This is a genomic window from Streptomyces sp. NPDC045021, from assembly GCF_056432645.1.
In genome coordinates this window covers 227,024-284,694 of the sequence record NZ_JBWKIQ010000003.1, presented here as the reverse complement: position 1 = coordinate 284,694, position 57,671 = coordinate 227,024, and the positions used below count along the sequence as shown (strand labels likewise).

45 protein-coding genes and 1 pseudogene (2 of these 46 running past the window's edge) are annotated in these 57,671 nt (G+C 69.5%); 20 read left to right on the top strand and 26 right to left on the bottom strand.

What is annotated here, in order from left to right:
* Both AC07DC_RS12580 and AC07DC_RS12575 read right to left on the bottom strand, forming a co-directional pair.
* Positions 1 to 585, bottom strand: partial view of a phosphotransferase enzyme family protein gene (locus AC07DC_RS12580; RefSeq protein ID WP_478914358.1) — the 5' portion only. 318 nt of this gene lie to the left of the window's left edge; 585 of the gene's 903 nt are visible here — the first part of the coding sequence; its start codon is at positions 583 to 585; the stop codon falls past the left edge of the window.
* Positions 582 to 1,034 carry a GntR family transcriptional regulator gene (locus tag AC07DC_RS12575; RefSeq protein WP_478914357.1) on the bottom strand — a complete coding sequence of 151 codons (453 nt, stop codon included), beginning with the start codon at positions 1,032 to 1,034 and terminating at the stop codon, positions 582 to 584. Before AC07DC_RS12575 ends, AC07DC_RS12580 begins: the two co-directional genes overlap by 4 nt.
* A 1,037-nt stretch (positions 1,035 to 2,071) precedes the next feature.
* On the opposite strand from AC07DC_RS12575, the gene AC07DC_RS12570 reads away from it, so the two are divergent.
* Positions 2,072 to 3,811, top strand: a complete 1,740-nt coding sequence (locus AC07DC_RS12570) for a hypothetical protein (RefSeq protein ID WP_478914356.1) — start codon at positions 2,072 to 2,074, stop codon at positions 3,809 to 3,811.
* A gap of 13 nt (positions 3,812 to 3,824) precedes the next feature.
* Here the strand turns inward: AC07DC_RS12570 and AC07DC_RS12565 are convergent, their stop codons facing one another.
* From AC07DC_RS12565 to AC07DC_RS12545, 5 genes and pseudogenes are all read right to left on the bottom strand, one after another.
* Positions 3,825 to 3,968: a hypothetical protein gene (locus AC07DC_RS12565; RefSeq protein WP_478914355.1), complete on the bottom strand. Its 144-nt coding sequence runs from the start codon at positions 3,966 to 3,968 to the stop codon at positions 3,825 to 3,827.
* Between the two features lie 60 nt (positions 3,969 to 4,028).
* Positions 4,029 to 4,190 (bottom strand): annotated as a pseudogene (locus AC07DC_RS12560) (transposase); the annotation flags it as partial.
* A 176-nt stretch (positions 4,191 to 4,366) separates the two neighbouring features.
* Positions 4,367 to 4,960: a hypothetical protein gene (locus tag AC07DC_RS12555; RefSeq protein WP_478914354.1), complete on the bottom strand. Its 594-nt coding sequence runs from the start codon at positions 4,958 to 4,960 to the stop codon at positions 4,367 to 4,369.
* A 220-nt stretch (positions 4,961 to 5,180) separates the two neighbouring features.
* Positions 5,181 to 5,915, bottom strand: coding sequence for a hypothetical protein (locus AC07DC_RS12550; RefSeq protein ID WP_478914353.1), 735 nt, complete (start codon positions 5,913 to 5,915; stop codon positions 5,181 to 5,183).
* Between the two features lie 179 nt (positions 5,916 to 6,094).
* Positions 6,095 to 7,339, bottom strand: coding sequence for a DNA cytosine methyltransferase (locus AC07DC_RS12545; protein ID WP_478914352.1), 1,245 nt, complete (start codon positions 7,337 to 7,339; stop codon positions 6,095 to 6,097).
* Positions 7,340 to 8,110: 771 nt separating this feature from the next.
* Between AC07DC_RS12545 and AC07DC_RS12540 the strand changes: the two genes are divergently transcribed.
* Complete coding sequence (locus tag AC07DC_RS12540) at positions 8,111 to 8,518, top strand: DUF7660 family protein (RefSeq protein WP_478914351.1); 408 nt, start codon at positions 8,111 to 8,113, stop codon at positions 8,516 to 8,518.
* Between the two features lie 157 nt (positions 8,519 to 8,675).
* The gene (locus AC07DC_RS12535) at positions 8,676 to 9,092 is read left to right on the top strand and encodes a CBS domain-containing protein (RefSeq protein ID WP_478914350.1); all 417 of its coding nucleotides are present in this window, start codon (positions 8,676 to 8,678) and stop codon (positions 9,090 to 9,092) included.
* Between the two features lie 19 nt (positions 9,093 to 9,111).
* On the opposite strand, the gene AC07DC_RS12530 is transcribed toward AC07DC_RS12535, so the two are convergent.
* From AC07DC_RS12530 to AC07DC_RS12520, 3 genes are all read right to left on the bottom strand, one after another.
* Positions 9,112 to 10,617: a cellulase family glycosylhydrolase gene (locus tag AC07DC_RS12530; protein ID WP_478914349.1), complete on the bottom strand. Its 1,506-nt coding sequence runs from the start codon at positions 10,615 to 10,617 to the stop codon at positions 9,112 to 9,114.
* Positions 10,618 to 10,714: 97 nt separating this feature from the next.
* Positions 10,715 to 13,261: an FtsX-like permease family protein gene (locus tag AC07DC_RS12525; protein ID WP_478914348.1), complete on the bottom strand. Its 2,547-nt coding sequence runs from the start codon at positions 13,259 to 13,261 to the stop codon at positions 10,715 to 10,717.
* Complete coding sequence (locus AC07DC_RS12520) at positions 13,261 to 13,971, bottom strand: ArsR/SmtB family transcription factor (RefSeq protein ID WP_478914347.1); 711 nt, start codon at positions 13,969 to 13,971, stop codon at positions 13,261 to 13,263. The genes AC07DC_RS12525 and AC07DC_RS12520 overlap by 1 nt, the downstream gene beginning before the upstream one ends.
* Before the next feature lie 230 nt (positions 13,972 to 14,201).
* On the opposite strand from AC07DC_RS12520, the gene AC07DC_RS12515 reads away from it, so the two are divergent.
* Positions 14,202 to 14,405 carry a helix-turn-helix transcriptional regulator gene (locus tag AC07DC_RS12515; RefSeq protein WP_138355080.1) on the top strand — a complete coding sequence of 68 codons (204 nt, stop codon included), beginning with the start codon at positions 14,202 to 14,204 and terminating at the stop codon, positions 14,403 to 14,405.
* Positions 14,406 to 14,439: 34 nt separating this feature from the next.
* Here AC07DC_RS12515 and AC07DC_RS12510 read toward each other — a convergent pair whose 3' ends face one another.
* A complete protein-coding gene (locus AC07DC_RS12510; protein WP_478914346.1) occupies positions 14,440 to 16,671 on the bottom strand; it encodes an MMPL family transporter in 2,232 nt (743 codons plus the stop codon).
* Positions 16,672 to 16,842: 171 nt separating this feature from the next.
* Here AC07DC_RS12510 and AC07DC_RS12505 point away from each other — a divergent pair, with 171 nt between their 5' ends.
* Positions 16,843 to 17,433 (top strand): TetR/AcrR family transcriptional regulator, encoded by a 591-nt coding sequence (locus AC07DC_RS12505; protein WP_478914345.1) that lies wholly within the window; start codon positions 16,843 to 16,845, stop codon positions 17,431 to 17,433.
* Positions 17,434 to 17,461: 28 nt separating this feature from the next.
* On the opposite strand, the gene AC07DC_RS12500 is transcribed toward AC07DC_RS12505, so the two are convergent.
* The 4 genes from AC07DC_RS12500 to recD2 all read right to left on the bottom strand — a co-directional run bounded on the left by AC07DC_RS12500 (position 17,462) and on the right by recD2 (position 23,284).
* A complete protein-coding gene (locus AC07DC_RS12500; RefSeq protein ID WP_478914344.1) occupies positions 17,462 to 18,211 on the bottom strand; it encodes a DedA family protein in 750 nt (249 codons plus the stop codon).
* Positions 18,212 to 18,451: 240 nt separating this feature from the next.
* Positions 18,452 to 19,201: an SDR family NAD(P)-dependent oxidoreductase gene (locus AC07DC_RS12495; RefSeq protein WP_478914343.1), complete on the bottom strand. Its 750-nt coding sequence runs from the start codon at positions 19,199 to 19,201 to the stop codon at positions 18,452 to 18,454.
* 452 nt (positions 19,202 to 19,653) lie between these two features.
* Complete coding sequence (locus AC07DC_RS12490; protein WP_478914342.1) at positions 19,654 to 20,943, bottom strand: citrate synthase; 1,290 nt, start codon at positions 20,941 to 20,943, stop codon at positions 19,654 to 19,656.
* 124 nt (positions 20,944 to 21,067) lie between these two features.
* A complete protein-coding gene (gene recD2, locus AC07DC_RS12485) occupies positions 21,068 to 23,284 on the bottom strand; it encodes an SF1B family DNA helicase RecD2 (RefSeq protein ID WP_478914341.1) in 2,217 nt (738 codons plus the stop codon).
* A 213-nt stretch (positions 23,285 to 23,497) separates the two neighbouring features.
* On the opposite strand from recD2, the gene AC07DC_RS12480 reads away from it, so the two are divergent.
* Positions 23,498 to 23,935 carry a DUF937 domain-containing protein gene (locus tag AC07DC_RS12480; protein WP_478914340.1) on the top strand — a complete coding sequence of 146 codons (438 nt, stop codon included), beginning with the start codon at positions 23,498 to 23,500 and terminating at the stop codon, positions 23,933 to 23,935.
* Positions 23,936 to 24,147: 212 nt separating this feature from the next.
* On the opposite strand, the gene AC07DC_RS12475 is transcribed toward AC07DC_RS12480, so the two are convergent.
* Genes AC07DC_RS12475 through AC07DC_RS12465 form a run of 3 tightly spaced genes read right to left on the bottom strand, consistent with a single transcriptional unit; the run spans position 24,148 to position 27,340 of the window.
* Entirely contained in the window at positions 24,148 to 25,014 is an 867-nt protein-coding gene (locus AC07DC_RS12475) for a sugar phosphate isomerase/epimerase family protein (protein ID WP_478914339.1), read from the bottom strand.
* 11 nt (positions 25,015 to 25,025) lie between these two features.
* Positions 25,026 to 26,192, bottom strand: a complete 1,167-nt coding sequence (locus AC07DC_RS12470) for a dihydrodipicolinate synthase family protein (protein ID WP_478914338.1) — start codon at positions 26,190 to 26,192, stop codon at positions 25,026 to 25,028.
* The gene (locus AC07DC_RS12465; protein ID WP_478914337.1) at positions 26,189 to 27,340 is read right to left on the bottom strand and encodes a Gfo/Idh/MocA family protein; all 1,152 of its coding nucleotides are present in this window, start codon (positions 27,338 to 27,340) and stop codon (positions 26,189 to 26,191) included. Before AC07DC_RS12465 ends, AC07DC_RS12470 begins: the two co-directional genes overlap by 4 nt.
* 158 nt (positions 27,341 to 27,498) lie before the next feature.
* Here AC07DC_RS12465 and AC07DC_RS12460 point away from each other — a divergent pair, with 158 nt between their 5' ends.
* From AC07DC_RS12460 to AC07DC_RS12435, 6 genes are all read left to right on the top strand, one after another.
* On the top strand, positions 27,499 to 28,575 hold the full coding sequence (locus AC07DC_RS12460; protein WP_478914336.1) for a LacI family DNA-binding transcriptional regulator: 1,077 nt from the start codon (positions 27,499 to 27,501) through the stop codon (positions 28,573 to 28,575).
* A gap of 168 nt (positions 28,576 to 28,743) precedes the next feature.
* Positions 28,744 to 29,661, top strand: a complete 918-nt coding sequence (locus AC07DC_RS12455) for a bifunctional helix-turn-helix transcriptional regulator/GNAT family N-acetyltransferase (protein WP_478914335.1) — start codon at positions 28,744 to 28,746, stop codon at positions 29,659 to 29,661.
* Between the two features lie 197 nt (positions 29,662 to 29,858).
* Complete coding sequence (locus AC07DC_RS12450; protein ID WP_478914334.1) at positions 29,859 to 30,656, top strand: sugar phosphate isomerase/epimerase family protein; 798 nt, start codon at positions 29,859 to 29,861, stop codon at positions 30,654 to 30,656.
* Positions 30,657 to 30,822: 166 nt separating this feature from the next.
* Positions 30,823 to 31,878 carry a hypothetical protein gene (locus tag AC07DC_RS12445; RefSeq protein ID WP_478914333.1) on the top strand — a complete coding sequence of 352 codons (1,056 nt, stop codon included), beginning with the start codon at positions 30,823 to 30,825 and terminating at the stop codon, positions 31,876 to 31,878.
* A gap of 78 nt (positions 31,879 to 31,956) precedes the next feature.
* The gene (locus AC07DC_RS12440) at positions 31,957 to 33,777 is read left to right on the top strand and encodes a glycoside hydrolase family 3 protein (RefSeq protein WP_478914332.1); all 1,821 of its coding nucleotides are present in this window, start codon (positions 31,957 to 31,959) and stop codon (positions 33,775 to 33,777) included.
* Between the two features lie 133 nt (positions 33,778 to 33,910).
* Positions 33,911 to 34,591, top strand: a complete 681-nt coding sequence (locus tag AC07DC_RS12435) for a hypothetical protein (RefSeq protein ID WP_478914331.1) — start codon at positions 33,911 to 33,913, stop codon at positions 34,589 to 34,591.
* A gap of 97 nt (positions 34,592 to 34,688) precedes the next feature.
* Here the strand turns inward: AC07DC_RS12435 and AC07DC_RS12430 are convergent, their stop codons facing one another.
* The 5 genes from AC07DC_RS12430 to AC07DC_RS12410 all read right to left on the bottom strand — a co-directional run bounded on the left by AC07DC_RS12430 (position 34,689) and on the right by AC07DC_RS12410 (position 44,502).
* Positions 34,689 to 36,146 (bottom strand): S28 family serine protease, encoded by a 1,458-nt coding sequence (locus AC07DC_RS12430; protein ID WP_478914330.1) that lies wholly within the window; start codon positions 36,144 to 36,146, stop codon positions 34,689 to 34,691.
* A gap of 85 nt (positions 36,147 to 36,231) precedes the next feature.
* Positions 36,232 to 40,119 (bottom strand): ABC transporter ATP-binding protein, encoded by a 3,888-nt coding sequence (locus AC07DC_RS12425; protein WP_478914329.1) that lies wholly within the window; start codon positions 40,117 to 40,119, stop codon positions 36,232 to 36,234.
* Between the two features lie 174 nt (positions 40,120 to 40,293).
* Positions 40,294 to 41,919 (bottom strand): thiamine pyrophosphate-binding protein, encoded by a 1,626-nt coding sequence (locus AC07DC_RS12420; RefSeq protein WP_478914328.1) that lies wholly within the window; start codon positions 41,917 to 41,919, stop codon positions 40,294 to 40,296.
* Positions 41,916 to 42,887: an agmatinase gene (gene speB, locus AC07DC_RS12415; RefSeq protein ID WP_478914327.1), complete on the bottom strand. Its 972-nt coding sequence runs from the start codon at positions 42,885 to 42,887 to the stop codon at positions 41,916 to 41,918. Before speB ends, AC07DC_RS12420 begins: the two co-directional genes overlap by 4 nt.
* 142 nt (positions 42,888 to 43,029) lie before the next feature.
* The gene (locus AC07DC_RS12410) at positions 43,030 to 44,502 is read right to left on the bottom strand and encodes a sodium:solute symporter family protein (protein ID WP_478914326.1); all 1,473 of its coding nucleotides are present in this window, start codon (positions 44,500 to 44,502) and stop codon (positions 43,030 to 43,032) included.
* A 126-nt stretch (positions 44,503 to 44,628) separates the two neighbouring features.
* Between AC07DC_RS12410 and AC07DC_RS12405 the strand changes: the two genes are divergently transcribed.
* The 4 genes from AC07DC_RS12405 (at position 44,629) to AC07DC_RS12390 (ending at position 49,308) form a co-directional block, all read left to right on the top strand.
* A complete protein-coding gene (locus tag AC07DC_RS12405; RefSeq protein WP_478914325.1) occupies positions 44,629 to 46,266 on the top strand; it encodes a PucR family transcriptional regulator ligand-binding domain-containing protein in 1,638 nt (545 codons plus the stop codon).
* A gap of 215 nt (positions 46,267 to 46,481) precedes the next feature.
* On the top strand, positions 46,482 to 47,273 hold the full coding sequence (locus AC07DC_RS12400; protein ID WP_478914324.1) for a phosphatase: 792 nt from the start codon (positions 46,482 to 46,484) through the stop codon (positions 47,271 to 47,273).
* 104 nt (positions 47,274 to 47,377) lie between these two features.
* Positions 47,378 to 48,049: a response regulator gene (locus tag AC07DC_RS12395; RefSeq protein WP_478914323.1), complete on the top strand. Its 672-nt coding sequence runs from the start codon at positions 47,378 to 47,380 to the stop codon at positions 48,047 to 48,049.
* Positions 48,046 to 49,308, top strand: a complete 1,263-nt coding sequence (locus AC07DC_RS12390; protein ID WP_478914322.1) for a sensor histidine kinase — start codon at positions 48,046 to 48,048, stop codon at positions 49,306 to 49,308. Before AC07DC_RS12395 ends, AC07DC_RS12390 begins: the two co-directional genes overlap by 4 nt.
* 52 nt (positions 49,309 to 49,360) lie before the next feature.
* Here the strand turns inward: AC07DC_RS12390 and tesB are convergent, their stop codons facing one another.
* From tesB to AC07DC_RS12375, 3 genes are all read right to left on the bottom strand, one after another.
* Complete coding sequence (gene tesB, locus AC07DC_RS12385; RefSeq protein WP_478914321.1) at positions 49,361 to 50,236, bottom strand: acyl-CoA thioesterase II; 876 nt, start codon at positions 50,234 to 50,236, stop codon at positions 49,361 to 49,363.
* Positions 50,237 to 50,246: 10 nt separating this feature from the next.
* Positions 50,247 to 51,404, bottom strand: coding sequence for an acyl-CoA dehydrogenase family protein (locus AC07DC_RS12380; RefSeq protein WP_478914320.1), 1,158 nt, complete (start codon positions 51,402 to 51,404; stop codon positions 50,247 to 50,249).
* 65 nt (positions 51,405 to 51,469) lie between these two features.
* Positions 51,470 to 52,081, bottom strand: a complete 612-nt coding sequence (locus tag AC07DC_RS12375) for an SACE_7040 family transcriptional regulator (RefSeq protein WP_478914319.1) — start codon at positions 52,079 to 52,081, stop codon at positions 51,470 to 51,472.
* Between the two features lie 84 nt (positions 52,082 to 52,165).
* On the opposite strand from AC07DC_RS12375, the gene AC07DC_RS12370 reads away from it, so the two are divergent.
* The 4 genes in view from AC07DC_RS12370 to AC07DC_RS12355 are tightly spaced (at most 14 nt apart) and all read left to right on the top strand, a layout consistent with a single transcriptional unit that may run on beyond the window.
* Positions 52,166 to 53,779, top strand: coding sequence for a carboxyl transferase domain-containing protein (locus tag AC07DC_RS12370; protein ID WP_478914318.1), 1,614 nt, complete (start codon positions 52,166 to 52,168; stop codon positions 53,777 to 53,779).
* A gap of 14 nt (positions 53,780 to 53,793) precedes the next feature.
* Positions 53,794 to 55,755, top strand: coding sequence for an acetyl/propionyl/methylcrotonyl-CoA carboxylase subunit alpha (locus AC07DC_RS12365; RefSeq protein WP_478914624.1), 1,962 nt, complete (start codon positions 53,794 to 53,796; stop codon positions 55,753 to 55,755).
* Entirely contained in the window at positions 55,752 to 56,690 is a 939-nt protein-coding gene (locus AC07DC_RS12360; RefSeq protein ID WP_478914317.1) for a hydroxymethylglutaryl-CoA lyase, read from the top strand. The genes AC07DC_RS12365 and AC07DC_RS12360 overlap by 4 nt, the downstream gene beginning before the upstream one ends.
* A 2-nt stretch (positions 56,691 to 56,692) precedes the next feature.
* On the top strand, positions 56,693 to 57,671 hold the 5' portion of the coding sequence (locus tag AC07DC_RS12355) for an acyl-CoA dehydrogenase family protein (RefSeq protein WP_478914316.1). It continues 188 nt past the right edge of the window; 979 of the gene's 1,167 nt are visible here — the first part of the coding sequence; it begins with the start codon at positions 56,693 to 56,695; the stop codon falls past the right edge of the window.

Below are 57,671 nucleotides of genomic sequence, written 5' to 3'. Positions count from 1 at the left end.
ATCGCGCAAGACATTGCCGATGTTGAAGTCTCCGTGGATAGGTCCCAACGGAAGCGCGAAACGCAATCTGCCGTACTCGGCCGCCAACTCGTCGGCCAGCGAGGCGAGGTACGTCCGAGTCTCGGTTGGGATCGAAGCGCGCTCGATCCGCCGTTCGACCCTGTCGAAAGGGCGAAGTTCCGGCAAGGGAAACGCCGGGGGCTCCAGTTCATGGAGCCGCCGCAGTAGCTCGCCCATTTCGTATGTGCTTGCGTACGTGTCGCCATCGGCCAACCCCTCCCAGAAGGTCACAGGGTGGCCGTCAATGACAACCGGCTGTTCCGCCTCTGTCGCTAGTCGTGCCGCCGGGTAGCCTTCCGTCGTCAGCCACTTCGCCACAGCTACTTCTCTACGCACAGACGGTAGGCGATCAGCGCTCCGCCCGACCCGCGAAACGATTCGGCCGCCGTCGATGCGGAAAACGGCATGGTCACCGAATCTCAGTATCTTGATGCCGTCCGGTTCCACCTTGGCCAGGGCACAGGCCCTTCGCAAAATGGCCTCTGCCTCCGCAGCGTCAAACCCGGTGCGTTCGCTCGTCGTCATGCTGTCTGGCCACCTCGCCCTGCAGGCAGAGCGCGGACTTGCCGCCCCCGTACATCTCCCTTGCCGATGAGCCCTTGTCCCTCCATCTGCGCGATGGCGGAACGGACCGCGGTTCGCGAAGCACTGAACCGGACGCACAGTTCCTTCTCGGTCGGGAAGCGGTCACCGACCTTGACCCCGTCGGCCGCCAGCAGTTCAGTCACTCTCTCGACCAGCGGGCGGCGGTCACCTGACCCCGCCACGTACCAGCCGGCTCCCTGCACGGACTCGATCAGGCCTTCGCTCTTGAGATGGCCGAGCGCTCGCTCGATGGTGCTGCGGCTCACGCTGTAGGTACTGATGAGCTGCGCCTGAGATGGCAGCCCTTCGGTGATCGCACCCTCATCGATCTTCTGGCGCAGAGACTCAGAGACCTGCAAGTACGTGTCTCGCGGACTGGCCTGCGGCACACTGCCTTCCCTTCATTGCTCTCCACGAGTAGTTCCCCCGTACACCCAGCTGAGTCCAGCTTCGCATGAGGTCTTCTAGAACATCTCTAGTGGTTTCGCTGCTCACCGGACGCTGAGATCAGGTCCGCCCGAGGCCTCATCCACGACGCGTGGTGTCCCACCTGTCCGGGCTGTCCGGTTAGGGCTCTGAACTGGGAAAACGACCGGACAGCGCCATCCGGGAGCTGTCCGGCCTGTCCGGGCAGGCCTGAAAGTCATTTCCGCGAAGTCGGCGAGTCCCTACATGGCAAGGCGGCTGGCCTCCATGCCTGCGCGGAAGACTGCGGCGTCGTTGACGCAGACCCCGATGTGGGCACTATAAGGATCAGCGACCGCGTTGAAGAGGACCAGGCACAGCGGCTAGATGACCCGAGCCCGCCCGCTGGTCTCCGTGTCGTCCCGCCGGTCGCTGGAGTGGATCCAGACGGAGATGCCGGAGCAGGTCGTAGGTGAACAACGCACAGCTGGCGCTCGCCATGAGGCAGGGCCAGCAGGCCACAGCCGCGGACGCTGGGAACAGGAACCGGTCTATGGGACGGACGCCCGGAAGCCGTGGAAGTCGAGGCTCCATCGCGCCCATTCGGGGTGTAGTCCGGCGACTGGTCCATTGCATTGGAAGCTGATCTGCGTCGCCGCTCACGCGAACCGATGCTGAAACATTAGACGATCATGGCCTGCTGTTTCAGCACCGGTTCGTTGGAGGGGCGGCGTCGGTAAGGTCCTACCTCCTTCGTGGCCAGGATGCGCAAAACCCGGTCGGCGGCCTGCATGGTGAGGGATACTCCTCTTGCCGTCCAAAAGGGAGATCGTCGAGCGACCGGCCCGGGCGGGCATGGACGGTTCCCACATCCCCGCGAAAAATCCATCGCTTGCTCTCTCGATAAATAGCTAATCCGGATCTCGCACCGCGCCCTTATCTGGCAAAGTGGATCCGGTGCCATAGATCGACCCCGCAAGGCTAGTCACCAGAAGACGAAATAGCGAAGATTGAGGCGTGAATGATTCACAATGAAGGGCTCAAGCGCAGCGTTTACTTGGCGGCTTCCTGGAGGCCAGAACATGACGACCTGAATTACTACGTGGCCGACAAATTGGCTACCCTGAGCAACCTGACCGTCATCGGGGACCATAAAGTCTACTTGGATATCGATCACGAGCGTAAATTGAGATATCGCGATCGCGTAGAGGAGATTCTCAAGAATTGCTCAGGAATGGTCATCGTTCTACCTAAAAAGACATACTCGCAGACGACCGCTCCGTTTATTTTTCTTGAGCTCTTACTTGCAATCAAGCACAATCTTCCCGTCCTTCTGGTGTGCGAGGAAGGCGTGGAGCTATCCCAGCAAAGAAACGGCGACCAGCTTCTCTTCAACTTCGGAGTGGCCTCCGACTCCGAAGCTCCTCTCACCGTTGACGATGTGAAAAATGACGACTTCCGAGTAGACTCCCTCAAGTTCGCACACTCTATCGAAATTCGGACTACGCGATTTTTCAATGACCCGTTTTACATCTCCGGTGACCCATCGGCAATGAGCAACGCGAACTCTGCTCTATCCTCGCTTATCGAAGAGTTCACGAGCATTTTGGATGAACCCAAGGAAAAAGGGTACGTATTTAATATCATGCCGTACGTGAAATCTCAGGAGCGGCTGATAGTTGCTGCGGCCATCTACCAGGAGACGGGGCTTGCGTGTATTAATGGCTCAGATGCCTGGGGTGGTGCACCGTTTTCACGAGAGGAAATTTGCAGGAAAATTAAAGGGGCAACTTTGGTCATCGCGGATCTGACTGGAGTGTCAAAGGCCTGCGTGTTTGAAGTGGGAGTGGCCCTAGGGAGCGGCAAGAGCACGTTTGTCATCACGCGCACACCTCGTGCATCCGTCCCCTTCGGAGTGGATCATTTGCCTCGGTTGGCCTACAAGAGCCACACGGAGCTGGATGCTGCTGTCAGGAATCACTGCCGCCCGTACAGAAGGAGGAATTTCAACTTCGAGCTTTCTCAGCGAAAAGGCGAACTACTCAAAAAGCCCGACGGTCGGACCAAGAAGCCAGTGGTCCTCCTTGTTCATGGAATTCGGACTCAGGCAGAGTGGCAGGAAAAGCTGCGGCGAGAGGTCCTACTGTCGGAAGGGATCCAAGTCATTCCTGTCAAATATGGGTTTCTTGACGCGTTTCGCTTCTGGTTTCCTGTCTGGACTAGGAAGAGGGCTATCTCAACACTAAAGTGGAAGCTAGAAAAAGCAATTTCAATGAACCATGGAAACGATATTGTAGTAATCGCTCACAGTTTTGGCACCTACGCCGTCTCGCACATCCTCAGGGATGACCTGAACTTCCGGCCGACTCGCATCCTTTTTTGCGGATCAATTATTAAGCAGAACTTCCGCTGGGATAGGATCGAAAACTGTCCACCGATCGTAAACGACTGCGGTGCACGCGACGCATGGCCAGTGTTGGCGACAGCCTTGAGCTGGGGATATGGCGTCTCGGGGGTCTTCGGATTCGGGACTCCTGGAATTCAAGACAGGCACCATCATTTCAAACACAGTGACTACTTCTCCGAAAGCTTCATGAAGGACTATTGGCACCCTTGGATTAAAGAAGGTCGCGTCGTCCAGAGCGGATATGAAGGAATGGCAAAGCCAAGCCCCTATTGGATGTCGCTCGTTTCGGTTAATACATTCCGCTTCTTTATTCTCTTCCTGGTGCTTTATATTGTTTATGCAGTCTTGCTTTGAGGTCGCAACGCAATCACGAGATGGTCTTCTTGAGACGTCGCCAGCAGATGCGGCTGCAGGCCAAGGAGACGAAGACATCGTGGAGTTCGGTGCGGCATTCCCGGCGGACGGCGACTCGTTTGACGTGGTGGAGCAGCGCGGCGGTCTGCTCCACCACGTAACGGAGTTTGCCTATGCCTGATGTTCGGGACTCCCCTGCGGGAGAGGACAACTGGTGCTTGCGGAGTTCCTCGCGGTTCGGGTCGGAGTCATAGCCTTTGTCGCCGAGCAGGGCTTCGGGCCGTCGGCAGGGACGGCCGGGGCGGCCAGCGATGGGCGGGGTGCCGTCGACCAGGGCGAGGGTCTGTGTGACGTCGTTGACGTTGGCCGCGCTGGTGATGACCTAGAGCGGGGTGCCGAGTCCGTCGCAGACCACCCGATCGGTCGATGATGGACTCGACTTCTCCTGGAAGGCGCTAGTACCCGAGATTCGCGTTCGCCACCTGGCGGGCTTCGGCCCAATCCTCGAACAGGTAGTTCTGGGCTTTAGGGCGCCATAGGACAGAAGCTAGCGGATCAAGGGGCGGTCCGCCCGGACAGCGCATTCAGATGCTCACGAGCCGCAGTGGCGAAAAGGTGGCGATGCTCACGCAGCCGCCCCACGTTCTGCCCTTCGGCCGGAGCGTTGGCAGCCGGCTCTAGCACCCAGTCATACGCAAGGCGACGCATCTCGTCGGCCACGTGAACGAGGCCGGTTGCACATTCACGGACATTGTCGTCTCCATAGAGATCGATGAGGGCGCCAGCCCAACGTATGCGGACGAAGTTCGTGACGATAGCGGTGTACTCGACGGTCCGTGCTTTGTAGCCACGCGGACGCCAAGTGGGATTCCACCATTGGTCGCCGCTGCGGTTGAAATCTGCTGTCAGAAATGTGGCCTTGCCTTCAAGGATGAGAGTCTCTGTAATCAAGGATGAATATGCATGAGCCCTGTCTGACGCCATCCAGTTCTTGTATGCTTCCTTGTTCTGCGCCCAACCGCTTTCGATAACGGCATCTGCCTGCGCCCGAGCACCATGGGCCTGCATCCGGGCCCCGAAGAGAGTTCCAACGACTCCAAGAGCAACACCGCCGATACCGACGGCGGCCGTGACCAGCTCAGAGGACATACGTTGATCATGCCTTCTCTGGTAGCCCGCGGTACGCTCTTTAGCCCATTGACCGCACACCAAGCTTTCCGCCACCGCATCAACAGCGCACCAGATCTGGTCAGGACATCGTCAGAGCTGTCCGGTTAGCTAATCTGACCTGCGGAAACTAACCGGACAGCAAGATGAGGAGCGGCCTGGGGTCATCCTAAGACCGCGAGTCGCGAGAGGACTGCCCGCGTCAGGCGTCCGCCCAATGGAACGGCGGGTCATTCCTTGCGTCGTAGACCCTGATCACCTCGTCGACGAACCCTTCGAACGTCACTACTTCGTCGGGCGTAGGACGCCGCCCGAACGGCGGCTTGGGACGGTCGACGTCGTAGAAATCAACCTTCCCCCGGTCAGGCCCCGAGTGCTCGTACAGAGCGATATAGAACTTCTCGAAGAGGTCCGCTGGTGCGTTGACCCGCGACCTCCCCGCACGGTTGCGGAAGTAGCGAACGGCAGCGCCGAAGGATGACGGGTCGTTCTTGTCTCCGCAATCGTCCGCAGCGTCGTACGGGAGGAAGAGGACGCCGATCATGACGGCATACGGCTGTCGTTCGTGGTAGTCCATGGCCTCGGACCGAAGCTCATTGTCGTTCCGGCTGTAGTTCTTGGTGTATCGCTTCGTCTTCGAGTCACGCTGGTGAATGTGCTTGAGAGAGACGCCCAGACCAAGGCCAAGCTCAGGAGTTGAGTAGTTCACGTCCAGCTTCTTGAATCCCTTGGCTGTTCGGGCCCGTGACTCCTGTCCGGTCCCGTCGGCATGGGGAAGGATGCCCACGAACGTGCTCCGCAGGCGGTTCGCAAAGAGCACCGCAAGCTTGTTGGCGAACTGTGTCGCGTACTTGGTACGGGTGCCCTGTGCAGCGTCCTCTGGTGGACGCGGCACCGCATCCAGTACGTCCGCGAAGGTTTCGAACCCTGCCGTCATGCCCGCTCCTCAAGGTGGGATGTGGGCATGACCTTATAGACGCGGTCTGACAATCCTTCGTGGCCGCACATACGTGCTCAGGGGAGGGCGTTTGCATAGACGCACCGCGAGGGGGCTCAGGTCACCGCCGGGCCGGCACGGGATGTCCCGTATCTGCCCAGTTGCCGTCGCCTGTGTACTCAGGCTGCGTTGTCCAAGCGCCCATTGCCGGACGAGCTCGGCCCGTCTTCGCTAAGGTCGCGCGCAGGGTCCATCAACTCGACGTGCTGCTTCATGTCGACGAGGAACTCCCCATCGAACTTCAGCTTCGCTTTCTGCGTGCGTGAGTAGAACCCAGCGGCGGCGCGGTGGCTAAGTGGCGTGAGCCCGCCGCGCTCGACAAGATCCATGAGGTGTGTGTACGGACGATGCTGGGGCCACATGGTGACGTAAGAGCGCCACCTCTTACCCTTACTGCCCCAGGCAGCTGTGGGCCACCGAGCGCTGTCCGACATCCTGTCGGCTTCGGACTCGTCGTACTCACCAGGGTTCAGCAGTCGCTCGCCAAGCCACTGCGAGACGCCGACCGTCACCGCGTTACCCACCAGCTTCCACCGGTCGCGTCCGCTCTTCTTGTCGGCAGTCGCTTCGGTCAGGGTCCAGTCTTTTTCGAAGCCCTGAAGTTGCTCGGCGTCCGTGATCGACGGCGTCACGATCCGTTGGCCAGCAGGATTGCCAGGAATCCAGATACCTGGCGGTGACGGGATGCTTAGGCTCGAACCACCCTTGACCGTCGGCACTGCGTCCCGCGCCCATCCCAGGCCGCGGAGGCCCTCGGTCCAGTAAAAACCGTGAGCGTCCTTGGCTCGGTTGCTCTCATCCGGTTCGCCAGCGTCCTCGGCGAGGAGGACATCACGAGGGTCTTCGGTGAGGCTGGCGACGAAGAGGACGCGCTGGCGGCGCTGGGGCACGCCGGTGAACCGGGAGTCAACAAGCCGGTACGCCCAGGAATAGCCGAGGGCTTCGAGTTCCTGTACGAGGTGGAGCATCGCTTGGCCCTTGTCGAGCACCAGCATGTTCCGCACGTTCTCAAGGACGAGCCACCGCGGGTGGTGCTCCTTGAGGAGACGGAAGACGTGGGATACGAGGCCTGACTGTTCGCCCCCGATGCCGGCCGTACGGCCGGCCTGTGAGAGGTCCTGGCAGGGAAAACCAGCGGTGACCACGTCCACGTCACTGGGGAGGGCCTTGAGGTCCTGGACATCCGGCTCAAGCGGGACACCGGGGAACTGTTTGGAGAGAACAGCTTGGGCGGGCGCCCACACCTCACAGAGCATGGCTGTTTCCAGCCCGGCCCGCTTCAGGCCGAGCTCAAGCCCTCCGACCCCTGCGAAGAGACCGGCGACTCGTAGGGCTTTTGCGCTGACGTCTTGCTCACTGCTCACGGCGAGATCCTGTCATATCGTTGCGACACAGCAGGCCAGAACGTTTCGGCTCTGTCTTCAGACTGGTGTGTCTGTGTGCCCCACCGCCTGGCGGCGCCGTGGGGGAGAGAACGGCGTCACATCCGCTGTGGACGCCTGGGGCGCAAAACCCGGATCGAGGAGACCCCGTTAGGCGCGGGGAAATCTGGGAGAAGATCCTGTCTCAATGCCCTGCCTGGACGGCGTCAGTCCAACCCAGTCCAACGCCATATTCGGGACGAAGAAGCCAGCACGTATCGACGTGGCTCCGTGTCCCTTGCCACCAACCGTGGGGTTGACAGGACAAGGCGCCTGCGGGCCCTTGGGCCTGTGGCATGCGTGGTGTCCCTTGGAGGGGCACGTCAGGTCGCAGCACCGTGGCTGCTGTCGAATACGCGTCGAAGTTCCTGAGTTCCAGCCGAGTGCTCCGGAGAACGGGCAGGTCAGAGGTGTAGACGGGTGGAACAGGAGGGTTGCCTTCTAAGCACTTGGCCGCAGGTTCGAGTCCTGCTGGGGGCACCACCGCTTCACCCGTTCCGGGGAAACCTTTCCGCAGGTTGTGCCGGTACGGCGCCCAACGTATGCAGCCGGGGGCAGTGACTCACGTGAGTCGCTGCCCCCGGCTGCATGCGGGGTCAGTGGTTCGTTCCTGGCGGGCTTACCTCATACGTGTCGATATTTCTGGCAGGGACGCTCGGGCGAGCGCTCGGTACCCGTTCGGCCCAGTGGATGCGGGGCTGGCATGATCGCGGAGTGACGAGTCCTCCGAAGGAACTGCTCTGCCGCCGGTGTGACCAGGCGGTGCGGGTCGTGCGTGCCGATTACGACACCTTCGAGGGGATGCACTACGTCTGCTTCCACTACGAGTTCGAACACCAGCCGGCCGATCCTGATGAGGACTGCGGCCTGGCGGGGTGTCCGAACGCCGCCGGCGACCGGCAGAGTGCACGTCTCGCTGCGACGATCGACGAGTTGTTGCAGGACTGGACGGACGGGCCGCCGGCGAACTGGGACAACATCACGGTGCCCGCCTACCTCGAAGTGCTGGCGGCGTGGTTGAAGGACTCCGAGGGCTACTACCGGAACCGGGGCGTTCCCGTGCCGTGGAGCAGCTGGGAAGTCATGGACACGGCATTGCGCGCTGCGCGCGTCTACGAGTAGGCCCGGAGACCCGCCGACCCAGCGGGGAGGCGGCGCTTTCGGGGCTGCGGGACCGCTCGCCAGCCGGGTGGGCGAGCCGGGGGCGGCTCCGGATGCAGGGCGGGGCGGGCTCGCCTAGCGTCGGTGCGGGGGCTTACCTGCGATGGATGGAGTTTCCGTGGCGACTGCACGCGACATCATGCACAAGGGTGTGGAGAGCATCTCCGAACACGAGACCCTGGACGTGGCTGCCAAGAGGATGCGGGATGCCGGCATCGGCGCGCTGGCGATAACCGACTCGGACGGCGGGCTTCGGGGGGTGCTCACCGACCGGGACATCGTTCTGCGGTGTGTGGCCATCGGGCACGACCCGTCGGCCATACGAGCCGCCGAGCTGATGAACGGGAAGCCGGTGACGGCCAAGGCCGACGACCACACGGACAGCGTCGTGGCCGCGATGGCCGCCAAGCGCATCCGCCGGATCCCGGTGCTGGACGGCGACTCGCTCGTCGGCATGATCAGCGAGGCCGATGTCGCCCGCAAGCTGGGCGCGGCCGAGGCCGGAACGCTGGCGGCGGCGATCCGCGCGGACTAGGGCCGGGCCATCCGGAGCTCTAGCGGGCCGTGACTGTCAGCGTCACGTGCGTACCCGGCCGGGTCGCCGGGAGCAGGATCCGCGCCGCGCCTGCGGTCTGGTGGACGAGGGCGCCGCGGGCGCCCGTGACGGTCACCCTGGCGCCGTGCGGGAACGCCGCTGCGGGCAGGGTCAGTTCCGTCCAGGCGTGCCGCGAGAGCGCGGTGGTGGTCAGGGCGAGGGTGTACGTGTGGGTGGCGGGGTCGTAGGACTCCGTGTCGGGCGTCCCGGCGATCGCCGGAGCGTACGCGGCGAACACCGGTTCCTTGCCGGGCGCGGGTCGGCCGTCGGCGTCGTAGGCGCAGTAGCCACCGCCATCGGCGGCGTGGCAGTCGTACCACAGGGCCCAGCCGGTGGCGAAGCCGCGCATGGAGGTTATTTGACGGCGTATCAGCTCTGCGTTGCCGCTGCCGGTGGCTTTCGCCGGGCCCCATTCGCCGACCAGGACCGGCATCCCGTGGGCGGCCGGGTAGGCGCGGATGACGGCTTCGTAGGCTTCGATGAATCCGTCGCCGGAGTCCCAGTCGGCGCCGTTCTCCACGGCGGTGTCGTAGTAGTGCGGGGCATAGCCGAGGCGGTCGGCGCCGTGTCGTGGGTCGGTGAAGCCGGGCAGTTGGGTGGGTACGCCCTGGCCGATGAGAACGGTGGGCTCGACGAACAGCCAGGCGTCCTGGTCGGCCTTGCGGACGGCGGTGATCAGCCGCCGGTAGAGGTCGGCGAGCCGGCCCCGCTCCATTTCGGCGGAGTTCTCCATCTGGGTAGCCGGGTCGGTGGGGTCGCCCGTGAACGGGCCGAACGGCTCGTTGAACAGGTCGTAGCCCAAGAGGGACCGGTGGCCGCGCAGGGTCGCGGCGACCTTGGTGTACGCGGCGGCCTGGGCGGCTCGCAGGTCGGCATCGTCGTAGAGGTGCCGGAAGGCCGCACCGACCGCCGGCTGGAAGTAGTTGGCGAACCAGTCGTCGCCGGGCAGCGGTTCGTAGGGGATGCCGTCGGTGCGGGTGGCCCAGGCGGGGATGCCGTTGAAGCCGAAGGCCGGTCCGAAGACGTCCTGGTGCCAGTCGACGACGACCAGGACCCCGTACCGGTCCGCCCAGCCCATGACCTGGCCGAGGTAGCGGAGATAGGCGGTGTCGTAGTGCCCGCGCCGCGGTTCGACCTTCTGCCACTGGATGTTGAGCCGTACGAGGTTGAAGCCGCTCGCGGCCAGCTCGGCGATACTGGCCTCGGTGACGGTGTCGGTCTTGCCGAGGTTGAGGCCGTGCAACTGGAGGGCGCGGCCCTGGCTGTCCGCGAGATAGGTCCGGCCGTCGGGGGTGGTGACGGTGCCGGTCGCGGCGGTTGCCGGCCCCGGGTGGGGAGCGGCAACGACCGGCGCGGCGCGGCGGGCCTGAGCGCTCTGGCCCGCCTGAGCGGTGGCGGGGAGGCTTCCGGCGCCCAGGAGGGCGACGCCTGCAGCGAGTGCGACAGCGGTACGACGCAGGCGCATGGCCCACCTCTCAGGCTCGGGCTCCGTGACGGATGGCTGCCGATACTGTCCGGTAGCAATCACAGGGGCAAGTGTTCGAACCGGACTTCTTTCGCGGTCAGCCGAGCGCCTCGGAGGGCCGAACCCGCAGGGCGAGCCGGGCCGGGAGGGCGGTGGCGAGCAGTGCGAGAGCCGCCGCCAGGGCCACGATCAGCCCGTATCCGGCCGGATCGAGCCGTGGGGCCGCCGCTCCCGTCATCCCGAGGCTGAAGGCGGTCAGGGTGGCCAGGGCTATCGCGGTCCCGAGCACCGCCCCGACGAGCACCACCGCCAGTGCCTCCAGCCGCAGCATCCGCAGCACCTGGCGGCGGGTGGTGCCCACGAGCCGCAGCAGCGCGAACTCCCTGGACCGGTCTGCGGTGGACATCGCGAGGGTGTTGACGACCGCGATAGCGGTGAAGGCGAGCACCAGGCCCATCGCGAGGTAGTCGACCTCGGCGTTGGACTGCTGCACCTCGGCCTGGACTTCCCCGGCCTGGTCATGGTCGAGGACCGCGACGCCCGGGAAGCCTTTGACCGCCGCGCCGAGCGCCGCACGATCCGCACGGCCGTCGGTGGCGACGAGGACCGCCGAAGCGAGCGGACTGTCGACATGTCGCGAGACCAGGTCGTGGGACATCGTCAGATCGCCGAATCCGAGGCCGCGTGAGTAGACGGCCGTCACCTTGAGGGTGACGGGAGTGCCGTCGCCGAGGGTGAGCCGTACGGTGCTGCCCGGCCGGACTCCCAGCCCGTCGGCGGCGACCTCGCTGAGCGCCATGTCGCCGTCGCCGAAGCCCTTGAGCGTGCCCTGGGTGACGTCGGGGTCCCACGTGGTGGTCAGTCCGGCGGGGGTGACGCCCTGCGCCGTGTACTTCGAGAGACCGACGCGGACGCCGGTCCGCACGACCTCGGTGACGGCGGTGACGCCGGGCACCTGACGCACCGCCGCGGCGGCTTCGCCGGGCACGCCGGGCGCGGCGGCACCGAGCACCCACTGGGCGCGGTTGCCCGCCGAGGCCTGCTGTTGGGCGGCATGACCCATCGTGGTCTGTACGAAGATCACGGTGCACGTCATCCCGACGAGCAGGGCGAGCGGGGTGACCGCCGCCGACAGCCGCTTGGAGTTGGCGCGGACGTTGGCGGCGGCGAGGTGGCCGCCGATACGGGATACGCGGAGCGGAACGGCCAGTACCGCGGCGGCGATCCGGGCCAGCAGCGGCCCGAGCAGCGAGACCGCGACGGCGAGGACCACGATGGTCAGGAAGGTGACCGGAGTGGACGCGGGCTCGGTCCGCAGGCCGCTGAGCACCATGAGCAGGACGATGCCGCCCACGAGGAACAGCCCGCCGGCGAGCAGCCGGCCCCAAGGGGACGTACGGGTCTCCATGGCGGCTTCCGAGAGCGCCTCGGCAGGCTGGATCCTGGCCGCCCTGCGAGCGGATATCCGGGCCGCGGACCAACCACCGAGGAGCGCGGCGCACAAGGCGGCGAACATCGGGAAGGGGCTCCAGGCGATCTTCAGCGTGTCCGGGACCGCGCCGAAGCCGACGAACTCGGCGTGCAGCCAGTACGCGACCGGCAGCCCCGCGACGGAGCCCAGAGTGCCCGCCGCGAGACCGACCAGAAGCGCCTCCCGGCCGATGAGCTGACGGATCTGCTTCGGGGTGGCGGCGATGGCGCGCAGCAGGGCTATCTCCCGGTAGCGCTGCTGGATGGTCAGCGCGAAGGTGCCGACGACCACGAGCACCGCGACAAGGAGTGAGGTGCCGCCGATGGCGCCGCCCATGCTGACGAGCTTGATCCGGGCATTGGCCGCGTCGGGGAACTCCACCGGTCCGCGGTCGGCTCCGGTGCGCACCTGGGCCTTGGTGCCCTGCAGAGCGGTGGTGAGCTTTGTGGCGAGAGCGCCGGTGTCGGCGCCGGGCTCCGACAGCACGCCGATCGCGGTGATCTGCCCGGGGTGTCCGGCCAGCCGTCCGGCCTCGGCCGTGGTGAAGAACAACGAGGTCTGCTGCCGCAGATCGCCGTCCCGGGCGGCGGCGATGCCGGTGACGCGGTAGCTGCGCGGGGCCCGGGTGGACTGGACGGTGACGCTGCTGCCCGGCTTCAGGCCCATGCGCGCGGCCAGTTCGCGGTCGATGACGAGATCGCCGTCCGCTTGCGGCGCGCGCCCCTCGGTGAGGGTGAAGGGCGTGAGTACGGCGGAGGCCCAGTCGTGTCCGTAGGACGGTTTTCCGCTCAACTGACCGCTCCGGTCCGCACCCGGCCCCACCGCGTAGGCGGGGAAGGTGACTTCGGGGACTGCGGTCCGTACTCCAGGCACCTGGCGGACGGTCCGCACGGTCGTGTCCGGCAGCCAGACCCGCTCCGCGAGCGGCTTGGCCTTGTTCTTGACCTTGGCCTTGCCCTTCTTCTCCTTGACGGTGGTCTGGTGCACGTTCTGGTCGGCGGCGACGACGATCGGCGCGGCCGCGTACCGTTCGCTCGCGATCTCACCCCGGAGACCCGTCTCCAGCAGCACCCCGCATGCGGTGACGAGTGCGGCGGCGCAGAACAGGGCGAGGAAGGCCCCCGCGAAACCGCCCTTGCGGGCCCGCAGGGTCTGCAGTGCGTATCGCAGCATCAGGACCACGCCCCCAGGTGCGTCATGCGCTCGGCCACCCGGTCGGCGGTGGGCTCGGTGGTCTCTTGAGCCAGGTCCTCGGGAGGGTCGGTCGGGTCTTCGGTCGGTTCGCCGGTCGGGTCGTCGACGGCCGTTACGTCCGCCGGGTCCTCGGCCGGTGCCGGGAAGGCGAGAAACCGGGTGAGTACGTTTCGCGCGCCCTCCGGCAGCTCGTCGTCGGCTCGCTTGTACCGGTTGAGCAGGGTGATGTACTCCTCGAAGAACTCGCGCAGTTCGGGGAGGGTCACCTGGATTGAGCCTCGGGAGTACGGCTGGCCGTCCGCCCATGCGCCCTCGATCTCGCTCTGGGACCGCTCGAGGAGCGCGAGGTCGGCGGCGAACGCGAGGCGGTTCATCTCGTCGACGACCGGGCGCATCTCGTCGCTCTGCTCAGAGCGCTGCGGGAAGCGCAGGTCCGCGGGGGCCGCCCGCCACCAGCGCTCGCGCCCCCGCCCCGTCCCTTCGGCCTCTTCGACGAAGCCGTGCCGGTCCAGCTCCCGCAGGTGGTAACTGGTGGCTCCGGTATTCAGATCCAGGGCGCGGGCGAGGGTCGTCGAGGTGGCCGGACCATGCAGCGCCAGGTGTTCGAGGATCTGTTGACGGCGCGGGTGCGCGAGCGCCTTGAGCGCCCCGAGATCGCCGATCTCCTTGATACGTCGTTGCTTCGGCATGAGTACACACTGCTTTGTGCACACTCACTTGTGCATTGGCGACGGCCCGTGAATCGATACGGGGGTTAGCCCCACCCTGGTGTCGATCGTCACCTATCTGACACGTTTGTCACTGTTACGCGGGTTCCGTGTCACAAACGACCAACAGGCCCATGCGGCTCTCAGTGCATGTCGTTCACAGGACAAGGGTTACTGATCAACAGCCACCCCACCGTAGGGAGGTGCGTGACATGACCGACCGAACCCTGTGGTCGTACGCAGAGATCGCCGCACATATCCGGGTCCAGGTCGACACCGTGCGCTCGTATCGCAAGCACGGGCACCTACCCGCTCCAGATGTCGTGGAGAGCGGAAAACCCTTCTGGTATGCCGACACCATTCGAGCCTGGAGTGCCCGGCGCCCCGGTAACCGGGGCCGCCGGGATCCTGACTGACGCTCCCAACGGCCGGTCATCGACCGGCGAACGGCTACCGGACCGGCTCGGGGTCCCGCTCCTGATCACGCTGCGGAACACGAACCGTTTCCGGCACAACTCCCCCGCCGCCCTCGCTTATGCCGAACCGGTCATGGAACCGGCGTAGCGCGGGCGGCGCCCACCAAGTGGCCTTACCGGTCAGTCGCATGACGGCCGGGACCAGCAAAGTACGTACCACCATGGCGTCCATCAGCACGGCCAGAGCGATACCGAGACCGAGCATCTTGGTGTTGGCCACCCGGGAGGTGCCGATGGCGACCATGACGACGGCGAGGATCACCGCGGCAGCGGTGATGAGACCGCCGGTACGCCGCACACCGAAGACGATCGCTCCCTGATGGTCACCGCTGCGGTCGTACTCCTCCTTGATACGCGACAGCAGGAAGACTCCGTAGTCCATGGACAGTCCGAAGGCCAGGCAGAACATCAGGACAGGAAGGGTGGTCTCGATGCTGCCGGTCGCGGTGAACCCCAGGAGCCCGGACAGATGTCCGTCCTGGAACACCCAGACCACCGCCCCGAACATCGCGGTCAGGCTCAACGCGTTGAGCAGCACCGCCTGGAGCGGTATCACCACACTTCCGGTCAGCAGGAACACCAGCAGAAGGGTGACGACGGCGATCATCCCGACGGCCCATGGCAGGCGGTCGGCGATGGCCTGCTGGGCATCGACCAGCACGGCCGCCTGGCCGGTGGTCGAGGTCCTGAACGGGGCGTCCACAGACCGGATCTCGCCCACCAGGTCCTGGGTGGCCGCGTCCACGGCCTCGGTCCTGGGCAGCACCGTGAGGTACGCCGCCCCGCCCGAGGGGGCGGTGAAGGGCCCCTCGACCGTGACGACTCCGGGCAGCGCGGCCAGCTCTCCCTTGTACCCGGCGAGCCCGTCCCGGCTGGGGCTTCCCTCGGCGAGCACGGTGATCCCGCCGCCCGGATTGCCGGGGAACGCGTCGCGTATGTGCTGCTGGACGGCGTGCGACTCGGCGCCGGCCGGAAGCTGCCGGTCGTCGGCCGTACCGAACTGGATCTGTAGGAAGGGCAGTCCGAGCAGGAGCAGTCCCGCGGTGGCACCGACAGCGAAGAGCGGAGCCCGCCGCATCACCAACCGGGCGAGGGCGGCGTATCCGGCTCCGGGCTCGCGCGGCCCGGCGGCGGAGGGCCGTCGGCGCCTCCACAGCTTGCGCAGGTCCAGTGCGTTGACCCGGTGTCCGAGCAGGACCAGGGCGGCGGGCAGCGCGATCAGTGCGGCACCGGCCGCCAGCAGCACCACCGCGATACCGGCGTAGGCGAAGGAACGCAGGAAGTACTGCGGGAAGACCAGCATCGCCGCGAGCGCGGCGGCGACGGTGAGCGCCGAGAACAGCACCGTACGACCGGCAGTAAGCAGCGTCGCGCCCACCGCCCCCAAGGGGTCGTCCCGGTCGGCCAGTTCCTCCCGGAAGCGGCGCACGATGAACAGCGCGTAGTCGATCCCCAGCCCCAGCCCCAGCACGGTGGTCAGGCTCTGCGCGAAGAGCGAGACATCGGTGAAGGACGTGACGAGGCGCAGTACCGCGTTGGTCCCCAGGATCGCGATGATGCCCACACCCAGCGGCAGCAGGGCGGCCACCGCGCTGCCGAAGACCATCACCAGCAGGACGAGGGTGACCGGCAGCGCGATCATCTCGGCGCGCAGCAGGTCCTCCTCGATGGTGCTCTGCAGTTCGTGCCGGACAGCGGCCACTCCGCCGATCCGCACGTCCACCGCCCCCTGAACACCCCGGTAGGCGGGCGCTATGCGCTCGACTGCGGCTCCCACCGCATCGTCGCCGCCCACGATCCTGGCCGCGATCATCGCTTCGCCACGGTCCTTCGCCCGCAACTCGGGCGCTCCGGTGCCCCAGTACGACGTGACGCCGGCGATCGAGGGGTCGGCGGCGAGCCTGCGGGCCAGGTCACGTCCCGCGGCGGCCACCGCGGGGCTGTCGACGCCCGCTCCGCGGCTGTCCACCAGCAGGACGAGATTGGGCTGCGAGGCGGGGAAGTGCTCCTCCAGCGCCTTGGTCGCATAGGACGACTCGGAGTCCGGAGCCTCCCATCCCCCGCCGCTCAGCCGGTCCGCGACCCCGCTCCCCGCGACCACGGCGAGGGCGGTGAAGAGCAGCGCGAGCAGCAGCGTCAGCCTGGGCCGGGCGGTGACCGCCCGGGTCCAGCCCCCGACGGCGCGCTCGCGGTTGACATCGGGCATCACTGAGGTGTCCCCTCCCCGTAGAACGAGCCTAGAATGAAAAACACGAGCAGCCACTCGCGTTTTCAAGAATGCGAGCGGCCACTCGCATTTGTCAATCATGATTGGGGCCTACACGTGTCCGAGGTGGAGGAGAAGCCGCGCCGTCGGCAGGCGCGCGGAGAGCGCCGGATGACGCAGCTGCTGGAAGCGGCCGCGAGCGTGTTCTGCACGTCCGGCTACAGCGCGGCGAGTACGAACGCCATCGCCCGCGAGGCCGGCGTCTCCCCGGGCACGCTCTACCAGTTCTTCCCCAACAAGGAAGCCATCGCTGTCGAACTCGGCGGCCGGCTCATCCAGCAGATGCAGCAGGCCCACGGCCTGGTCTTCACTCCGGAGAACGCCGCGCTGCCGCTCTCCGAGATGATCGACCGGATCGTCGACCCGTTCATCGACTTCAACTGCGCCAATCCGGCCTTCCTTGCCCTGATCAAGGGCCCCGACACGCCGGGGAAGGTCGCCGACGAGCACGATCAGCTGCACGCCGCGCTGCTCGAACGGGTCGACCGGCTGATCGAGTTGCGCGCGCCCCTGCTCTCGGCCGCGGACCGCGCCCGCATCGCCGAGATCGCGTTCGCCATGTTCAAGACGGGCCTGGAGCTCGTCCTCGCCCAGGAGGGTGCGGAACAGGCCGCGTACATCAACGAGTTGAAGGGGCTGCTGTACCGCTACCTGGCCCCGTACGTCGGCACCGAGTCCCGCCCCCCGCTCGGCCACCACTGAGCCGCATCGGGCACGGGCGCCCGTGCGGCTACCCGCTGCGCCCCGCGGACTCGCAGAATTCGTGGTCCAGGGCACCATCCGGCCGGGCGGGCGACGCCGAAGAGAACGCGGCCGCCGGGTAAGCAGCCGGGAGCGCCGCAGGAAGGGCCACCAGCACCTGGCGGCGTTCACGGGCTCTGGAGGCCCACTGGGCCAGCACTCCCACGCCCGCCACCAGCAGGGAGACGCCTAGGCCGAGGCCGACGGCGTACAGGGAGTTGGAGGCCGCCCGGCCGCTGAAGTAGCCGACGCCGACGGAGTACGCGGCCCACACCGCCTCGGCCACGCCCGCTCCGGCCAGGTACCGGCGGGCCGGATAGCGGACGACGCCCGCGGCTAGGCCGCCGATGAGGCGTCCGCTCGGCAGGAAGCGCACCGCGATGACGAAGGGCACCCCATGCCGCTGTATGCGCAGCGCGGCCCATCGCAGCAGGGCGGCCTGCCGCGGCCTGCGGTGGATTCGGGATACGACGCGGCCGCTCACGGCCCGTCCCGTGCGGTGGATCAGCATGTCCCCGAGCAGCGCGCTCAGCGCGACGACCAGGAGGACGAGAGTGAGGTCCAACCGGCCCTGGGCCGCCAGCACTCCACCAGTGACGAGCAGCACCGCATTGGGCACGAGCGGAGGCAGCGTGGTCGCGGCCAGCAGCGCGTACGCCCACGCAACGTTTCCACCCCGCAGGTGCTCGACGAGACCGGCGGTGAAGTCGATTGACGACACAAACTGTGCAACGTCCATGCGGCTGCCCCTCTTCCCTCCCGTACCCCCAAGCTGGCAGGGGCGGCTGGAGCGCTGCAAGGGAGTTTCGCCGGGATGGGGGGATTCCCAGGGGATTGCCAGGAAGAGGTCATCCTCAGGGACGGGTGCACGTCCACCTGGGGTCGCAGACCCGAGGATCGGCAGGGCCGGTGGGCCTCCTGCCGTGCACCGTACGGATCCCCGCTGCCTGCCGAGCGCCCCCCACCGGCCCTACCAGCTCTACCGGCCCAGCAGTTCGCCACCGTTGCACTGCAGGATCTCGCCGGTGATGAAGCCCGCCTCGGGCGAGGCCAGGAACACCACGGCGGCCGCCACGTCCGCGGGTCTGCCCACCCGGCCGACGAGGGTACGGCCGGCCCGGCGCGTCAGTTCCGCATCGTCGAGCCGGGCGCCGAAGAACTCGGTGCCGGCGACGGTTCCGGGGGCGACGATGTTGCACGTGACGCCCTGCGGGCCGAGCTGGGCCGCCAGGGAGTGGTTCCAGGCGTGCAGGGCGGCCTTGGACGCGCCGTACGAGCCGCCGCCGCGCAGCGCGGCGACCGAGGTCACGGTGATCACCCGGCCGCCGTCGGTGGTGATCCGGTCGCGCAGCGATTCGGTCAGCAGTACCGCGGTCAGCACGTTGCGCTCGAAGTCGCCGCGCCAGCGGGCCCGCACCCCTTGCGGCCCCGATCCGGTCGCCAGTTCCCGGCTGCCGGCGTTGTTCACGAGGACATCGACCCGGCCCGGAAGGCGGGTGAGCGCTGTCTCCACCTCGTCGGGATCGGCGAGGTCGCAGTCGACGGGGGTGACGTCGAGACCGTGTTCGTTGCGCAGTTCCTCGGCGGTGGCCCGGAGCACCTCGCGGCGGCGGCCGACGATCGTGACCCGGTCCCCCGACCCGGCGAGCCGGGTCGCGATGGCCCGGCCGATGCCCGTACCGCCACCGGTCACGACGATGTTCCGGCCCACTGCCTGGTTCTGTGCCATGCGCTCCGCCCCTCGAGAAGTGACAGCACGCTACGGGATGGCCCGTTTCGGTCCGCGAGGGGGGCCGGAGTCCGCAAAGAGACGTAGATCACACCGAATGGAACGTAACCATTACCGCCACTCGTGGGTCTATGGAGGGGAACACCACGCTCCCGGGGAGCGTTGGTGGGATGAAAGAGCGGGCCGTCTTGGGGGACGGCCCAATCGCGTCGCCGGGGCGAAAGTGCCCGGAGAGCTTGAGCGGCCCTCTCGGACTTTCTCGTCCCGGCATAGCGCGTCTCCAGGCACCCGGTACGGACCCGTGGGGGGATCCGATCCGGGGGACGGGAGCGCCCCGTGCCGGACCCGTGGGGGGATCTGGCGCGGGGCGCTTCTCTATGCACTGCGAGTTGTTCGCCGCGGCGTCCGCGGCGGCATGCGCCGCCGCTTGCCGCGCGGCGGGCGCCCTTCGGTCAGCGGGACTCGACCGGAAGGTAGTCCCGCAGCTCGACGCCCGTGTAGATCTGGCGCGGGCGGCCGATACGGGATCCGGGCTCCTTGATCATCTCGTGCCACTGCGCGATCCAGCCGGGAAGCCGGCCGAGCGCGAAGAGCACCGTGAACATGGTGGTCGGGAAGCCCATGGCCCGGTAGATCAGACCCGTGTAGAAGTCCACGTTCGGGTAGAGCTTGCGCGAGACGAAGTAGTCGTCGCTGAGCGCGTGCTCCTCGAGCTTGAGCGCGATGTCCAGCAGCTCGTCGGACTTGCCGAGAGCGGAGAGGACGTCGTGCGCCGCGGCCTTGATGATCTTCGCCCGGGGGTCGAAGTTCTTGTAGACGCGGTGCCCGAAGCCCATGAGCTTCACGCCGTCTTCCTTGTTCTTCACCTTGCGGATGAAGGCGTCGACGTCGCCGCCGTCGTTCTTGATGCCCTCGAGCATCTCCAGCACCGACTGGTTGGCGCCGCCGTGCAGCGGGCCCCACAGGGCGCTGATGCCGGCCGAGATCGAGGCGAACTGGTTCGCCTGCGAGGAGCCGACCAGCCGGACCGTCGAGGTCGAACAGTTCTGCTCGTGATCCGCGTGCAGGATCAGGAGCTTGTCGAGCGCGCCCACCACAACCGGGTTGAGCTCGTACTCCTCGGCCGGGACCGAGAAGGTCATGCGCAGGAAGTTCTCGACGTAGCCGAGATCGTTGCGCGGGTAGACCACCGGCTGGCCGACGGACTTCTTGAACGCGTAGGCCGCGATGGTCGGCAGCTTGGCGAGCAGCCGGATCGTGGACAGGTGGCGCTGCTCCGGATCGAACGGGTTGTGGCTGTCCTGGTAGAACGTCGACAGCGCGCTGACCACGGACGACAGCATCGCCATCGGGTGGGCGTCGCGCGGGAAGCCGTCGTAGAACCGTTTGACGTCCTCGTGCAGCAGCGTGTGCTGAGTAATTTCACCCTTGAAGGTGGAAAGTTCATCGACGGTCGGGAGCTCACCGTTGATCAACAGGTACGCGGTTTCGAGAAAACTGCCACGTTCGGCGAGCTGCTCGATCGGGTAACCGCGGTAGCGAAGGATGCCCTCTTCACCGTCAAGGAAAGTGATCGCGGACTTGTAGGCCGCGGTGTTGCCGTATCCGCTGTCCAGGGTGACCAGACCGGTGTCGGCGCGCAGCTTGCCGATGTCGAAGCCCTTGTCGCCGACAGTGCTGTCGACCACCGGGTAGCTGTGCTCGCTGTCCCCGTACCGCAGTACTACAGAGTTGTCGCTCACGTCATTCCCTCACCGACGGTTTTGCCTCTTCTTCGAGGTGCCCTGACTAGGTCCACTGTCCCCCATTTGGCACTGGCGCGTGCACTCGGGGTCGGCCATAGGGCCGAAACATGGCACGGAGTGCCTATTTCGCGCCCTGGGAGAGCCGGTGATCGAGGGCGGTGAAGCGCCGACCGGCCGAAACCGTACGGACCGCCTGAGCTATCGCCTTGCGCGAGCCCACCAGAACCACCAGGCGTTTCGCCCTGGTAACAGCCGTATACAGCAGATTTCGCTGCAACATCATCCATGCCCCCGTGGTGACCGGGATCACCACGGCCGGGTACTCGCTGCCCTGGGAGCGGTGGATCGTCACCGCGTACGCGTGGGCCAGCTCGTCCAGCTCGTCGAAGTCGTACGGAATCTCTTCGTCCTCATCGGTGAGGACGGTGAGCTTCTGTTCGACGGTGTCCAGCCCGGTGACCACTCCCACCGTGCCGTTGAAGACGCCGTTCTCCCCCTTCTCGTAGTTGTTGCGGATCTGGGTGACCTTGTCGCCGACGCGGAACGTACGGCCACCGAACCGGCGCTCCGGGAGATCCGGACGGGCCGGGGTGATGGCCTGTTGGAGGAGCCCGTTCAGCGCGCCGGCTCCGGCCGGACCGCGGTGCATGGGCGCGAGCACCTGGATGTCGCGGCGCGGGTCGAGGCCGAACTTGGCAGGGATCCGGCGGGCCGCCACCTCAACCGTCAGCCGCCCCGCCTCCTCGGTGTCCTCCTCCGGGAAGAGGAAGAAGTCGGGCAGCCCCTGGGTGATCGGCGGGACTCCCGAATTGATCCGGTGGGCGTTGGTCACCACGCCCGACTGCTGAGCCTGGCGGAAGATCCGGGTGAGCCGAACGGCCGGGACCGGGCTGCCCGGGGCCAGCAGATCCCGCAGCACCTCGCCCGCACCGACGCTCGGCAGCTGGTCCACATCCCCCACGAACAGCAGATGCGCGCCCGGCGCCACCGCCTTGGCCAGCTTGTTCGCAAGCAGCAGGTCCAGCATGGAGGCCTCGTCCACGACCACCAGGTCGGCGTCGAGCGGCCGGTCCTTGTCGTAGGCCGCGTCGCCGCCGGGCTTGAGCTCCAGCAGCCGGTGCACGGTCGACGCCTCCATGCCCGTCAGCTCGGCCAGCCTTTTGGCGGCGCGGCCGGTCGGCGCGGCCAGCACCACCTTGGCCTTCTTCGCCTGCGCCAGGGTGACCACCGAACGCACCGTGAACGACTTGCCGCAGCCTGGCCCGCCGGTGAGCACCGCGACCCGTTTGGTCAGCGCCAACCGCACCGCCTCCTGCTGCTCGGGCGCCAGATCCGCTCCGGTGCGCCCGGCCAGCCAGGACAGGGCCTTGTCCCACTGGACGTCCTGGAACAGTGGCAGCCGGTCCTCCGGCCCGCGCAGCAGCCTGAGCAGCTGGCCGGCCAGCGAGATCTCCGCGCGGTGGAACGGCACCAGGTACACCGCACGGACCGGATCGCCGCCCTCCGGATCCGGCACCGACTCCCGGACCACACCCTCCTCGCCCACCAGCTCCGCCAGGCAGTCGATCACCAGCCCGGCGTCCACCTGCAGCAGCTTGACGGAGTCCGAGAGCAGCTGTTCCTCGGGCAGGAAGCAGTTCCCGCTGTCGGTGGCCTGCGACAGCGCGTACTGGAGTCCCGCCTTGACCCGCTCCGGGCTGTCGTGGGGTATCCCCACCGCCTGGGCGATCCGGTCGGCGGTCAGGAATCCGATGCCCCACACATCCGCGGCCAGCCGGTAGGGCTGGTTCTTCACCACGGAGATCGACGCGTCGCCGTAGTTCTTGTAGATGCGCACCGCGATGGAGGTGGACACCCCCACTCCTTGCAGGAAGACCATCACCTCCTTGATCGCCTTCTGTTCCTCCCAGGCGACGGCGATCATCCTGGTCCGCTTCGGCCCGAGCCCCGGCACTTCGATCAGCCGCTTCGGCGCCCCCTCGATGACATCCAGGGTCTCGATGCCGAAGTGCTCCACGATCCGGTCGGCGATCTTGGGCCCGATCCCCTTGATCAGCCCCGAACCGAGGTACCGGCGTATCCCCTGGATCGTCGCGGGCAGGACGGTCGTGTAGTTCTCCACGGTGAACTGCTTGCCGTACTGAGGATGGGAGCCCCAACGACCCTCCATTCGCAGCGATTCGCCCGGCTGCGCCCCCAACAGGGCCCCGACCACGGTCAGCAGGTCGCCTGCGCCACGGCCCGTGTCGACCCGCGCGACCGTGTAGCCGTTGTCCTCGTTGGCGTAGGTGATCCGCTCCAGGACGGCTTCGAGCACGGCGAATCGCTCGTCCCCCATGACCCGGCCTCCCCTCCCCCAGCGGCTGCCCGACTGCTGCCCGGCGGTGATCTGATCCGAAGGTACCGCCCGCCCCCGACACTCCGGGTACGCCTGTGGACAACCTCCTCGTCTGCGCGTCCCTGCGACAGCCCGCGCGGCGCCCGGGGCCGGCCCTAACGCGTTCGGCCGACCACCACGGGCCGCGGACCCGCGTCGCGTAGCGTCCGGAGTATGAGCGACCAACCGCTGCAGAACGATGTGCTGGCCGAACTCGGCGACGACCAGATCCAGGAGATCGCCGGAGTACTGGGCACCGATCCGGAATCGGCCCGGAAGCTCGTGGGGACCTCGGTCACCTCGCTGACCGGTGTCCTCACGGACGACGCGGTCACCCCTGGCGGCACCGCGGAACTCAGCCAGGCGCTGGAACAGGCCGCCACCGAACCCGAGCCGCCGGCCGGGGCCGACGGCTTCGCGGGGGTCGGCGGAACGGATTCCGCGGCGGGCGGCGGAATGCTGGTCGCCGTGCTGAGCAAGGTGACGGCGCCGGCCGCGCGAGCCGTGTCGAAGAAGACCGGTCTGCCCGTCGCGGCCGTCGCCGGGGCACTCGAACTCGTCATCCCCGTGGTGGCGACCGTGCTCGCCAAGCGGGCCCGTTCCCAGAGGTGAACCCTCCGGGGTCCCTGACCCGCCCCCAGGCAGACGAAAGGGGTCCGGCGTGAGCCGGACCCCTTTGCGTTTCCCCCCAGTACCCCCGAAGCCCCCCTCGGGCGCATATCACTACCTCAGTTCCCCGAACCCCTCCCGGGAACCTTGATGCCTATAAGACCGACCACCCCCCCGAAGGGTTGTACGCCGAACAGAAGTAATTTGAAGATTCTTCAGAGCACGTGTTCGCGGTACCGGCGGGCGATCTCCGTGACCACTTCGGCGCCGTCCCGCGCCCACAGGGCGGGGTTGAAGATCTCCACCTCAACGGCTCCGCGATACCCGGCCGCGTCCACCTGCTCACGGAATCCGCGCAGGTCGACGCAGCCGTCACCGAGCTGACCCCGACCCAGCAGCACGCCCTCGGGCAGCGGGGTGACCCAGTCCGCGAGCTGGAAGGCCGCGATCCTGCCGGCCGCGCCGGCACGGACGATCTGCGCCGGGACCCGGTCGTCCCACCACAGGTGGTAGGTGTCCACGACGACCCCGACCTGCTCGGCCGGGAAGCGTTCCGCGATGTCCAGCGCCTGGCCGAGCGTGGAGACGACGCAGCGGTCCGACGCGTACATCGGGTGCAGCGGTTCGATCGCCAGGCGTACCGAACGCTCGGCGGCGTACGGAGCCAGCTCGGCCAACGCGTCGGCGACCCGCTCCCGTGCGGCCGCGATATCGCGCTCTCCTGATGGCAGTCCGCCCGAAACCAGCACCAGGGTGCCGGTTTCCAGGACGGCCGCCTCGTCGATCGCGGCCCGGTTGTCGTCCATCGCCGTGCGCCGGGCGACCGGATCACTCGCGGTGAAGAAGCCGCCGCGGCACAAGGACGTCACCTGGAGGCCGGTTTCCCGCATCAGACGGGCGGCGCGCTCGACCCCGTACTCCTGGACGGGCGCGCGCCACAGGCCCACACCGGGTACGCCGAGCTCCGCGCAACCCGCCGCCAGCTCGGGCAGCGACCACTGCTTGACGGTCTCCTGGTTGATGCTCAGCCGCGCCAGATCACCAGCCGCTGCAGCGACGGCGCTCGTGCTTTCGGCTGTCATACGGTCGGCGCTCATGCGGACACGCCGTGGATGGCGAGCAGCTGCCGCATCCGGGCCTCGGCCAGCGCCGGGTCGGGGAACAGGGCGAGACCGTCGGCCAGCTCGTAGGCGCGCGCCAGATGTGGGAGCGAGCGTGCCGACTGCAGGCCGCCCACCATCGTGAAGTGCGCCTGGTGGCCCGCCAGCCAGGCCAGGAACACCACGCCGGTCTTGTAGTAGCGCGTCGGAGCGCCGAACAGATGCCGGGACAGCTCGACGGTCGGGTCGAGAAGCGCCCGGAAGCCCGCCGTGTCGCCGGTGTCCAAGGTGCGCACGGCGCCGGCCGCGAGCGGCGCCAGCGGGTCGAAGATGCCGAGCAGCGCATGGCTGAAGCCCTGCTCGTCGCCCTCGATCAGCTCGGGGTAGTTGAAGTCGTCGCCGGTGTAGCAGCGCACGCCCTTGGGCAGCCGGCGCCGCAGTTCCACCTCGCGACGGGCGTCGAGCAGCGAGACCTTGATCCCGTCGACCTTGTCAGGATGGGCTGCGATGACGTCCAGGAACGTCTCCGTGGCCGCGTCGAGGTCCTCGCTGCCCCAGTACCCGGCCAGCGCGGGGTCGAACATCGGACCCAGCCAGTGCAGAACGACCGGTTCCGCGGACTGGCGCAGCAGGTGGCTGTAGACCTCGACGTAGTCCTCAGGACCCTTGGCCAGGGCCGCCAGTGCGCGGGACGCCATGAGAACGGCCTGCGATCCGGACTCCTCCACGACGGTGAGCTGCTCCTCATAGGCCGCCGTTACCTCGGCGAGCGTCCGGGCAGGCGCGACGAGTTGGTCCGTTCCGACGCCACAGACGATGCGGCCTCCGGCAGCCCGCGCCTCGGCGGAGGAGCGGCGGATCAGTTCGGCCGCGGCCGCCCAGTCCAGACCCATTCCGCGCTGGGCGGTGTCCATCGCCTCGGCGACACCGAGACCCTGCGACCACAGGTGGCGGCGGAAGGCGAGGGTGGCGTCCCAGTCGATGGCCGCCGGCTCGTCGGGGGCGCTGCGCCAGGGGTCGGCGACGACATGCGCGGCCGAGTAGACGACACGGCTGCGCAGTTCAGCACCCAGGATGTGGACAACGGGCTCGGTACGCGGCACATAGGAGCGCAGTTCGCCGGTGGCGCCGGGAAGCTCGATGGTCGCCGGGCCGCTCACAGGGACAGCTCCGGGACGTCGAAGCGCCGGCCCTCGGCGGACGATTTCAGACCCAGTTCGGCGAGCTGGACACCGCGCGCGCCGGCCAGCAGGTCCCACTGCCACGGCTCGTCGAGCACGACATGCCGCAGGAAGAGCTCCCACTGGCTCTTGAAGCCGTTGGTGAACTCGCCGTTGTCCGGGACCGGCTGCCACTGGTCGCGGAACGGCTCGGTGACCGGGAGGTCCGGGTTCCAGACCGGCTTCGGGGTGGCCGAGCGGTGCTGCACGCGGCAGTCCCGCAAGCCCGCCACGGCCGAGCCGTGCGTGCCGTCGACCTGGAACTCCACCAGTTCGTCGCGGTTGACGCGCACCGTCCAGGAGGAGTTGATCTGGGCGATGGCGCCGCCGTCGAGTTCGAAGATGCCGTACGCGGCGTCGTCGGCGGTCGCGTCGTACGGCTTGCCGTCCTCGTCCCAGCGGCGCGGGATGTGGGTGGCGGTCAGCGCCTGGACGGTTCGGACCCGTCCGAACAGCTCGTGGAGCACGTACTCCCAGTGCGGGAACATGTCGACGACGATGCCGCCGCCGTCCTGGGAACGGTAGTTCCAGGAGGGCCGCTGGGCGCTCTGCCAGTCGCCCTCGAAGACCCAGTAGCCGAACTCGCCGCGGATGGACAGGATCTGCCCGAAGAAGCCGCCGTCGACGAGCCGCTTGAGCTTGAGCAGGCCGGGGAGGAAGAGCTTGTCCTGGACCACGCCGTGCTTGACGCCGGCGGCGGTGGCGAGCCTGGCCAGCTCCAGGGCGCTGTCGAGGGAGGTCGCGGTGGGCTTCTCGCAGTAGATGTGCTTTCCGGCGGCGACGGCCTTGCGCACCGACTCCTCGCGGGCCGAGGTGACCTGGGCGTCGAAGTAGATCTCGACGGTCGGGTCGGCCAGGACGGCGTCGAGATCGGTGGAGATGTGCTCCAGACCGTGCCGGTCCGCCATCGCCCGCAGCGCGTGCTCCCGGCGGCCGACGAGTACCGGCTCGGGCCACAGCGTCGTGCCGTCACCGAGGTCGAGCCCGCCCTGCTCGCGCAGGCTCAGGATCGAGCGGACGAGGTGCTGGCGGTAGCCCATGCGGCCCGTGACGCCGTTCATGGCGATCCGCACTGTCCTGCGTGTCACGTTGGGTCCTCCCCTTCGGCCGCTACCGCCCGTCAAGCGATAGCAAGCGCTTTCTTCTCTGGCACGCTAGCCGGAAGCGGGCCGATCCGACAAGGTGAGAACATGTCCGGCAACGGGCGGTGGGATCCCGGGACGGCCAGCAGGAGGTACGGACGCAGATGGCAGTGACCCTCGCCGATGTCGCGGCGCGCGCCGGGGTGTCGTCCGCGACCGTCTCGCGCGTCCTCAATGGCAACTACCCGGTCGCGGGCAGCACGCGCGAACGCGTGCAGCGGGCCGTCGAAGACCTGGACTACGTGGTCAACGGGCAGGCCAGGGGGCTCGCGGCCGCCACCTCCGACCTGGTCGGGGTGCTCGTCAACGACGTCGCGGACCCGTTCTTCGGACTGATCGCGAGCGCCGTCCAGGCAGAGATCAGCGACTCGTCCGCGCCCGGCGGCGGCAAGCTCGCGGTGGTCTGCAACACCGGCGGCTCCCCCGAGGCCGAACTCACGTACCTCACCTTGCTGGAACGCCAGCGCGCGGCCGGAGTGGTGATCACCGGCGGCGCGGTCGAGGGCGCCGAGCACAGTGCGGCGGTCGCCGCACGGCTCGCCCGGCTCGCGGAGTCCGGCACGCGGATCGTGCTCTGCGGACGGCCTCCACTGGACCAGCCGGCCACGGAGATCCCCGTCGCGACCGTCGCGTTCGACAACCGGGGCGGCGCGCGGCGGCTCACCGAGCACCTGCTCTCCCTGGGTCACCGCCGGATCGGGTACGTCGCGGGCCCCGCCGACCGCACCACCACCCGGCACCGGCTGGAGGGCCACCGGGCCGCTCTGGTCGACCACGGCCTGCCGTCCGCCGGTGCCGCCGTCGACCGGCTCACGGTGCACGGCTCGTACGACCGCTCCTCCGGCTACGACGCGGCGCTGGAACTCCTGCGCAGGGAACCCGCGCTGACCGCCGTCATCGCCGCCAACGACACGGTCGCGCTCGGTGTGTGCGCGGCAGTCCGCGACCAGGGGCTCAGCATTCCGGACGACGTCTCGGTGGCGGGGTTCGACGATCTCCCGTTCAGCGTGGACACCGCGCCGGCCCTGACGACGGTCCGCATTCCGTTGCAGGAGGCGGGCGCCCGCGCCGGGCGCCTCGTCATGGGTCGCCAGGCGCCACCGCCGGGCGGTCTCGCGACGATCCGCACGGAGCTGATGGTGCGGGCCTCCACCGCACGGCCGCGGGCCGGTTCCGTGTGAGCTGACTGCCGCGGCGCCCAGGGGCGCTCGGAAGGTTGTCTGTAGGGGCGTCGCGTGGACCACCGCGGGGGCGTTCGGAAGTTATCCACAGGCCTTTTCGCGGTGTCGCCACGGGCTTACCTTTGACTCAGGCAAAGGAATTCCAAGGGTGAATATCGAGGTGCTCCCATGGCCGTGCAAGAGATCCGCGCCTTCAACCGCTTCTACACCAACCTCATCGGCGCGCTGGACTACAGCCGCCATCTGCATACTCCGTACACGCTGACCGAAGCGCGGGTGCTGTACGAGCTGGCGCACTCCCGCCGGACCGACGCCGCCGACCTCCGGGTGGAACTCTCTCTCGACGCCGGCCATTTGAGCCGCATGCTGTCGAAGTTCGAACAGAACCGGCTGGTCACCCGCGCGCCGTCCGAGCAGGACGCCCGGCGGCAGCGCATAGAGCTGACCCCGCAGGGCCGGGAGGCGGCCACTCTGCTGGAGGAACGGGCGGAGGAAGCGGTCGGTTCGCTGCTGAGCGAGGTGCCTGAAAAGGACCGCCCGCGGCTTGCCGAGGCCATGCGTACGGTCCGGGAGATACTGCACGACGAGCGTCAGCCGACTCCGGCCCGGATCGAGCTGCGCGGGCCAAAGCCCGGCGACTTGGGATGGGTGATCCAGCGCAACGCGGCGGTGTACGCGGCCGAGTTCGGCTGGAACAGCGAGTACGAAGCGCTGGTGGCAAGGATCGTGGCGGACTTCGCCGCAGATCCGGATCCTCGACGCGAAGCGCTGTGGATGGCGGAGCTGGACGGTGTGCCGGCCGGTTGTGTGTTCTGCGTCCGCGATGAGGTGCCCGACGTTGCCCGACTGCGGTTGCTCCTGGTCGAGCCGGGTGCACGCGGCCATCGCATAGGCGACCGGCTGGTGGAGAGGTGCATATCCTTCGCCCGCGACGCCGGATACCGCGAGCTGGTGCTGTGGACGAACGACGTGTTGGGCGCGGCCCGGAAGGTCTACCAGCGGGCCGGCTTCGAGCTCGTCGCGGAGAAGCCGCATCACAGCTTCGGCAAGGACCTCGTGGGACAGGACTGGCGTCTGGTGCTGTAGAGAAGAACGTCCCGTTGCGGCCAAATGGGTGGTGGACAGCGCCGGGTTCTGTGCGGTGGGCAAGGATCCGCGCGCGATACCGGAGGCAAGGCCGTACGACCAGCTGGTGCGGAGTTCCGGGGCCGGCTCGCGGCGGCGCGCGACAGGGGCGTCGTCGGAGGTTGACCCTGCCCGGCGCGGTGCCTAGTGTCCGGCGGATGAAGCTCGCGTTCTCCACACTCGGTGTCCCCGCACTCCCCATCGAGCAGGTCGTCCGCCTCGCCGCTGAGCATGGTTTCCACGGCGTGGAGATCCGGGCCAACGCCGAGGAACCCGTCCATACGGGCCTGTCAGCAGCGGAACGGAACGCGGTCGTGGCCGAGTTCGAGAAGTCGGGGGTGGAGATCCTGACGGTGGCGGCCTACACCAAGGTCGCCGCGCCGGGTGACGACGAGCCGGTGCTGACGGATCTGCGGGCCAACATGGCGCTCGCTTCCGATCTGGGGGCCCCGTTCGTACGGGTCTTCCCCGGCGGCGGGGAGCTGCCGGCGGATGAGGCCGACATGTACGCCGCACGGCGTCTGGCGGCGGTCGCCCCGGACGCCGTCCGCCTCGGGGTGAAGGTGCTGCTCGAGACGCACGACTCGCACCGGACCGGAGCGGACGCGGCCCGGGTCCTGGGACTGGTCGGGCACGGCAGCGTGGGCGCGATCTGGGATGTGATGCACACCTGGCGCGGTGGTGAGCAGCCGTCCGAGACCTACCCCGTGCTCGCCCCGTACCTGGGGTACGTGCAGGTCAAGGACATCGCTTCGGCCGAGGACACCACCCCGCTGCCGTTGGGGGAGGGTGTGCTGCCGCTGGCCGAGACCGTGGAGGTGCTAAGCCGGGAGGACTGGGACGGCTGGCTGTGCTGGGAGTACGAGAAGCGCTGGTACCCGCAGGTGGCGGAGCTTCCGGAGCTGCTCTCACCGGCCCGGCAGCATCTGTCCCGGCTGCTCGCCAACTCGGCGTAACGCCGTGGCCGGCACACGCCGGCCACCCACCGGTCGCCGGGCCGGTGCCCGCGGGAGCCTCGCGCACCGGCGGGAGTCTCCGGGACTTTCGGGAGTCTCGGGGGCTTTCGGCCAAACAGCGCATCCCACGCTGCCCGGCGACCTCGAAGAACACAACGATGGAGCCATGTTCAGCCACCGCACGGAACCGGTCGTGGAATCCGCCCGTCCAAGCCACATGCTGCTGATAAAGCTCCGTAGAGCCGTGTCGGTCGCGGTGCTGGCCGCGTCGCTGACAGCCCTGTCCACCGCCTGCGGCCAGGACCGGCCAGCCACCGGTGCGTCGCCTTCCGACAGTGCCGGGGGCGACCACAGCCCCTCCACCTCGGCAACGGGGGTTCCGCCGTCGACCGGTGGTTCTCCGTCGGGCACTGCGTCGTCCGGCGGGTCCACGCCCGTCCCCATCAAGCCGGGGGCCCACGGGATCGAGTCCCGGGTCGTGTACCTCTCCACCACGTTGCACAGGCCGCCGGCGGTCCACTCGGTGGTGAACAGCGAGCTCGAGCTGTCCCGCTTCCCGAGCTGGTTCGCGGGGTCCGACCCGGCGGCGGCCCGCGAGATCGCCCAGCTGACCCAGAAGACGGACTTCTCGCGCAATGTGCTGGTGGGCTGGGTGGAGACCACCGGCTGCAGCCAGGCCACCGCGGCCGCGCTGTTCGTCAGCGGCGACCAGCTGACTCTCGGAGTCAGCCAGCCCAAGCCCCCGCCGGAGTGCGTGGTCGCCTACCGGGTCGCGGTGGTCTTCGAGGTGCCGCGCGACCGCATGCCGAAGCACCCGGTGTTCGGGGCCGGGCGCGAGGCGGCCACCGCGCCCAGCCCCGGCACGACGGTGGCGTTCACACATCTCGATGCCGTGACCGACCAGGGCCAGGGGGCCAAGGGTTCGGAAGTGACCCAGCCCGCCCAGCTGAAGGCCTATCTGGCGGGTCTGCCCGGCGCCGGCGCCTCGGCGGTACGCGGGCAGTTGGCCGCACATCCGCCGAAGAGCGGTGAGCGGCGCTTCGGCTTCTGGCTGTCCGGCTGCCGGCCCGCCGGCGCCGCGCTCCTCATCACTCCCGAGGGGCAGGTGTCGGCGTCCCCGACCGGCGGCGAGAACATCCGCTGCATCCGGCCCGAGTACTACGCGGCAGTGCTGGCCGTCCCGGTGAATCTGCTGCCGGCTCGTGTCACAGCCATTGACTGACGAAAATTTTCCGGCTATCCGTTTCAACTGAAGGAATCTTTCAGCGTGCTCATCTCCTCCAGCCGGAAGGAGTTCGACATGCACCACCAGCCATCCCGCCGCACCGTTCTCACCACCGCATTCGCCACCGCCGTCACGGCGGGAGCATTCGCCGCCGGTGTCCCGGCGGCCCAGGCCGCCACCCCGGACCGTAGGCTCATCCGCGCGATCATCGCGCGGATGAGCCGCGAGGAGAAGGTCGGCCAGCTCTTCGTGATGCGGGTCTACGGCCACTCAGCCACCGCCCCAGATCCGGCCGACGTCGCGTCCAACCAGAGCGAGATGGGCGTCTCCAACGCCGCCGAACTGATCGCCAAGTACCACCTCGGCGGCATCATCTACTTCACCTGGGCCCACAACACCCGGGAACCGCACCAGATCGCCAACCTCTCCAACGGCATCCAGCGCGCCGCTCTGGCTCATAGGGCTCCCGTTCCGCTGCTGATCTCCACCGACCAGGAGCAGGGCGCGGTCGCCCGGATCGGCTCCCCCGCCACCCTCTTCCCCGGCGGGATGGCGCTGGGCGCCGACGGAGATCCGCACGATGCCCGCGCCGCGGCGCATGTCATCGGCACCGAGCTCGGCGCCATGGGCGTCAACCAGAACTTCTCTCCGGTCTCCGACGTGAACATCAATCCGGCCAACCCCGTAATCGGTGTACGGTCCTTCGGCGCCGATCCGCAGGCCGTCGCCGCGCTGGCGGCGGCCCAGGTCAGGGGGTACCAGGGGGCCGGCATCGCCTCCACCGCCAAGCACTTCCCCGGCCACGGCGACACCGGAACCGACAGCCACTTCGAGCTGCCGATCATCACGCACTCGCTGGACGAGTGGCGGCGGATCGACGCCCCGCCGTTCCGTGCCGCGATCGCCGCGGGGATCGACTCGATCATGACGGCCCACATCCTGGTCCCCGCGCTCGACGACTCCGGGGACCCCGCCACCCTCTCCCGCCCCATCCTCACCGGGATCCTCCGGGAGGAACTCGGCTACGACGGCGTCGTCATCACCGATTCGCTCGGCATGGCCGGTGTGCGGCAGAAGTACGGCGACGACCGGGTGCCGGTGCTCGCCCTCAAGGCCGGCGCCGACCAGTTACTGAACCCGCCGCTTCTCGATGTCGCCTGGAACGCGGTGCTCGCCGCGGTGACATCCGGGGAGATCACCGAGGAGCGGATCGACGAATCCCTCGTCCGGATTCTGGAACTCAAAGCCCGCAAGGGCCTGTTCCGCAATCCGTATGTCACGCATCAGGGCGTCGACCGGGCCGTCGGCATCCGTGCCCATCTCGCCACCGCCGACCGGATCACCGACCGTACCGTCACCCTGCTCACCAACCCGGCCCGGTTCCTGCCCCTGCCGCGTCGCTCCCACCGGAATCTGCTCGTGGTCGGTGCGGATCCGGCAGCGCCGTCCGGCACCGGTGGCCCGCCGACCTCCGTACTCGCCAAGTCGCTGACCGATCTCGGCCACGCCGCGCAAGCGCTGCCCACCGGTTCCGCGCCCGGCCGGGCCGAGATCGACCAGGCTGTCGCGGCCGCCCAGGGCAAGGACGGTGTCGTCGTCGGCACGTACAACGTGACGGCGGCTTCGACCGGGCAGATCGCCCTGGTCGAGGCGCTGGTGGCCACCGGTGTGCCGGTCGTCCAGATCGCCATCCGCAATCCGTACGACATCGCGTGGCTCAACGGCGTCGCGGCCGGGCTGGCCGTGTACGGATGGACCGATGTGTCGATGCGCGCGGTGGCCCGGGTCATCGCCGGCAGGGCGGCTCCGACGGGCCGGCTCCCGGTCGCGGTGCCGCGCGCGGACGATCCGGCAAAGGCGCTCTATCCGATCGGACACGGGCTGAAATACCGGTAGTCGAAGCAGACAGGGAACACGTCGAGTCAGGGGTCGGCTCATCCCGGAACCGGCAGGGCCTCCCGCCCGCCGGTTCCACCCCCTACCCTGACTTATGGTGCATGTTGCTCGGGGGAAGCCTAGGGGGGCCATCATGCGCGGATACGGCCTTTTGGGATCGTTTCTGCACACCGCGGTGGCAACGGCCGCCGTCCTGCTCGCGGTCGCCCTCCTCACCGCGCTCGCGGCCTGTACACCGTTCCGCGGGGCGGCGGGCGGCAGTGCCGGGCCGGGTTCGGGCACCCCTTCACCGACCCTGACGTCCGCGGCCACCGATGCGGCGTTCCTCGCGCAGGGCGCGTGCGCACAGAGCGATCCGCTGGGTTCGTACCGGGAGGTGGCGTGCTCGGATCCGAACGCCATCGCCCAGGTCACGGTCCGGTTCTACGGGCCGCTGTCGGATGCGTCGTCGCCGACGAGTCAGACGCCCTCGACAACCCCGGCGGCACGGGCGGGGAACGCGTGTCCGGAGACGACGGACTTCGTCCTGTCCATGCCGTCCGGCCGGTCGCCGGGCTACGCCTGCATGCGTAAGCGCGACGGCCCGCACCCCGGTGACCCGGGGGCGGGCGGTGGTCCGCGCACCATCGTCGGCGACTGCGTCTACACCGCGGGTGCCGTTCAGGTGAAGGAGACGGCCTGCGACGGTTCCAGCCGGAACAAGCCCGGGTACCGGGTGGATTCGATCGCGCCCGATCGCGCGCGCTGCCCGCCGGGAACGGGGCTGTTCGTGAGCGTCGGGCCGGCGGGCGTCGGGTGTGGCCGCCGGCTGTGAACCGCTGCTACTCGGTCCAACGTCCGGTTCCCCAGGTCACGTAGGTGATCCCGGAGCCATGTCCGGCCCCGGCCCCGGGATCACCTACGTACGCGCCCTACAGCGGGTGGCGTTCCATGACGTCGTTCGGTACGTCGAGCTTCGCGTCGAACGACGGGGCGAGTGTCGTGGCCGGGGTGACGCCCGCCCACTTCAGCACCTCGGCGGTCGCCTTGGCGTTGTCCGCGGGCTTGAGCGCGGCGATGTTCGCGCCGTGGTTCGCGCCGGGCGCCCACATCACGAAGGAGTCCTTCGCGCCCTTCCCGAGACGGAACGGTTCTGCACCCCACGGGTCATTCGTGCCGTACACGAACAGCATCCGCTGCGCGTGGTGCTGCACCCAGTTGTCCACGTCGGGCATCGCCTGCGGGTTGAACGTCATCGGGATGGCCCGGGGCACGTACGAGCGAGGCTGGTAGATGCCCGGGTAGCGCAGCAGCCCCTTGAGGTGCGGGGTCGCGAAGGTGGGCGCGCCGAGCTGGGTGCCGGCCTGGTAGTAGTACGGCGTGTAGTACGCCAGGCCCTGGTCGGTGTAGAAGTCGAAGCCGGAGATGGTGTCGATGAAGGTGTACAGCTCATCGGTGGTCGCGGTCGGCTTGGGGACGGTCGGGCACTCCGACTCCAGGTGGTACTGCCAGAACGCCCACACCAGGTCCAGGACGACGTTCTCGTACGCCTCGTCGGCGCTGCCCACCGTGGTGAAGGTCAGAGCGTTGTCGTCGGCGTACTTCTGGTAGCGGGCGACGATCTCGTCCCGGCGTACCAGCGCTTCGCGCTGTACGGAGTTGAGCGCGGCGCGGCAGTCGGCGTTGCCGACGGTCTTGAAGAACTCCGTGTAGGCCGAGTCCTCCTTGTTGACCACGTCATTGGGCGCGACGTAGGCGACCGTCCCGTCCATGTCGTGCGGGTAGAAGCGGCGGAAGTAGGTGGCGGTCATACCGCCCTTACTGCCGCCGGTGTCGATCCAGTTGCGGTGGTAGATCCGGTCCAGCGCCTGGAAGATCCGGTGCTGGTCGCTGGCCGCCTGCCAGATGTCGAGCTTGGACCAGTCGGCCGGCTCGGCGGGGCGGGACGGCGTGAAGAACCGGTACTCCATGGAGACCTGGTTGCCGTCGATGAGCCGGGTCGGCTCCGACCGGCTCGGGTTGGTGGAGAGCCCGTAGCCGGAGGTGAAGAAGACCGTCGGGCGGTCGGTCGCCTTGTGGAGCACCGTCAGCCGCTGCTGGAAGGTGCCCTTCCAGGGGCGGAGGTGGTCGATCGGCTGGGTGTAGTTGAGGACGAAGTACCGGTAGCCGGTGACCGGCTTCTCCTCGATGAGGGTCATCCCGGGTATCGCCAGGATGCGGTCCTTGATGTCCGCACTCGCCGAATCCGCGGCGGCGCTGTTCACGCCTGCCGCGTTCGCGCTGTCCGGACGGTCGGCGGCGGTGGCCGTCCCCGTCGCACCGGCCCCGACCGCACCGGTCGCGCCGACGAGCAGCATCAGTGACAGCAGCCATCTGAGCGCCTTACGCATGCACCCTCCCCTGGGTTCACGAACGTCTCCGCGAACCTAGGGGAGCAACGGTCTTACCACCAGAGGGCGTTGAGGCAGTGAAATATCAGGCTGCGGCCGGTACTTCGCCGACGAATGTGCGCCACAACCGGGCGTATCGCTCATCCGCGGCGAGCAGCTCGTCGTGCGTGCCGTCCTCGATGACGCGGCCGTGGTCGAGCACGACCACGCGGTCGGCGCGTGAGGCCGTGGTCAGCCGGTGCGCGACCACCAGAGTCGTGCGCCGCACTGCCAGCCGGTCGGCGGCCTGGTTGACCAGACCTTCGGTGGCGAGGTCGAGCGCCGCCGTCGCCTCGTCCAACAGCAGGATGTCGGGATCGACGAGCTCAGCGCGGGCCAGGGCGATCAACTGCCGTTGCCCGGCGGACAGGTTGCGGCCGCGCTCGCTGACCTGGTGCAGATAGCCGCCGTCGAGCGTCGCGATCATCTCGTGCGCGCCGACCGACCGCGCCGCCGCCTCGACCTCGGCGTCGGTCGCGTCCATCCGCCCGTACGCGATGGAGTCGCGCACCGTTCCGGCGAACAGGTACGGCTCCTGCGGGACGACGCCCAGCCGCTGCCGGTAGGCCGTCATGTCCAGTTCGCGGATGTCGGTGCCGTCGACGAGGACACCGCCGTCGGTCGGGTCGTAGAACCGGGCGACCAGCTTGACCAGCGTGGATTTGCCCGCACCCGTCTCGCCGACGAAGGCGACCGTCTGCCCGGCGGGGATGCGCAGGTCCACGCCGCTCAGCGCCTCGGCCCCGTCGCCGTACCGGAAGTGCACGTCCTTGAACGTGATCTCGCCGCGCAGGGACGGGACGGCTTGCGGGCGGGCCGCGGCCGGGGTGGTGCTAGGTACCCGCAGCAGTTCGCGGATCCGGCCCAGCGACACCGACGCCTGCTGGTAGCCGTCGAAGACCTGCGACAACTGCTGCACGGGTGCGAAGAACAGGTCGATGTAGAGCAGGTACGCGACGAGCGCGCCCGCGGTCAGCGTGCCCGCACCGACCCGATGAGCTCCGACGATCAACACCAGCGCGGCCGCGCCGCTGGACAGCAGCTGCACGAACGGGAAGTACACCGAGATCAGGAACTGGCCGCGCACCCGGGCCTCGCGGTACGCGCTGCTGCGCTCCGCGAATCGGACGGCGCCGCCGCGCTCGCGGCGGAACGCCTGCACGATACGGAGCCCGGCGACGTTCTCCTGCAGGTCCGCGTTGACGACGCCGACGCGCTCACGGGCCAGTTCGTAGGCCCGGACGGACTTTCGGCGGAAGACCCAGGTGGCCAGGACGAGCGGTGGGAGCGTCGCGAAGACCAGCAGGGCCAGCTGTACGTCCAGGGCGAGCAGCGCGACCAGGATGCCGAAGAAGGTGAGGACGCTGACCAGGGCCGTGACCAGTCCGGTCTGCAGGAATGTCGACAGAGCGTCGACGTCCGTGGTCATCCGCGTCATGATCCGGCCGGTCAGCTCGCGCTCGTAGTAGTCGAGCCCGAGCCGGTGCAGATGCGAGAAGATCTTCACCCGCAGCGTGTAGAGGACGCGTTCGCCGGTCCTGCCGGTCAGCCGCGCCGAACCCCATTGCGCGGCCCACTGCACGACGACGATCGCCAGACCGGCGGCCGAGGCCGCCCAGACCGCGCCGAGCGCGGCCTCCCTGACGCCGGAGTCGATGCCGTGCCTGATCAGCACGGGCAGCATCAGCCCGGCTATGGCGTCCGCCGCCACCAGCAGCAGGCTGAGCAGCAGCGGAGTGCGGAAGCCGCGCAGCAGGCTGCGCAGGCCGAATTCGGGGTCGACTGTGCGGGCTCGCGCCTCGTCCACCTCGGGGGTGTCGGTGGCGGGTGGCAGCGCGGCCACCTTCGCGAGCAGCTCGGGCGAGGCGGGCATGCCGGCCATCGCGGCGGCCATGCCGGCGGGTCCACCTTGCGCCGGGGCGATGGGGGCCGGGGCGGCGCCGTTCTGCCGTGCCTTGCCCGCCGCCGGTCCGTCCGCCCCGTGCGGTTCCCTGAGCCACAGGGCGGCCGTCACTCCGTCGGACACCTTGGTTCCGTTGATCCTTTCGGACTCGTGGGACCCGTCGAACCGGTCGGACCCGTGGGACCCGTCGGATCCAGCTGCGGTGGCGGTCCGCTCCGCCAGTCCGGTCGCGGCGCCCTCGCCCGACCAGGCGGCTGCGAGCACGCCGGCCGGGTCGGCGGTGACGACGTCCGCGCCGAGCGCGTCCGGGTCGGTCAGCAGCTTGCGGAAGAGCGCGGAGCGCCCCTCCAGCTCGTCATGGGTGCCGATGTCCGCCAGGCGGCCGTTCTCCAGCACCGCGATGCGGTCGGCGAGGGCCAGTGTCGAGCGGCGGTGGGCGATGAGCAGCGTCGTCCGGCCCGTCACGACCTCGCGCAGCGCGTCGAAGATCTCCGCCTCGACCTGGGCGTCGACCGCCGAGGTCGCGTCGTCCAGGAGCAGCAGCCGCGGGTCGGTCAGGATCGCGCGGGCAAGGGCGACGCGCTGGCGCTGACCGCCGGACAGGGTCAGGCCCTGCTCGCCGACCACGGTGTCGTAGCCCTCGGGGAGCGCTTCGATGAACTCGTGGGCCTGGGCGGCGCGGGTCGCGGCCAGCACCTGCTCGTCGGTGGCGTCCGGGTGCCCGTAGGCGATGTTGGAGCGCACGGTGTCGGAGAACAGGAAGCTGTCCTCGGGCACCATGCCGATCGCGCCACGCAGCGAATCGAAGGTGAGGTCGCGGACGTCCTCGCCGCCGATCCGCACCGCGCCGCCGGTGGCGTCGTAGAAGCGGGGCAGCAGCAGCGAGACGGTGGACTTGCCGGAGCCGGAGGCGCCGACGACGGCGACGGTCTCACCCGGCTCGACGCGCAGCGAGAAGTCGGCCAGCACCGGCCGCTCGGGGTCGTAGCCGAAGGTGACGTGGTCGAACTCGACGGTGGCCGCACCCTCGGGCAGCGTCCTGGTGCCCTCCTCCAGCGTCGGCTCGGTGTCGATCAGTTCCAGGACGCGCTCGACGCCGGCCCGTGCCTGCTGCCCGACGGTCAGCATCATGGTCAGCATCCGCACCGGTCCGGTGAGCTGCGCGAGGTACGTGGAGAACGCGACGAACGTGCCGAGCGTGATCTGCCCGCGGGTCGCCATCCAGCCACCGAGCGCCAACATGCCCACCTGGCCGATCGAGGGCACGGCCTGCAGGGCCGGGCTGTAGCGCGCGTTCAGCCGGATCGTGCGGAGCCGGCCGGCGAACAGCTTCTTGCTGACGCCCTCCAGCTTGTCCATCTCCTGCTGCTCCTGGCCGAAGCCCTTCACGACGCGGACGCCGGTGACGGATCCGTCGACGATGCCGGCGACGGCCGCGGCCTGCCCCTGGGCGTACCAGGTGGCGGGGAAGAGCTTCTTGCGACTGCGGTCGGCGATGAACCACAGGGCGGGGGCGACGGCCAGCGCGACGAGGGTGAGGAGCGGGGAGAGGGTGAGCATGACGATCAGGGAGAGCACGAACAGCAGCACGTTGCCGATCATCATCGGCAGCATGAAGAGCAGGCCCTGAATGAGCTGCAGGTCGCTGGTGGCCCGGCCGACCACCTGGCCGGTGTCCAGCTCGTCCTGCCGCCGGCCGTCCAGCCTGGTCAGCGAGCGGAACATGTCGCTGCGCAGATCGTGCTGCACATCGAGGGCGAGCCGGCCGCCGTAGAAGCGCCGCACATACGTCAGGACGTAGACGGCGACAGCGGCGACCACCAGGACGATCGCCCAGGGCAGCAGCGGACGGTCGTGCGCGAGCACCACATCGTCGATGATCAGCTTCGGCACCAGCGGCACGAGCGCGGTGACGGCCATCCCGCCCAGCGACGCGCCCAACGCCAGCAGCACATTGCGACGGTACTGCCAGCAATAGCCGACCAACCGCCGCAACCAGCCCTGCTCCGGCTCAACCTTCGCCGATGTCACCCGGGTCCTCCCACTGATCCACGACTACCCGACGCTGCAACGCGTCGGCGTGCGGATTTCATCCTGCAGCAACAAATCGCAGCCAAAGAGGGGCCAAGGTCTCACTCCTCTCGGGCCATGGACCTAAGCCCTGCTGGAGCCGGGCGGCCCGCTCCTGGTGGAGCGGGGGCCCGGTCAGCTCCCTATGAGATGGGTGGGGGCGAACATCCGCAGGCGCGCCGGGAGGACGACGACGGAGGGGCCCGGGGCGGCCAGCGCCGCCGCGAGGTCGTCGCGGAGGGTGTCGGGAGTGGTGGCGGTCGCCGGGACACCGAAGGACTCGGCGAGGGCGACGAAGTCCGGACGCGCCAGCTCCGTGGCGGTCGCCTGGCCGAAGGCGTCGGTCATGTACTCGCGCAGGATGCCGTAACCGCCGTCGTCCACGATGAGCCAGGTGACGGGCAGGTCGTACTGGCGCGCGGTGGCCAGTTCGGCGATGGAGTACATGGCTCCGCCGTCCCCCGAGACCGCCAGCACCGGCCGCGTGGGATCGGCGGCGGCCGCGCCGAGCGCGGCGGGGAAGCCGTAGCCGAGGCCGCCGGCGCCCTGCGCGGAGTGCATCGTGTTCGGGTGCCGGGGGTCGAAGGCGGACCAGGCCCAGTAGCCGAGGATCGTCATGTCCCAGCAACTGGGCGCGGTGTCGGGCAGGGCGTCACGGACCGCGGCCAGCAGTTGCTGCTCCAGGCCGAGGTCCTGGCCGGCGATCCGGTCGCCGACGAGGGCCAGTACTTCGGCGACGGCCTTGGCGGCCCCCTCGTCCGGGCGCGGCACCGTCAGGTCGCACAGGGCGGCCAGCGAGAGCCGGGCGTCGCCGTGGATGCCCAGGGCCGGGTGGTTGGACTCCAGCTTCCCGAGGTCCGCCTCGATCTGGATCACCCGGCCGCGGGGGCGGAACGTGTGGTAGTTCGAGGAGAGTTCGCCGAGGCCGGAGCCGACGACGAGCAGCACATCGGCGGCTTCGAGGAAGTCGGTGGTGTGCCGGTCCTCGATCCAGGACTGCAGCGACAGCGGGTGCTCCCAGGGGAACGCGCCCTTGCCGCCGAACGTCGAGACGACCGGGGCGTCGAGCTGCTCGGCCAGCGCGAGGAGTTCACCGGCCGCACCGGACCGTACGACGCCGCCACCGGCCAGGATGACCGGCCGCTGCGCCCCGGACAGCAGCCGGGCCGCTTCGGTGATCAGCTCGGCGCGCGGCTCCAGCGGGCGGGGCACCGCACGCAGCGCGGTGACCGGCGGGACGTCGGTCTCGGCGAGCAGCACGTCCTGCGGGATCTCCACCCACACCGGGCCGTACGGAGCGGTGAGCGCGGACTCCCAGGCCTCGGCGATGGCCGAGGGGATCTGCGAGGCGGTGCGGACCGTGTGCACGGACTTGACCACGTCCCGGAACGACGCCTTCTGGTCGCGCAGTTCATGCAGATAGCCGTGGCGTCCGCCGCCGAGTCCGGCGGTCGGGACCTGGCTGCTGATGGCGAGCACCGGCGCGGAGGCCGCGGCGGACTCCTGGAGCGCGGCGAGCGTCATCAGCGCGCCGGGGCCGGTGGAGACCAGCAGCGGGGCGACCCGGCCGGTGACCCGGGAGTACGCGTCGGCGGCGAAGCCCGCGTTGTTCTCGACGCGCAGCCCCACGTAGTCGAGCTGGGAGCGGCGCAAGGCGTCGAAGGTGCCGAGGGCGTGCTGGCCCGGCAGCCCGAAGACCGTGGTCGCGCCGAGCGCGCCCAGGGATTCGACGACAAGATCGCCGCCGTTGCGGGTTGTCACTTGGCGCCCTGGCGGGCCGCGGAGATCTGCCGGGACATGATCGTGGTCAGCTCGTACGCCGTGTGGGAGGCCGCGACGGAGGTGATCTCCGCGTGGTCGTACGCGGGGGCCACCTCGACGACGTCGGCGGAGACCAGGTGGCAGGAGGAGAGCCCGCGGATGATCTCCAGGAGCTCCCGGGAGGTGAGCCCGCCGGCCTCCGGGGTGCCGGTGCCGGGGGCGTGCGCCGGGTCCAGGACGTCGATGTCGATGGAGATGTACAGCGGCCGGTCGCCGATGCGCTCGCGCAGCTGCTGTGCGACCTCGTCGACACCGCGGCGCATGACGTCCGCCGAGGTGACGATGCCGAAGCCCATCTTCTCGTCGTCGTCCAGGTCCTTCTTGCCGTACAGCGGGCCGCGGGTGCCGACGTGCGAGAGCGCCTCGGTGTCGAGGATGCCCTCCTCGACGGCGCGGCGGAACGGTGTGCCGTGGGTGTACTCGGCGCCGAAGTACGTGTCCCACGTGTCGAGGTGCGCGTCGAAGTGGAGCAGGGCGACAGGCCCGTGCTTGCGGGCGACCGAGCGCAGCAGCGGCAGCGCGATGGTGTGGTCGCCACCGAGGGTCATCAGGCGGGCGCCGGTGTCGAGCAGATCGTCGGCGGCGGCCTGGATCGTTTCGACCGCCTCGTTGATGTTGAACGGGTTGGCGGCGATGTCGCCCGCGTCCGCGACCTGGGCGAGCGCGAACGGCGAGGCGTCCTGCGCCGGGTTGTACGGGCGCAGCAGCCGGGATGCCTCACGGATGGCGTTGCCGCCGAAGCGGGCTCCGGGGCGGTAGGAGACCCCGCTGTCGAACGGCACACCGACCACGGCGACATCGGCGGTGCCCACCTCGTCCAGCCGGGGCAGCCGCGCGAACGTGGCGGGGCCGGCGTACCGCGGGATGCGGGACGAGTCGATCGGTCCACGCGGTTCGTTGCTGCTCATCGGGGTGCCTTCTTTCGTGTTACTCGTGGTGCTTCGGTGTGATTCGAGTGTCCCCCGACCCGCCGACAAGCGGGTCGGGGCTGTGGATAACTCCGGTTCAGGCCGATGCGGGGATCGGTTCAATCCCCGTGCCCGGACCGGTTCAGGCCTGTGCGGGCACCGGTGCCGCGACCGCCGGGCCGTCGGCGCCACGTCCCGCGAGCCGCTCGCGCCAGGCCGCCAGGACCGCCGCGTCGGTGGGCTTCGTGGCCAGGCTCACCACCGCGTACGTGACGAGCGAGGCCAGCAGCCCGTAGTAGACCGGTTCGTTCGCGAGGATGCCGTACCACCACATCAGGCCGACGACGGAGACACCGCCGGCCACGATCGAAGCCAGCGCTCCCGCGCCGGTGCCGCGCTTCCACAGCAGACCGCCGAGGATCGGCACCAGCAACCCGCCGACCAGCAGGTTGTAGGCGACGGTGAGTGCCTGGACGACATCGTTGAGCATGATCGCGATGGCGATCACCGCGATGCCCATGATCAGGATGAACATCCGGTTGCCGCGCACCTCGTCGCGGTCCTCGCCCTCCTGGACGCCGGCGACCACGCCGCGCAGCCGCGACCAGATGTCGTTGTTGGCGACGGTCGCGCAGGCGATCAGCGCACCGGACGAGGTCGACATGACGGCGGAGAGCGCGGCGGCCAGCACCAGTCCGCGCACCCCGACCGGCAGCGAGTCCTTGACGATGGTGGCGAAGGCGTCGTCCGCCGCCCCGAGGTTCGGGTAGATCACCTTGGCGGCGGTGCCGATGACGGCGCCGGCCAGCGCGTAGACCAGGCAGTACGTACCGGCGACCGTGCCGCCGAACCGTGCGACCTTGTCGGTGCGGGCGGTGAACACCCGCTGCCAGATGTCCTGCCCGATGAGCATGCCGAAGGTGTAGATCAGCACGTAGGTGAAGATCGTCTCGCCGCCGATGCCCAGCGGGTCGAAGTACTCGGTCGGCAGTTTCGCCTTCATCGCCGAGAACCCGCCCGCCTTGACGATCGCGATCGGCAGCAGGAGCAGCAGGACGCCGATCGTCTTGACGACGAACTGCACCATGTCGGTGAGCGTGATCGACCACATGCCGCCGAGGGTCGAGTACGCGACCACGATGGTGCCGCCCAGGATGATGGCGAGGGTGCGGTCGAGGCCGAAGAGCACGTCGAAGATGGTCGCGTAGGCGATGGTCGAGGTGACGGCGAGCATCAGTGTGTACGCCCACATCACGACGCCGGAGATCACACCGGCCTTGCCGCCGTACCGCAGGTCGAGCATCTCGGAGACGGTGTAGACGCGCAGCCGTGAGATGCGTGCCGAGAAGAAGATGCTCAGCAGGAGCAGGCCGAGGCCGATCGCGAAGACCATCCAGGCGCCGGACAGGCCGTGCTTGTAGCCCAGGCCCACGCCGCCGATGGTGGACGCACCACCGAGGACGATCGCCGCCATGGTGCCGGAGTACATCGTGGGACCGAGGCGGCGGCCCGCCACGAGGAAGTCGCTCTTGGACTTGGCGCGGCGCATGCCCCACCACCCCACAGCGAGCATGCCGACCAGATAGACGACGATCACCGCGTAGTCGACAGCCATGGGCTCTCCTCCGTCCGAAGCGCTTCACTGAATGCGGGCGATTCGGGGATGACCCTAGGTGGCCGAAAGATGGCACTGAAGTGTACGTTTCATCCATCTGATGTCACACCAGTGGATGGATCGCACATGCCGACCTTGGCGCCGCCCACTCCCCCGGTACCGCTCGCCGACCTGCTGGCCCGCGCGGACCTGGGACTTCGGCAGGTCGCGGGCCCGCGCGAGGACATTCCCGTCCACTGGGTGCACACCAGCGAAATGGAGGACCCGGTTCCATACCTCCTCGGCGGTGAGCTGCTGCTGACCGCCGGGGTGCACTTCCCGCCTGCGGGCAGCACCACGGGGCGACGGGAAACGCGCGACAAGGACGTCGACCGTGCGCATGACGCCGGCGTCGACCACACCCATCTCGACGACCACGCCTATCTCGACCACTACGTGGCCCGCGCCGTGGAGGCAGGTGCCGCGGCGCTCGGCTTCGGGCTCGCGCCCGTCTATGACGAGACGCCCCGCGCCCTCGTGGAGGCGTGCGAACGGTACGGCCTGCCTTTGGTGGAGGTTCCGCCGCAAACCCCTTTCACCGCGGTCGCCCGAGCCGTCTGGCAGGCGATGGCCGAGGCCCGCCACCGCGAGCTGCGCCGCGTCAGCGAGGCCCAGCAGTCGCTGGCCTCCGCCGCCGCCCGCCCCGAGCCGGTCCCCGCCGTGCTCCGCCAGCTCGCCCACCACCTGGGCGGCTGGGCGGCGCTCCTCGGCCCCGGCGGCGGGGAGTTGTACGGGGCGGGCTCCCGCCCCGGCCCGCCGGTCCGTACGGCGCTCAGCGAGCTGGCGCAGGTGGTCCGGCCGCTGCCGGGCGACCGGTCGCAGGCCGTCCAGGCTCCGTCCTCCGCCACCGACACCGTCGGCGGCACGCATCTGGCCGCCTACGCGCTGGCCGGGGGCGCTCCCGGGGAGGGCCTGGTGCTGGCGGTCGCCGCGGGGCGGCGCGATCCCGCCGACAACGCGCTCACGGGCGTCGCCACCGTGCTGCTCTCGTTGCTCACCGGCCCCTACCAGGGCACGGCCGACACCGACCGTTCGGCCGCCCTGGTCCGGTTGCTGCTCGGCGCGCGTCCCGAGGACGTCGCGCCGCTGCTGACCGGTCCCGCCCGCCCGGCCACGGCAGCGGACCGGGCGGCGGAAGCCCCCGAAGCGGCCGGGACGGGCTGGATCGTGGTGCACGGGCACCGCCGCGGCTCCGGCCCCACCCGTGGCGAGGCGGCGCCCCTGGCGGCGGCCGCGCTGGCCGCCGCGCTCGGCACCGCGTTGGTCGACGCGGACGGCGACGCCGTCCGGGCCCTGCTGCCCGCCGACCGCAGGATCTCGGCGCAGCCGGGCTGGACGCTCGGGGTCAGCGGCCCCGCGTCCACCGGAGAGCTGTCCGCCGCCGACGCCCAGGCGGCCGGCGCGCTGCGCCGGGCCGTCGCCAACCGCTCCGAGCTGGCCCGGCACCGCAGCGGCGGCGCGGGCATGACGGCGCTCGTGGCGCCCGAGGAGGCGCGCGCCCACGCCCGCGCCCTGCTGGAACCGCTGCTGGACTCCCCCGCACTCGTGGAGACGCTGCGCGCCTGGCTGGCGCTGCACGGCAGCTGGGACCGCAGCGCCGTCGCGCTGGAAGTGCACCGCAACACGGTCCGGCAGCGCATCGCGCGGACCGCCGCGCTGCTCGACGCGGACCTGGACGACCCCGACACTCGCATGGACCTCTGGTTCGCCCTGCGCTGGCTCTGAGCAGCGGCGACGCGAGCTCGGACCGGGAATCGGCACCAGGGTCGGATCGGGAGTCGGCACCAGGATCGATACCGGGACCGCCGCCCGGACCGGGCTCGGGAACGGCAGCTTCGGCGGCCGGTGGAAACGCCGTCCCGGACCCTCCGAGGGTCACACATCGGTGTCGATCACCCTCGCCCCCTACGCCCGTGCGGCCAGGCGCGACAATGAGACACATGCCCCATGACACGACGCCGTCCCGCCAGTCCCTCGCCGAGCACCTCATACGCACCCGCATCGCCGGTGACGTGGCCACGAGCCGCGAGAACAACCTCGATCACTACCGCGAGCTCGCCGAGGGCAACCGCTACTACTGGTTGGGTCTGGAGCTCGGCACCCGCTGGACCGACCCGCGGGCCGTGCTGGAGCTGATGGCGGAACGCTGCGGGGTCGTCGCCAACCCGAAGCACCGCAGGGGCCAGGACACCATTGACGCGGAACTGACGATCGACGCGTTGGACCGGATGGCCGTCGAGCTGCGCAAGGCCGCGGAATCCCGGGCCCGGGTGCTCTTCGCGACCGGTCACCCCGCCGGGATGTTCGCCGTGCACCAGGTGCTCGCCGCCGCGCTGCGCGAGGCGGGCTGCGAGATCCTGCTGCCCGCGGACCGTCTGTACGCCGACAACGGCGAGATCCGGCACATCGGTGGCGTGTCGGTCCTGCACCGCGGCGGAAACCTCATGCACACCCACTCTCCCGACCCGATGCGCGAAGTTCTGGACGCGATGGAGAACGAGGGCCAGGAGCCCGATCTCGTCGTCGCCGACCACGGATGGGCGGGTTTCGCGGGCAGCCAGGGCATCGACACGGTCGCTTTCGCCGACTGCAACGACCCCGCGCTGTTCGTCGGTGAGGCCGAGGGCGACCTGACGGTGACGGTGCCCCTGGACGACAACGTGCCGCCACACCTCTACGACCCGCTCACCGCCTACCTGCTCGCCGCCGCGGGCCTCGAAGCACGAACCTGAGCCCCGCGCAGGCACGCGGCCTACCCCCGCGCAGCGGATCTGCACTCTGCGGATCCGGAGTCTCTGGTTACGATCGCAGAGGGGCTCCAGAAGGCAGGCGCAAGTTGATCCATGTAGCGATCGTCGACGACGAGGCGCTGGTCAGGGTCGCCCTGCGGCGGATTCTGGAGACCGCCGGCGACATCACAGTGGTCGTCGACTGCGACGGCCGGAACGCGGTGGCCGCCATCGAAGCGGCCGGCCCCGACCTCGTACTGCTCGACGCCGTCATGCCGGCACCGGACGGGCTGACGGTGCTGCGGGAGCTGCGCGCGCTGCCACGGCCGCCGGCCGTCGCGATGCTCACCGCGTTCGACACCAGCGCGTACATCAGTGCCGCGATGCGGGAGGGCGCCACCGGCTTCCTCCTCAAGGACACGGCCGTGGGCACGCTGATCGACTCCGTGCGGGTCCTCGCCTCGGGCGGGACGGTCTTCACACCGACCGTCAGCCGTACCGTCGTCCACGGCTACCTCGGGGCCGGGCCGGAGCTGTCCGGTCCCGGCGGCACGGACACCGTCGCGCTCGGCCTGCTCACCACGCGCGAGCGCGAGGTCCTCGTCCTCCTGGCGGCGGGTCTGCCGAACTCCGACATCGCCGCGCGACTGGGGATCACGGTCGCGACCGTCAAGGACCATGTGCGCGCGGTGCTGCGGAAGCTGGACGCGCCCAACCGGGTCGCCGCGGCCGTGCTCGCGCACCGCGCGGGACTGGTCCCGGCGGCGGGGCGGAGATGAGAGTGCGGCCGGCCGTCCTGGATGCCGCCCTCATCGTCCTCTCGTCGGCCGAGGTGTGGGCGACACGGTCGATGGGCGGCTCCCTCTCGCTCGCCGTCGCGTGCGCGGCGACCGCCGCCCTCCTGGTGCGCCGCCGCTTTCCGCTGCTCGCTTTCGCCGCGACGCTGCCCGCGCTCTCGCTCGGCTACGTGTGGCTGGCGCCGATGGCCGCGCTCTACCAGGTCGCCTCCGGCGGAACGGGACGCACGGCACCGGACGCGCCCGGCAGTCCCGGTTCAGGCTCCGGGTCCGGGTCCGGGTCCGGGTCCGACTCCCGGTCCCGGTCCGATCTCCGCGTCACACCGCAGATGTGGGTCGTCGGCGGCTGCGCCGCGGCCGTGGCCGTGGTCTCCTTCGTGCCCTGGCCGTGGCTCGGCACGATCGACTGGGAGCCGGCGCCCACGATCCTGGCCCTGCTGCTCTCCGCCCTGCTGGCCACCGCCCCCGTCGCGCTGGGGCTGCTCGGCGCCTCCCGGCGGGAGTTGTCGGCGCGCCTCACCGAACTGGCCGCGAGCCGTGAACGCGAGGGGCGGCTCGCCGCCGAGCAGGCCGTCGCACAGGAACGCGCCCGGCTCGCCCGCGAGATGCACGACACCGTGGCCCATCACATCAGCCTCATCGCGGTGCAGTCCGGCGCGCTGGAGGTCACCGCGCGGAGCCAGGAGGCCCGGGACGCGGCCGGTGCGGTCCGCGAGCTGAGCCGGGATGCGCTCGACGAACTGCGCCGCATGGTGGGCCTGCTGCGGCTTCCGGTGACGAACGCGGCCGGCTCGTCGGGATCGGGAGGCCCGTCGGGCTCGGCAGGCTCGTCTGGCGGCGCGGAGCCGTCCGGCCCGGGGCTGGCCGAACTGCCGGCGCTGCTGGCGACGGCCGGACCCAAGGTGCGGGGCCGGGTCGACGCGGGAAGCTGCCCGGCGGCGGTCGGACACGCCGCCTACCGGATCGTGCAGGAGTCGTTGACCAACGTGCGCAAGCACGCGACGGGCGCGGAGACGGAGGTCGACGTGCACCTGGCCGACGGCCGGCTGCTCGTCAGTGTCCGCAACGGCCCGCCGGGCGACATCCCGCGTCCCCAGCTGCCCTCCGGCGGCCACGGCCTCGCCGGCCTGCGCGAACGTGCCGCCCAGCTGGGCGGCACCCTCGACGCGTCCGTACAGCCCGACGGCGGCTTCCTGGTGCGGGCCGTCCTACCCGCCGCCCAGGGCCTGCCCGCCGCCTAGGCCCGTCCGCCGCCCAGGGCCTGCCCGCTGCCTGAGGCCCGTCCGGCCCGGCCTAGCGCGGGACGCGGACCACGCCCTCCTGGATCACGGACACCACGAGCCGCCCGTCCTGGGTGTAGATGCGGGCGGTGCCCAGTCCCCGGCCGCCGGACGCCGACGGGCTCTGCTGGTCGTACAGCAGCCATTCGTCGGCGCGGAAGGGCCGGTGGAACCACATGGCGTGGTCCAGGCTGGCGCCGACCACGTCGCCGACGGCCCAGCCGCCTCGCCCGTGGGCGAGGAGCACCGAGTCCAGCAGCGTCATGTCCGAGACGTACGTGGCCAGGCAGACGTGCAGCAGCGGGTCGTCCGCGAGCTTGCCGCGGGTGCGGAACCACACCTGGGAGCGCGGTTCGCGCGGGCCCTGCCCGGCGGCGAGGAACGGCGGGTCCTCGGCGTACCGCAGGTCGACGGCGGCCCGTGCCTCCAGGAGGCGGTCGACGACCTTGGGGTCGGGGAACCTGTCCGCATGCGCGGGCAGCAGTTCCTCGGCGGTGGGCAGCGACTCGGGGTCCGGCGCCGGCGGCATGGGCTCCTGGTGCTCGAGCCCTTCCTCGTGCTCCTGGAAGGACGCCGACAGATGGAAGATCGGCTGCCCGTGCTGGACGGCCACCACCCTTCGGGTGGTGAAGGAGCGGCCGTCCCGGATCCGGTCCACCTGGTAGACGATCGGCGCGCCGGGGTCGCCCGGCCGCAGGAAGTACGCGTGCAGGGAGTGTGCGGCCCGGTCCTCGGGGACGGTGCGGCCCGCCGCGACCAGGGCCTGGGCGGCGACCTGGCCGCCGAACACCCGCGGCACGACTGCCGACCTGCTGATGCCGCGGAAGATGTCCTGCTCGATCCGCTCCAGATCGAGCAGATCGAGCAGGGACGTCAGCGCTGTGTTCACAGGGTCGCGCTCACAGGCCCATCGACTTGGCGATGATGGAGCGCATGACCTCGCTGGTGCCGCCGTAGATGCGGTTGACGCGGTTGTCCGCGTACAGGCGGGCTATGGGGTACTCCAGCATGTAGCCGTAGCCGCCGTGCAGCTGCAGGCACTTGTCGATGACGCGGGCCGCGACCTCGGTGCAGAAGAGCTTGGCGGAGGCGGCGTCGGCGGCGGTCAGCTCACCGGCGTCGTGCGCGTCCAGGGCGCGGTCGACGACGGCCTGGGCCGCGTCCACCTCGGCCTTGCAGTCGGCGAGCACGAACTTGGTGTTCTGGAACGAGGCGACGGACTGGCCGAAGACGGTGCGGTCCTGGACGTACGCCTTGGCGAAACCGATGGCGGCGGAGGCCTGCGCGTAGGCGCCCACGGCGATGGCGATACGTTCCTGCGGCAGGTTCTGGCCGAGGTAGGAGAAGCCCTTGCCCTCCTCGCCGAGCAGGTCCTCGACGGGCACCTTCACGTCGGTGAAGGACAGCTCGGCGGTGTCGGAGGTCTTGAGGCCGAGCTTCTCCAGCTTGCGGCCGACGGCGTAGCCCTCGGTCCTGGTGTCGACGACCAGCAGGGAGATGCCCGCGCGGCGGTCCTCGGGGGTGGCCGGGGCGGTCCGGGCGCAGACGATGACGCGGTCGGCGTGCACGCCGCCGGTGATGAAGGTCTTGGCGCCGTTGAGGACGTAGTGCGTGCCGTCCTCGGAGAGCTTGGCGGTGGTCTTCATGCCGGCCAGGTCGGAGCCGGTGCCCGGCTCGGTCATGGCGATGGCGGTCATCATGTCGCCGGAGACGAAGTCCGGGAGCCAGCGCTTCTTCTGCTCGTCGTTGGCGTAGGCCAGCAGGTACGGGAGGCAGAGGCCGGTGTGCACGCCGCTGCCGCCGAAGCTGACGCCGGCGCGGGCGCACTCCTCGGTGATGACGGCCTGGAACTTGAAGCTGGTCTCGCCGGCGCCGCCGAACTCCTCGGGCACCTCGATACCGAAGACGCCCAGCTCACCGAGCTTGCGGTAGAAGTCGCGGGGTGCCTGGCCGGCCGCCAGCCACTGGTCGTAGACGGGTACGACCTCGGCCGCGATGAAGTCCCGGATCGTCTCGCGGAACGCTTCGTGGTCCTCGTTGAACACCGTACGACGCACTTCGCGCCTCCTCTGGGCCTGAGACATGGGATCCGGGACCGAGGTCCGGGAAATTAAGCAAGCGCTCAGTAAGTTACTCGCCGGTCGTCCATGCTGTCCAGAGCCGTCAGTGCGCCGAGTGCCAGCCGGTGCAGCAGCGCCGCGGTGTCGTTCCGGTCCGGGAGCCCGCTGTGCGCGCCCAGGTGCGGGGTGGAGTTGAGGAGCCCGAAGACCGCGTGCACGGCGGCCCTGACCTGCGGCTCGGGCGCGGCCGGACGCACCTGCCGGACGACCTCGACCCACTGCTCGACGTACTGCCGCTGGAGCTGGCGCACCAGCTTGCGGTCGGAATCGCGCAGCCGGTCCAGCTCGCGGTCGTGCAGGGTGATCAGCGGGCGGTCGTCGAGCGCGAAGTCGATATGGCCGCGGACCAGCGCGTCCAACGCCCCGGCCGGGTCCGAGGCCCCGGCGACCCGCGCCTTCCCGGCCGTGAGCAGCCGGCCGCTGATGCCGACGAGCAGCTCGGCGAGCATCGCGTCCTTGCCCGCGAAGTGGCGGTACAGACCGGGTCCGCTGATGCCGACCGCGGCCCCTATCTCATCCACACCGACGCCATGGAATCCGCGTTCGGCGAAGAGCCGGGCGGCCTCCCGGAGGATCTGGTCGCGGCGGTTCTCGGTCGCCTTCGTGGGGTGCATGGAACGAGTCTAGACAATCCCGTTAGCGAGCGTTAACGTGAAGGACACCACGTTAACGCTCGCTAACTTCCGGGGGCCCGACACATGGCAGCACCCGTCCTCTCCAGCGCCGCCGATCCGGCGTCGGAGACCTACCGCGCCAATGCGGCGGCGCACGCCGAACTGAGTGCGCGGCTGCGCGACAAGCTCGCCGCCGCCCGGCTCGGCGGCGGCGAGAAGGCCCGCGCCCGGCACACCGCGCGCGGCAAGCTCCTGCCCCGCGACCGGGTGGACGGGCTGCTCGACCCCGGCTCGCCCTTCCTTGAGCTGGCCCCGCTGGCCGCCGACGGGATGTACGAGGGCCAGGCCCCGGCCGCCGGCGTCGTCGCCGGCATCGGCAGGGTCTCCGGCCGCGAGGTCGTGGTGGTCGCCAATGACGCCACGGTCAAGGGCGGCACGTACTACCCCATGACGGTGAAGAAGCACCTGCGGGCCCAGGAGGTCGCGCTCGACAACCGGCTGCCGTGCGTCTATCTGGTCGACTCGGGCGGCGCCTTCCTGCCCCGGCAGGACGAGGTGTTCCCGGACCGCGACCACTTCGGCCGGATCTTCTACAACCAGGCGACGATGTCGGCCCGCGGCATCCCGCAGATCGCCGCGGTGATGGGCTCGTGCACCGCCGGCGGTGCGTACGTCCCCGCCATGAGCGACGAAGCGGTCATCGTCCGCAACCAGGGCACGATCTTCCTGGGCGGGCCGCCGCTGGTGAAGGCCGCGACCGGTGAGGTCGTCACCGCCGAGGAGCTGGGCGGCGGCGAGGTGCACTCCAGGATCTCCGGCGTCACCGACCACCTGGCCGAGGACGACGCCCACGCGCTGCGCATCGTGCGGAACATCGTCTCCACCCTCGGCCCCCGGGTCCCCCGCCCCTGGGACGTCGACCCGGTCGAGGAGCCCGCCGTGGACCCGGCAGGGCTCACCGGCGCGGTGCCCGTCGACTCCCGCACCCCGTACGACGTGCGCGAGGTCATCGCCAGGATCGTCGACGGCAGCCGCTTCGCCGAGTTCAAGGCGGAGTACGGCGCGACGCTCGTCACCGGCTTCGCCCATGTGCACGGCCACCCGGTCGGCATCATCGCCAACAACGGCATCCTCTTCGCCGAATCCGCCATGAAGGGCGCGCACTTCATCGAGCTGTGCGACCAGCGCGGCATCCCGCTGCTCTTCCTGCAGAACATCTCCGGGTTCATGGTGGGCCGCCAGTACGAGGCGGGCGGTATCGCCAAGCACGGCGCGAAGATGGTCACCGCCGTGGCCTGCGCGCGGGTGCCCAAACTGACGGTCGTCATCGGTGGCTCGTACGGCGCCGGCAACTACTCGATGTGCGGCCGGGCCTATTCACCGCGCTTCCTGTGGATGTGGCCCAACGCCAAGATCTCCGTGATGGGCGGCGAACAGGCCGCGTCCGTGCTCGCCACCGTCAAGCGCGACCAGATCGAGGCGGCGGGCGGGGAGTGGGCTCCCGACGAGGAGACCGCGTTCAAGGACCCGATCAGGGCCCAGTACGACACCCAGGGCAACGCCTACTACGCGACCGCCCGACTCTGGGACGACGGCGTGATCGACCCGCTGGAGACCCGCACGGTCCTGGGCCTCGCGCTCACCGCCTGCGCCAACGCGCCGCTGGGTGAGCCCGGCTACGGCGTCTTCCGGATGTGAGGACAGAGATGACCATGTTCGACACCGTCCTCATCGCCAACCGCGGCGAGATCGCCGTCCGGGTGATCCGCACGCTGCGGCGCCTCGGCGTGCGTTCGGTCGCCGTGTACAGCGACGCGGACGCCGATGCCCGGCACGTCCGCGAGGCCGACACCGCGGTCCGTATCGAGAACTACCTCTCCATCGACGAGCAGTTGCGCGCCGCCGCCCGCAGCGGGGCCAGGGCCGTCCACCCCGGCTACGGCTTCCTCGCGGAGAACGCCGCCTTCGCCCAGGCCTGCACCGACGCGGGGCTGGTCTTCATCGGACCGCCGGCCTCGGCGATCCAGCTGATGGGCGACAAGATCCGCGCCAAGGCGACCGTCCTGGAGGCCGGCGTCCCGGTCGTACCGGGATCTTCCGGCAGCGGACTCACCGACACCCAACTCATCGGCGAAGCACGGAAGATCGGCATGCCGGTCCTGCTCAAGCCGTCGGCAGGCGGCGGCGGCAAGGGCATGCGCCTGGTGCGGGACGAGACGCTGCTCGGCGACGAGATCGCCGCCGCCCGGCGGGAGGCCCGCGGCTCCTTCGGCGACGACACCCTCCTCGTCGAGCGCTGGATCGACCGGCCGCGGCACATCGAGATCCAGGTGCTGGCCGACGCCCACGGCAATGTCATCCACCTGGGCGAGCGGGAGTGCTCGCTGCAGCGCCGGCACCAGAAGGTCATCGAGGAGGCGCCCAGCGTACTTCTGGACGAGGCCACCCGCGCGGCGATGGGAGAGGCCGCCGTGCAGGCCGCCCGCTCCTGCGGCTATGTCGGCGCCGGCACCGTCGAGTTCATCGTCCCGGGCGCGGATCCGTCCGCGTACTGCTTCATGGAGATGAACACCCGCCTCCAGGTCGAGCACCCCGTCACCGAACTCATCACCGGCCTGGACCTCGTCGAATGGCAGCTGCGCGTCGCCTCCGGCGAGCCGCTGCCGTTCGGGCAGGAGGGCGTCACCCTCACCGGCCACGCCGTCGAGGCCCGGATCTGCGCCGAGGACCCGGCCCGTGGTTTCCTGCCCTCCGGCGGGACCGTGCTGTCGCTCCACGAACCGCAGGGCGACGGGGTCCGCACCGACTCCGGGCTCGCCGAGGGCACGGAGATCGGCAGCCTGTACGACCCGATGCTGTCCAAGGTCATCGCGTACGGTCCCGACCGTGCCACCGCGCTGCGCAAGCTGCGCGCGGCACTGGCCTCCACCGTCACGCTGGGCGTCGCCACCAACGCCGGTTTCCTGCGCCGGCTGCTGGCCCACCCGGAGGTGGTCTCCGGCGTCCTCGACACCGGTCTGGTCGAGCGCGACGTCGCCTCGCTGACCTCGTCGGACGTCCCGCCCGAGGTCTACGCCGCCGCCGCGCTGCTGCGCCAGGCCGCCCTGCTCCCCCCGTCGGACTCCACGACCTGGACGGATCCGTTCTCGGCGGCCGACGGCTGGCGGCTGGGCGGCGAGCCGGCCTGGACCACGCACCATCTGCGGGTGCCCGGCCACGATCCGCTGGCCATCCTGGTCCGCGGGAACGAGGTCCGGGTGGGCGACGCGGCGCCGGTCGCCGCCCGCCTGGTCACCGACGGCAGACGCGGCGTCCTGCACTGGGACGGCGCCACCCATTCCTTCCACCACGCGGGCTCCTGGCTGGGCCGGGACGGGGACAGCTGGCACGTCGCCGACCACGACCCCGTCGAGGCGGCCCTGAGCGGCAGCGCGGGCGCCGGTGGCACCGACGCGCTCACCGCGCCGATGCCTGGCACCGTGACCGTCGTCAAGGTCGCGACCGGGGACGAGGTGACCGCGGGCCAGAGCCTGCTGGTCGTCGAGGCGATGAAGATGGAACACGTCATCACCGCTCCCCACGACGGCACGGTCACCGAGATCGACGTCACCCCCGGCAGCACCGTCGCCATGGACCAGGTGCTAGCCGTCATCACTCCCCGGGAGGAGTCATGACCAACGGTCTGCCCATGTCCGTACCGGCGTCCGGACTGCCCGCCCGTGTCAGGATCCACGAGGTCGGCGCGCGCGACGGGCTGCAGAACGAGAAGACGACCGTCCCGACCGCGGTGAAGGCCGAGTTCATCCACCGGCTGGCCGCCGCGGGCCTCGGCACCATCGAGGCGACCAGCTTCGTCCACCCCAAGTGGGTGCCCCAACTGGCCGACGCGGCGGAGCTGATGCTGCTGCTGGCGGATGTGGACGCGCGGCTGCCGGTGCTGGTCCCCAACGAACGGGGCCTGGAGCGCGCTCTGGCGCTCGGCGTCCAGGAGATCGCGGTCTTCGGCAGCGCGACCGAGTCGTTCGCCAAGGCCAACCTGAACCGGACCGTCGACGAGTCCCTCGCGATGTTCGAGCCGGTCGTCGCCAAGGCCCGGGAGGCCGGAGCCACCGTGCGCGGCTATCTCTCGATGTGCTTCGGCGACCCGTGGGAGGGCCCGGTCCCGGTGGACCAGGTGGCCGCTGTCGCCCGCCGGCTGTACGACCTGGGGTGCACCGAGCTGAGCCTGGGCGACACGATCGGGGTCGCCACCCCCGGCCATGTCACCGCGCTGCTCGCCGCCCTGGCGGAGCAGGGAATCCCGACCGACCGGCTCGCCGTGCACTTCCACGACACGTACGGCCAGGCGCTCTCCAACACCCTGGCCGCCCTCCAGCACGGGGTGACCGTCGTGGACGCTTCGGCGGGCGGCCTCGGCGGCTGCCCGTACGCGAAGAGCGCCACCGGAAACCTCGCCACCGAAGACCTCGTCTGGATGCTGAACGGCCTCGGTATCGACACCGGGGTCGACCTCGACCGCCTCACCGCCACAAGCGTGTGGATGGCGGAGCAGCTCGGGAGGCCAAGCCCCTCCCGCACCGTCCGCGCCCTCTCCCACCAGGAGCCGTAGTCATGTCGATCGACCACCGCCTCGCCCCCGAGCACGAGGAACTGCGCCGTACCGTCGAGGCGTTCGCGCACGACGTGATCGCGCCGAAGATCGGGGAGTTCTACGAGAACCACGAGTTCCCGTACGAGATCATCCGTGAGATGGGCCGGATGGGCCTGTTCGGGCTGCCCTTCCCCGAGGAGTACGGCGGCATGGGCGGCGACTACCTCGCCCTCGGCATCGTCCTCGAGGAGCTCGCGCGGGTGGACTCGTCCGTCGCCATCACCCTCGAAGCGGGCGTCTCGCTGGGCGCGATGCCGATCTTCCGCTTCGGCACCGAGGAGCAGAAACGCGAGTGGCTGCCGCGGATGTGTTCCGGGGAGATCCTGGGCGCGTTCGGGCTGACCGAGCCCGAGTGCGGTTCCGACGCCGGCGGCACCCGCACCACCGCCCGGCTGGACGAGGCGACGAATGAATGGGTGATCAACGGCACCAAGTGCTTCATCACCAACTCCGGTACGGACATCACGGGTCTGGTCACGGTCACCGCCGTCACCGGCCGCAAGGACGACGGACGGCCGCTGATCTCGTCGATCATCGTGCCCTCGGGCACGCCGGGCTTCGGTGTCGCGGCCCCGTACTCCAAGGTCGGCTGGAACGCCTCGGACACCCGTGAGCTGTCGTTCTCCGACTGCCGGGTGCCGGCCGCGAACCTGCTCGGCGAGGAGGGCCGCGGCTACGCGCAGTTCCTGCGGATCCTCGACGAGGGACGGATCGCGATCTCGGCGCTGGCCACCGGGCTGGCCCAGGGCTGTGTCGACGAGTCCCTGGCGTACGCGAAGACCCGGGAGGCGTTCGGCCGGCCGATCGGCGCGAACCAGGCGATCCAGTTCAAGCTGGCCGACATGGAGATGCGCGCCCACACCGCCCGCCTCGCCTGGCGCGACGCCGCCTCCCGGCTGCTGCAGGGCGAACCGTTCAAGAAGGAGGCGGCGCTCGCGA

What these genes read in the sequence shown, in the direction of transcription:
- AC07DC_RS12555 (WP_478914354.1), bottom strand. Translation starts at nt 4,960, where the DNA reads ATGTCCTCTGAGCTGGTCACGGCCGCCGTCGGTATCGGCGGTGTTGCT.
- speB (WP_478914327.1), bottom strand. Translation starts at nt 42,887, where the DNA reads ATGAGCAGCAACGAACCGCGTGGACCGATCGACTCGTCCCGCATCCCG.
- AC07DC_RS12390 (WP_478914322.1), top strand. Translation starts at nt 48,046, where the DNA reads ATGAGAGTGCGGCCGGCCGTCCTGGATGCCGCCCTCATCGTCCTCTCG.
- AC07DC_RS12400 (WP_478914324.1), top strand. Translation starts at nt 46,482, where the DNA reads ATGCCCCATGACACGACGCCGTCCCGCCAGTCCCTCGCCGAGCACCTC.
- AC07DC_RS12530 (WP_478914349.1), bottom strand. Translation starts at nt 10,617, where the DNA reads ATGCGCCTGCGTCGTACCGCTGTCGCACTCGCTGCAGGCGTCGCCCTC.
- AC07DC_RS12445 (WP_478914333.1), top strand. Translation starts at nt 30,823, where the DNA reads ATGTTCAGCCACCGCACGGAACCGGTCGTGGAATCCGCCCGTCCAAGC.
- AC07DC_RS12410 (WP_478914326.1), bottom strand. Translation starts at nt 44,502, where the DNA reads ATGGCTGTCGACTACGCGGTGATCGTCGTCTATCTGGTCGGCATGCTC.
- AC07DC_RS12435 (WP_478914331.1), top strand. Translation starts at nt 33,911, where the DNA reads ATGCGCGGATACGGCCTTTTGGGATCGTTTCTGCACACCGCGGTGGCA.
- AC07DC_RS12520 (WP_478914347.1), bottom strand. Translation starts at nt 13,971, where the DNA reads ATGCCGAAGCAACGACGTATCAAGGAGATCGGCGATCTCGGGGCGCTC.
- AC07DC_RS12370 (WP_478914318.1), top strand. Translation starts at nt 52,166, where the DNA reads ATGGCAGCACCCGTCCTCTCCAGCGCCGCCGATCCGGCGTCGGAGACC.
- AC07DC_RS12450 (WP_478914334.1), top strand. Translation starts at nt 29,859, where the DNA reads ATGAAGCTCGCGTTCTCCACACTCGGTGTCCCCGCACTCCCCATCGAG.
- AC07DC_RS12460 (WP_478914336.1), top strand. Translation starts at nt 27,499, where the DNA reads ATGGCAGTGACCCTCGCCGATGTCGCGGCGCGCGCCGGGGTGTCGTCC.
- AC07DC_RS12550 (WP_478914353.1), bottom strand. Translation starts at nt 5,915, where the DNA reads ATGACGGCAGGGTTCGAAACCTTCGCGGACGTACTGGATGCGGTGCCG.
- AC07DC_RS12500 (WP_478914344.1), bottom strand. Translation starts at nt 18,211, where the DNA reads ATGGACGTTGCACAGTTTGTGTCGTCAATCGACTTCACCGCCGGTCTC.
- AC07DC_RS12475 (WP_478914339.1), bottom strand. Translation starts at nt 25,014, where the DNA reads ATGACAGCCGAAAGCACGAGCGCCGTCGCTGCAGCGGCTGGTGATCTG.
- AC07DC_RS12525 (WP_478914348.1), bottom strand. Translation starts at nt 13,261, where the DNA reads ATGCTGCGATACGCACTGCAGACCCTGCGGGCCCGCAAGGGCGGTTTC.
- AC07DC_RS12570 (WP_478914356.1), top strand. Translation starts at nt 2,072, where the DNA reads ATGATTCACAATGAAGGGCTCAAGCGCAGCGTTTACTTGGCGGCTTCC.
- recD2 (WP_478914341.1), bottom strand. Translation starts at nt 23,284, where the DNA reads ATGGGGGACGAGCGATTCGCCGTGCTCGAAGCCGTCCTGGAGCGGATC.
- AC07DC_RS12515 (WP_138355080.1), top strand. Translation starts at nt 14,202, where the DNA reads ATGACCGACCGAACCCTGTGGTCGTACGCAGAGATCGCCGCACATATC.
- AC07DC_RS12405 (WP_478914325.1), top strand. Translation starts at nt 44,629, where the DNA reads ATGCCGACCTTGGCGCCGCCCACTCCCCCGGTACCGCTCGCCGACCTG.
- AC07DC_RS12495 (WP_478914343.1), bottom strand. Translation starts at nt 19,201, where the DNA reads ATGGCACAGAACCAGGCAGTGGGCCGGAACATCGTCGTGACCGGTGGC.
- AC07DC_RS12430 (WP_478914330.1), bottom strand. Translation starts at nt 36,146, where the DNA reads ATGCGTAAGGCGCTCAGATGGCTGCTGTCACTGATGCTGCTCGTCGGC.
- AC07DC_RS12365 (WP_478914624.1), top strand. Translation starts at nt 53,794, where the DNA reads ATGTTCGACACCGTCCTCATCGCCAACCGCGGCGAGATCGCCGTCCGG.
- AC07DC_RS12480 (WP_478914340.1), top strand. Translation starts at nt 23,498, where the DNA reads ATGAGCGACCAACCGCTGCAGAACGATGTGCTGGCCGAACTCGGCGAC.
- AC07DC_RS12375 (WP_478914319.1), bottom strand. Translation starts at nt 52,081, where the DNA reads ATGCACCCCACGAAGGCGACCGAGAACCGCCGCGACCAGATCCTCCGG.
- AC07DC_RS12455 (WP_478914335.1), top strand. Translation starts at nt 28,744, where the DNA reads ATGGCCGTGCAAGAGATCCGCGCCTTCAACCGCTTCTACACCAACCTC.
- AC07DC_RS12440 (WP_478914332.1), top strand. Translation starts at nt 31,957, where the DNA reads ATGCACCACCAGCCATCCCGCCGCACCGTTCTCACCACCGCATTCGCC.
- AC07DC_RS12505 (WP_478914345.1), top strand. Translation starts at nt 16,843, where the DNA reads ATGACGCAGCTGCTGGAAGCGGCCGCGAGCGTGTTCTGCACGTCCGGC.
- AC07DC_RS12360 (WP_478914317.1), top strand. Translation starts at nt 55,752, where the DNA reads ATGACCAACGGTCTGCCCATGTCCGTACCGGCGTCCGGACTGCCCGCC.
- AC07DC_RS12510 (WP_478914346.1), bottom strand. Translation starts at nt 16,671, where the DNA reads ATGCCCGATGTCAACCGCGAGCGCGCCGTCGGGGGCTGGACCCGGGCG.